This is a genomic window from Cytophagia bacterium CHB2 (genome assembly GCA_030263535.1).
GTDB lineage: Bacteria > Zhuqueibacterota > Zhuqueibacteria > Zhuqueibacterales > Zhuqueibacteraceae > Coneutiohabitans.
The window spans coordinates 1-41,223 of sequence record SZPB01000010.1 but is presented as its reverse complement, the minus strand read 5'-3'; the positions used below and the strand labels follow the sequence as shown (position 1 = coordinate 41,223).

At 52.5% G+C, this 41,223-nt stretch carries 24 protein-coding genes and 3 pseudogenes; 5 read left to right on the top strand and 22 right to left on the bottom strand.

Features of this window, described 5'->3' with window-relative positions; all coding sequences use genetic code 11:
• Window positions 1–831: 831 nt before the first annotated feature.
• The 4 genes from FBQ85_02365 to FBQ85_02350 all read right to left on the bottom strand — a co-directional run bounded on the left by FBQ85_02365 (window position 832) and on the right by FBQ85_02350 (window position 4,204).
• Complete coding sequence (locus FBQ85_02365) at window positions 832–1,758, bottom strand: DUF1848 domain-containing protein (protein MDL1874006.1); 927 nt, start codon at window positions 1,756–1,758, stop codon at window positions 832–834.
• Window positions 1,759–1,909: 151 nt separating this feature from the next.
• Window positions 1,910–2,530, bottom strand: a complete 621-nt coding sequence (locus FBQ85_02360; GenBank protein MDL1874005.1) for a LemA family protein — start codon at window positions 2,528–2,530, stop codon at window positions 1,910–1,912.
• A gap of 34 nt (window positions 2,531–2,564) precedes the next feature.
• On the bottom strand, window positions 2,565–3,290 hold the full coding sequence (locus FBQ85_02355) for a nucleotidyltransferase domain-containing protein (GenBank protein ID MDL1874004.1): 726 nt from the start codon (window positions 3,288–3,290) through the stop codon (window positions 2,565–2,567).
• A 155-nt stretch (window positions 3,291–3,445) separates the two neighbouring features.
• On the bottom strand, window positions 3,446–4,204 hold the full coding sequence (locus FBQ85_02350; GenBank protein MDL1874003.1) for a TPM domain-containing protein: 759 nt from the start codon (window positions 4,202–4,204) through the stop codon (window positions 3,446–3,448).
• Window positions 4,205–4,421: 217 nt separating this feature from the next.
• Between FBQ85_02350 and FBQ85_02345 the strand changes: the two genes are divergently transcribed.
• Window positions 4,422–5,432 (top strand): class I SAM-dependent methyltransferase, encoded by a 1,011-nt coding sequence (locus FBQ85_02345; protein MDL1874002.1) that lies wholly within the window; start codon window positions 4,422–4,424, stop codon window positions 5,430–5,432.
• A gap of 34 nt (window positions 5,433–5,466) precedes the next feature.
• On the top strand, window positions 5,467–7,155 hold the full coding sequence (locus FBQ85_02340) for a hypothetical protein (GenBank protein ID MDL1874001.1): 1,689 nt from the start codon (window positions 5,467–5,469) through the stop codon (window positions 7,153–7,155).
• 194 nt (window positions 7,156–7,349) lie between these two features.
• Here FBQ85_02340 and FBQ85_02335 read toward each other — a convergent pair whose 3' ends face one another.
• From FBQ85_02335 to FBQ85_02305, 7 genes and pseudogenes are all read right to left on the bottom strand, one after another.
• Window positions 7,350–8,909, bottom strand: a complete 1,560-nt coding sequence (locus FBQ85_02335) for a glycerol-3-phosphate dehydrogenase/oxidase (GenBank protein MDL1874000.1) — start codon at window positions 8,907–8,909, stop codon at window positions 7,350–7,352.
• 10 nt (window positions 8,910–8,919) lie between these two features.
• A complete protein-coding gene (locus FBQ85_02330; protein MDL1873999.1) occupies window positions 8,920–10,116 on the bottom strand; it encodes a hypothetical protein in 1,197 nt (398 codons plus the stop codon).
• 89 nt (window positions 10,117–10,205) lie between these two features.
• Entirely contained in the window at window positions 10,206–10,535 is a 330-nt protein-coding gene (locus FBQ85_02325) for a 4-carboxymuconolactone decarboxylase (protein ID MDL1873998.1), read from the bottom strand.
• A 66-nt stretch (window positions 10,536–10,601) separates the two neighbouring features.
• Window positions 10,602–11,402 carry a metallophosphoesterase family protein gene (locus FBQ85_02320; protein ID MDL1873997.1) on the bottom strand — a complete coding sequence of 267 codons (801 nt, stop codon included), beginning with the start codon at window positions 11,400–11,402 and terminating at the stop codon, window positions 10,602–10,604.
• Between the two features lie 24 nt (window positions 11,403–11,426).
• The gene (locus FBQ85_02315) at window positions 11,427–12,344 is read right to left on the bottom strand and encodes a radical SAM protein (GenBank protein MDL1873996.1); all 918 of its coding nucleotides are present in this window, start codon (window positions 12,342–12,344) and stop codon (window positions 11,427–11,429) included.
• A gap of 197 nt (window positions 12,345–12,541) precedes the next feature.
• A pseudogene (locus FBQ85_02310) lies at window positions 12,542–13,933 on the bottom strand (M24 family metallopeptidase).
• 45 nt (window positions 13,934–13,978) lie between these two features.
• Window positions 13,979–16,558 (bottom strand): annotated as a pseudogene (locus tag FBQ85_02305) (T9SS type A sorting domain-containing protein).
• A gap of 247 nt (window positions 16,559–16,805) precedes the next feature.
• Between FBQ85_02305 and FBQ85_02300 the strand changes: the two are divergent.
• Together FBQ85_02300 and FBQ85_02295 are read left to right on the top strand one after the other, a co-directional pair.
• On the top strand, window positions 16,806–17,129 hold the full coding sequence (locus FBQ85_02300; protein ID MDL1873995.1) for a hypothetical protein: 324 nt from the start codon (window positions 16,806–16,808) through the stop codon (window positions 17,127–17,129).
• Window positions 17,130–17,237: 108 nt separating this feature from the next.
• Window positions 17,238–17,870, top strand: a pseudogene (locus FBQ85_02295) (sulfite oxidase-like oxidoreductase).
• 51 nt (window positions 17,871–17,921) lie between these two features.
• On the opposite strand, the gene lnt reads toward FBQ85_02295, so the two are convergent.
• The 5 genes from lnt to FBQ85_02270 all read right to left on the bottom strand — a co-directional run bounded on the left by lnt (window position 17,922) and on the right by FBQ85_02270 (window position 24,354).
• Entirely contained in the window at window positions 17,922–19,568 is a 1,647-nt protein-coding gene (gene lnt / locus FBQ85_02290) for an apolipoprotein N-acyltransferase (protein MDL1873994.1), read from the bottom strand.
• Window positions 19,565–19,981: an RNA-binding S4 domain-containing protein gene (locus tag FBQ85_02285; GenBank protein ID MDL1873993.1), complete on the bottom strand. Its 417-nt coding sequence runs from the start codon at window positions 19,979–19,981 to the stop codon at window positions 19,565–19,567. Before FBQ85_02285 ends, lnt begins: the two co-directional genes overlap by 4 nt.
• Before the next feature lie 10 nt (window positions 19,982–19,991).
• Complete coding sequence (locus tag FBQ85_02280) at window positions 19,992–20,387, bottom strand: hypothetical protein (GenBank protein MDL1873992.1); 396 nt, start codon at window positions 20,385–20,387, stop codon at window positions 19,992–19,994.
• A 60-nt stretch (window positions 20,388–20,447) separates the two neighbouring features.
• On the bottom strand, window positions 20,448–20,936 hold the full coding sequence (locus FBQ85_02275) for a hypothetical protein (protein MDL1873991.1): 489 nt from the start codon (window positions 20,934–20,936) through the stop codon (window positions 20,448–20,450).
• A 67-nt stretch (window positions 20,937–21,003) separates the two neighbouring features.
• Window positions 21,004–24,354, bottom strand: a complete 3,351-nt coding sequence (locus tag FBQ85_02270; GenBank protein ID MDL1873990.1) for a hypothetical protein — start codon at window positions 24,352–24,354, stop codon at window positions 21,004–21,006.
• A 258-nt stretch (window positions 24,355–24,612) separates the two neighbouring features.
• On the opposite strand from FBQ85_02270, the gene FBQ85_02265 reads away from it, so the two are divergent.
• Window positions 24,613–26,889, top strand: coding sequence for a tetratricopeptide repeat protein (locus FBQ85_02265; protein ID MDL1873989.1), 2,277 nt, complete (start codon window positions 24,613–24,615; stop codon window positions 26,887–26,889).
• Window positions 26,890–26,961: 72 nt separating this feature from the next.
• Here FBQ85_02265 and FBQ85_02260 read toward each other — a convergent pair whose 3' ends face one another.
• The 6 genes from FBQ85_02260 to FBQ85_02235 all read right to left on the bottom strand — a co-directional run bounded on the left by FBQ85_02260 (window position 26,962) and on the right by FBQ85_02235 (window position 40,119).
• Complete coding sequence (locus FBQ85_02260; GenBank protein MDL1873988.1) at window positions 26,962–27,828, bottom strand: hypothetical protein; 867 nt, start codon at window positions 27,826–27,828, stop codon at window positions 26,962–26,964.
• Window positions 27,829–27,917: 89 nt separating this feature from the next.
• Window positions 27,918–29,285, bottom strand: coding sequence for a GWxTD domain-containing protein (locus tag FBQ85_02255; GenBank protein MDL1873987.1), 1,368 nt, complete (start codon window positions 29,283–29,285; stop codon window positions 27,918–27,920).
• A 169-nt stretch (window positions 29,286–29,454) separates the two neighbouring features.
• Window positions 29,455–31,812 carry a PIG-L family deacetylase gene (locus FBQ85_02250; GenBank protein ID MDL1873986.1) on the bottom strand — a complete coding sequence of 786 codons (2,358 nt, stop codon included), beginning with the start codon at window positions 31,810–31,812 and terminating at the stop codon, window positions 29,455–29,457.
• Between the two features lie 575 nt (window positions 31,813–32,387).
• Window positions 32,388–33,449: a PorV/PorQ family protein gene (locus FBQ85_02245; GenBank protein MDL1873985.1), complete on the bottom strand. Its 1,062-nt coding sequence runs from the start codon at window positions 33,447–33,449 to the stop codon at window positions 32,388–32,390.
• A gap of 49 nt (window positions 33,450–33,498) precedes the next feature.
• Window positions 33,499–36,960 carry a T9SS type A sorting domain-containing protein gene (locus FBQ85_02240; protein ID MDL1873984.1) on the bottom strand — a complete coding sequence of 1,154 codons (3,462 nt, stop codon included), beginning with the start codon at window positions 36,958–36,960 and terminating at the stop codon, window positions 33,499–33,501.
• Window positions 36,961–37,032: 72 nt separating this feature from the next.
• Window positions 37,033–40,119, bottom strand: a complete 3,087-nt coding sequence (locus FBQ85_02235) for a hypothetical protein (GenBank protein MDL1873983.1) — start codon at window positions 40,117–40,119, stop codon at window positions 37,033–37,035.
• Between the last annotated feature and the right edge of the window lie 1,104 nt (window positions 40,120–41,223).

Sequence of the window (41,223 nt, the reverse complement as noted above, 5' to 3'; positions counted from 1 at the left end):
CGCGCCGGCGCCGAAGGCAGAGCAGGATTTCTGTGTAATTGTTCATGGCACATTTGATGAACAGCGTCTCAAAGATTATCTCAAACAAAAGAGCCTTGAAGAAAAACAGGAACTGCCCTGGCAGGAGGAAACGGTTGGCACGCATACAATTTATACTTCTGCCAAAGGCAGAGATAACCGGGCATGGTGTTTCGCCGACGCGAACACGTTATATGCCGGCGATCGTGATTGGATCGTGGCTCTGCTGCAAGGTGAGAAACCCGAGACGCGCGGTGTGCCGGCAAACATGCTTGCGGAATTGGAAAAGAAAGTGAGCTATGGCGATCAATTCTGGTTTGCAGTCGAGATTACGGAGGACATGAAAAAGGCGGGACACGTTCCCGAGGAATTGCGACAGCAATTCCCCAAGTTTGAGGATGTGAATGCCGTGGCGTTCTCAGCGCGAGTTGAAAAAGGCGTGACGTTCGCGGGTGAAATCGACTGCGGCAAGGCGGAGACCAGCAAGCTTTTGGTCGATTTAATGCGCGGCGGGTTGGCAGCGGCAAAACTTTCGGTCGCAGAGGATCGTCCGGCGGTTGATGCGTTGAACAGCATCAACATTGATCAAAAAGATCACAAAACTGTGGTGCGTGGCGAGTTGAGCGAGGATTTTTTCAAGAAGTTGCGTGAGCAAAAATTATTCATCTGGGATGAAAAATTCGCGCATCGCCGGCCGCGCGGCGAGATCTAACACTTTCGAATAACCATTGCTGAGGAACTCAACAAGGTTCTTCCTAGAAATTCTGATTGACAATGAGAAGGCCCGCGACGAAAACCTCGTCACGGGCCATTTTAATTTGTGCGGCCATCGTAGGGCAGAACTCTATTCTTGAGATATTGCGCGTGAAATTCCCTGGCCCTGGCGCGGTCAAGATTGGCGTAGCAATAAACACAACCGTGCGGACAGCTATCATAATAGCCTAAATCGCGGCTTTCGTAACAACCGCAATCGTCGCGCGTAGGTGTGGCCTTCAGCATGCGATAACGCTCAGGCGCAATTTGCCGGACGGTCTCGACATCAACACAATGCGCTTTCTCAACCTGTGGAATCTCACAAAGCTCATCCTGGCAACACGAATAAAGCTGCATGCCGTTCGCCGCGGCAAGTGCAACAAGCTGGCGCACAAGGTCAAGCCGTTCCTGCAACGCCGCATCACGAAAGGATATGCCATGCTGCCGGCTCGCCCGGGCTAAATTACGCTGCACCTTTTGGTACCAATTGACAAATGAAAAATAGCAACGTGCCGTGGCGCCGAGCAAGCGTTCCGCCAACTCGCCGAATTTCTGCACGTGATACTCTACTGGCGTCTGATCCGACAACACAATTGGATCATAACGCCAGAAAATTTGACCGGGATAACGCGCAGCGAGACGCTGAAACGTTGCGACAGCAAAATCAAGCGGTGGGTTATTGGTCTCCACTGTTTTGGGCAGGCCATTAATAGTAAAATGAAAATAGTACGCCCGGCCATAAAGCTGATCGAGCCGATCGAGATACTTTTCAAGCGGGTAAGGATTGCGCGTCCAAAAGACCAGGAACAACACATGCTCGGGCCGCAAAGAAAGGCGTACAGGCTTGAAGCTCATCGGATTGGGGTAGATGACTTCACCCCGCTCGACTTGCTGCATAAACCAATTGGCATAATAAGCCGGAATATCCGTGCGTCGCGAGACGGAGATGATGCGCGGCGTTGTGACCGTTCTCTTCGCCATGTTCATTTCGCCAACGGAACCTTCAATTCAAACCGCCAATCCGATTACAAAAGCCCGGACAGTGATTCACGACTGCCGCTCCGGCTCACTTGTCGAGCCTTCGACCGATAAAGGAATTTTGCTGCCTCGGCTGTTTGCGATTTAGTTAATAATCGCCTCAATTCTGCTCTCTGGAAAAATCCACCTTCGGCGCTTGCTGCGCTTCTGCCGAGGCTTCAAAATAAGGCTTTTGGTTGAACCCGAATATGCCGGCAATAATGTTGGTCGGAAACGTGCGCGCCGTGCTGTTGAAGCCCTGCACCGTTTCATTAAAACGCCGGCGCGCGGTGGTGATGCGATTCTCCGTGCCCTCGAGCTGTGTTTGCAAATCGAGGTAATTCTGGTTGGCTTTCAACTCGGGATACCGTTCCACAACCACGAGCAGCCGGCTCAATGCCGAAGTCAGGTTATCCTGCGCCTGCTGGAAGCGCTGAAAGGCCTGCGGATCATTCAATAACTTGTCGGCATCAACATTGATTTCCGGCCGGGTAGCGTTGGCGCGCGCTTCGATGACGCTCTCCAGCGTTTCCCGTTCGAAATCTGCCGCGCCTTTCACCGTTGCCACAAGATTCGGAATCAAATCCGCGCGGCGCTGATAGTTGTTTTGCACCTCCGCCCAGGACTGCTTCACGCCTTCATCGAGGCCTACCAACTTGTTATAGTTGCCGGAAAAAAAACTGTACAATAGAAAACCCAAAACCACAACAACGCCCAGGCCGATAAGAAACTTTTTACCCATTTTCCAATCCTCCTTCAAACAGTTGAGATGAAATTTACATCCGATCAATATAGTCAGAAAATTTTTCGATTTGAACGAGGTAATCCTCCGTCAATCGCCACAACTCTTCACGATACGGGCGGCTCTCGTGTTCATGCAAACGCAGCAGCGGCGCGATAAAACTCTCGTCCAAATTCGCCACACGCGCGACTTGCTGGAAAAGCTCCTTGCGTTTCACGGGAATCTCTTCATTCTTTAAGAACAAAAAGGCTTCGAAGAGCGCATACAAATCGCTAATTGAGCGGACCAGCAAATCGTGCAAAGCATTGCGCTCAGCGCCAACGCTCAAAAAACCTTTCCACAAATGAACCAACTTGCCCTTGATTTCACGCTCGAGTTGCAGCCGCACATGCTGAGGTGACGGAGCCAAATCCTGCAGCACGTCTTCGCCAAACAGAGCACGATGATGGCGTTGCAAACTCAGAATCTCGATGGGAAAGCTATCGAGTGAAGCGCGTAAGAAATCGCGCGTCAACACCAGCGGCGCGACCACGCCGTGCTGGCGCCATTTTTCGGTAAACGGAATAGCCGTGCGCAGCTTTTTCATGGCCTCCGGTTTGAGTATGACCAAAAAATTAATGTCCGAGCTTTGGCCGGAATATTCACCGCGCACGACGCTGCCATAAAGAATGATGGCCTCCAGCCCGCTGCCAAAAGCCGTTTGCCAATCGTTGATGTACTCCGCAAAAATCGTTTCCGGAGTAGCCGGCATTTTTTTCATGATTGTTCTTCTCTACTTTTGTCACGCCTCTTCGACCTATGTGGAGATTTGCGCGTACAACATCCTAAACTTGTAAAGCGTTCGACTTAAATAATCACGCTTCGATAAGCTAAGCCTGCGTTGCAACCAATCGTTTTCTTGGGCATTGCTTCGTTTTAAAAACTTCCTCCCGCCCCTCCCCCGCCGCTGCGGCCACCGCCGAAGCCGCCAAAACCGCCGCCTCCAAATCCACCACCGCCAAAGCCGCCCCCCCAACCTCCACCGCGATAACGCCCGCCGCCAAGCCCGCCGGAATACAACATCGGCCCGAGCAAACCGGAACGCGCAAGAATAATGAGAATCACGATGATGATGATCAGCGTTGTAACCGGGAACTCGCCCTCCTCTGGTCGCCGGCTTAAACGGGGTCGAATGGCGCCGGTGATTTCTACACCTGCATCCTCGGCAATTACGCCCACGATCACACGCACGCCTGCAAGCAAACCCGCGCCGAAATCATTGCGCTGCAGATCAGGCACCATATACTGCCGAAAAATTCGCCCCGCAGTAATATCCGGCAGAATACCCTCAAGGCCATAGCCGACTTCAATACGCGCTTTACGTTCCTGCACAGTCAAAAAAATCAAAACGCCGTTGTCTTTCCCCTTCTTGCCGATGCCCCATTTTTCGAACAGGCGGATGGCGTAATCGGTATAGTCGTAATCGCCGATGGAATCGATGGTAACAACCGTGACTTCCGCGCCGGTTTTCTGCTCGAGTTCTGTCGTTAATGTTGTGATTTGTGCTTCAATATCGTCCGGAATCACATGTGCAAAGTCATTCACAAAACCAACCGGCGCAGGGAAATTTTGCGCGCGCGCCGGCGCGCCTATCCACAACAGCCCCGCAATAACTAGGAAAATTTTGATTCGCATGTTCTCCCGCTTCACATCTCTCAGATGAATGTTATGAGCAATTCTAACCGTTCAGTCTTTTTCGGGCGTGGTTTATCGCTGTTATCTTGCGAAATTTTTGTCACGCGCTCAACGCCGTGTTGGATGCTTGGCATATAACGCCGCGCCACAAATTAAAAGCAAGCTTGGGTAATCGCTCGAGCGCATCGGAACATGTTATAGGATATTTTTGCGCTTCGTGAAATCTGGTCAAACTGAGCATGCTTTTGAAGAATCTCCTCGGGAAGTGGAAAACCGCGAGTCCGGACGGTTGTCAAGCAATTCGACGGATTGTAAGATGGGTATGGTGGATGACTTGTTCACATTGGCTGCGTGCAGATTACCATATCACCGCCAAAAAATCAAGCGGAAAAATATATGCCGGTTGCGATTGCGTTTCATTTTGCTTGCATCTTTGCCTTGCTGGAATTATCTATGGCCTCAACCAAATCAACTTCAGGGCAAAACTCGCATGCCACAAAAAAATTCTGATTCCGGCCGCGCCTGGGGCGAACAAAGCTCGCAAACATTCATCGATTATGGCAACTACTTTGTGCCGGAGCGTGAAGTTCAAATGCAAACTCTCGTTGCGTTGATTCCGCCGCGCATGCATACATTTCATGTTCTGGAGCTTTGCTGCGGCGAAGGTTTGCTAGCTGAAGCCGTACTGCAACGCTTCACGACAAGTATCGTACACGGCTTCGATGGTTCACGTGAAATGCTGAACAAGGCGCTGAGCCGCCTCGCCCGTTTTGGTGAACGGTTTGATACGGCTCACTTCGATCTGGCTGCTTCCGATTGGCGCAAATTGCCGTATCCAGTTCACGCCGTGCTCTCCTCGCTGGCCATTCATCATTTGGACGGCAATCAAAAACTTCAGCTCTGTTGCGATATATTTGAACTGTTGGAATCAGAGGGTGTATTTCTTATTGCAGATGTGGTTCAGCCCGCGCATGCTCAGGGTGTAGCCGTTGCTGCGGAAGCCTGGGATGAGGCAACGCGCCAACGCGCGCTATATCTCGATGGCGATCTGCGCGCATTCGAGTATTTTCAGCAGAGCGAGTGGAACATGTACCGCCATCCGGATGGCATCGACAAACCTTCGGGTCTCTTCGAGCAATTGCAATGGCTGGCGCAAGCGGGGTTTGTAGATATCGATGTCTACTGGATGAAAGCCGGGCATGCCATTTTCGGCGGGCGAAAAGCATGACCATTTTGCAAGCATTTCGAAAAGGAGGCAGCCTGTGAGAATCAAATCCTGGCAATCTTACCTCGTTTTTTACACGCTTCTGTTAGGCGCGGCGTTCTTGGCGGTAAATTTCAGTCAACCCAAAACAAAAGATGAAAAACGTATCGCGCCGTTGTTCAAAGATCTCGGCAATCATCATCATGCCATCACCACCAAGTCGCCATTGGCGCAAAAATATTTTGATCAGGGCCTGATTTTAACGTATGCCTTCAATCATCCTGAAGCTATTCGTTCTTTTAAGGAAGCGGTGAGACTCGATTCGACCTGTGCCATGGCCTATTGGGGAATCGCGTTGGCGCTTGGCCCGAATATCAACTCCTCAATGGATCCCGGCGTCATACCGGAGGCTTACGCGATGGCACAAAAAGCCAACTTACTTGCAGCGCAAGTCAGCGAGAACGAGCGCGGCTACATTCAAGCGCTGGCGCAACGCTATTCACTCGATTCCACCATTGCGCGCGAAACTCTCGATCTCGCCTACGCCAACGCCATGCGCGAGTTTTCACAAAAATTTCCGGATGATCTCGATGCGGCAACGCTGTTTGCTGAAGCCTTGATGGATTTGAATCCCTGGAATCATTGGGATAAAGAGGGCCGGCCCGATGTTGATACACCGGAAATCGTTACAACGCTTGAAGCGGTGCTCCGCCGCAATCCCAATCATCCGGGCGCAAATCATTACTACATTCACGCTGTTGAGGCTTCGCCGCATCCTGAAAAGGCGCTGGCATGCGCTGATCGCCTGGGTAGCATTTCACCGGGTGCGGGACATCTTGTGCATATGCCGGCGCACATTTACATGCGCACCGGACGCTATTACGAGGCTTCGTTAGCGAACGAGGCCGCTGCTAAAGCCGATGAATCCTATATCACGCAATGCAACCGGCAGGGTTTCTACCCAGCCATGTACTATCCGCATAACATTCATTTCTTATGGGCCTCGGCTAGCATGGAAGGCCGCAGCACGGTTGCCATCGACGCCGCACGCAAACTCGTTGCCAGCATTCCCCTGCAACGCTTTCGAGAGTTTTCTTTTTTAGAAGCATTCCTACCGACGCCGTTATTCGCGCTCGCGCGTTTCAGCAAGTGGCATGAGATTCTGGCAGAGCCTAAACCCGCACCCGAGTTTAAATACACAACAGCCATCTGGCATTATGTGCGCGGGCTTGTTTTTGCGAGTCAAGGCAAAGCAGATGAAGCAGCAGCGGAACAGGCGCAATTGCTCGCGCTTGCACAAAATGATACGATCAAAAATCTCATTCTCTTTGGCGGCTCAAATGCCGCCGCGCTGCTCGATATTGCCAATCATACACTTGCAGGAGAAGTTGCAGGCGCACGCGGGCAGATCGATGAGATGATTCGTGAACTGTGGCAAGCAGCAAAGCTGCAAGATGCGCTGCCCTACATCGAGCCTCCGCCGTGGTATTTGCACATCCGGCAAGTGATCGGCCAGGCTCTGCTCAAAGCAAAGCGTCCCGCCGAAGCTGAAACAACTTTTCGTGAGGATTTAGAACAAAATCCTTTTAATGGCTGGTCGCTGCAGGGACTTGAGCAAAGCTTGCGCCTGCAGGGAAAAAGAGAAGAGGCTGATGGCGTGCAAGAACAATTCAAACAAGCCTGGAGCCGGGCCGACGTCACCGCCGCCTATCTCAGCTCATGCTGCTCGTCAGACAAGCCCAAATAATGAATCACGCTTCTTGTTTTTAACAATGCGCATCGAGACGCCGGAAATTTGATTGCCAAGGGAAAATATTGCGGGGAGTCATCAAACAATTGGTGAGAGTACAGATCAACACCATCACAACACGAAGACTGGGGCATTGTTATTGTACCAACCAACAACAATGTGTTTTATCTTGGGATTGAGGAAGTTATTGTTTATGAAATGAGGTAGGTTTTTGCCAAAGCGCCAAAATGCGCCAGTTGCTGATTTTCCCAAGCTTCATCATAGCCCAGCTCACTTGCCATCAACTTGGCAACTTGCGGTGCAATGGCGAGGCTGGCTTTGGCATCCAGAAGCAATGCACGCGTACGCCGTGACAACACGTCTTCAAGCGTGCAAGCCATCTCATGACGCACGGCCCAGATGATTTCGCCGGCAGAATACGGCAAGTTCGGATGAAGACGCGCACGGAAAGTCGATCGTTCCTGCAGCAATCGTTCTAAAGCCGCCGCGTCAGCGCCATAAACATGCCACGGCGCGACGCTTTCTTCAGCCGGTTGCCAACCGTGCAAACGCAGATGTTCCGTCATCGAGGGTTTTTCCGGCAAATCCGCCAAAACCGCTGCTTGATTCACCGTGTCTTCCGCCATTCTGCGATACGTTGTCCATTTCCCGCCGGTGATGGTGAGCAAACCGGAAGATGAAATCATCAGCGTATGATCGCGCGACAGCGCCGAGGTTGATTCGCTGTGATTTGCTTTGACCAGCGGCCGCAATCCGGCAAAAACGCTCAAAACGTCTTGCGATGTTGGATCCTTGGTGAGATAGCGCGCCGCATGCTTGAGTAGAAATTCAATCTCCTCGGCGAGAGGTTTTGGCTCTTCCTGAATCTCATCAACCGGCGTATCCGTGGTGCCGACGAGTGTACGATCGTGCCAGGGAATGGCAAAGAGCACGCGGCCATCGTCCGTGTGCGGCACCATGATCGCATGCTCTCCCGCCAAAAAAGATTTATCCAATACGAGATGAATACCCTGACTTGGCGCTATGATCGCGGCTGCGTCGTCATCATCCATGCGCCGGATCACGTCGCAGAATACGCCCGTGGCATTGATTACGACACGGCTCTGCAACTCGAATATATCTCCTGTCAGAATATTCTCGGCGCGCACGCCTGTCACCAAATCACCTTCTTTGAGCAACGAAAGAACTTTCATGTAATTCATCGCCGTCGCGCCAAGATCGACTGCGGTCTGCGCCAGGCAAATGGCCAACCGGGCGTCATCGAACTGGCCGTCATAATAAATGACGCCGCCTTTGAGACCCTCCGGTTCGAGCGTCGGCAGGCGTTGCAGCGTTTCTTCGCGTGAAAGAATTTGCGAGGGCCCTAATCCCAATTTGCCGGCGAGTATGTCGTAAAGCTTCAAACCGATGCCGTAAAACGGGCCTTCCCACCAATCATACAACGGCACCACAAAGGCGAGATGATGCACAAGATGCGGGGCATTCTGGATCAACAGCCCGCGCTCGCGCAGCGCTTCGAGCACGAGTGTGATGTTACCCTGCTTAAGATAACGCACGCCGCCGTGAATCAGTTTTGTGCTGCGACTCGAGGTGCCTTGCGCGAAATCGCCTTGTTCGAGCAAAAGCGTTTTATAGCCGCGCGCTGCTGCTTCCACTGCGGCGCCCAAGCCCGTTGCCCCGCCGCCAATGATGATCATATCCCACCGGGTCGAAGAGGATTGCACCCTCTTGAGCATTTCTTGACGCTTCATCACATTCTCTTCAAATAGTCGAAAAAACCGCTTCCAACTGGTCCAATCCCGATTGCAGCAAAAAACCAGGATTGCGGCCATAACTTTTGACACCGACGATGAACAAATTCGGTTCGCCGCTTTGCAAATCTTTAGGATGGATTTCGATCTTCGCCAAACAATCCGTGATATTCGAGAGCGCTTTATACAAACCACGCGAACCTTCGGTAATGTTTGAGACTTCCACTGCTGTTTCGCGCAGCATCTCAAGGTTCGGTCGATATCCCGTCAGCGAAATAACTTCATCCACCTCGATGATTTCAACGCTTTTCCAAACTTTAAGCGCGACCTTAAGCGAAGCGGATTCGGCATTGCCGGCGCGTTGAAATTCTTCCACGGTTGCCCGGCGCAAAATTTTTAAATTTGCCGGCGGGCGAGCAGCCAGCGCATTGGCGGCATCAACAATGGCCGCACGTTCAGCAAGCGGATCATCTGGAACCTCGGGCACAGGTTTCGTGCGATCCGAGCGCACAGCCCAAACGACTTGCGTGGCAGCCTCGCGCTGCAACAATTCGTGGAATGCCACAATGGTGTTAGCCGCAGAATGGCCGTTACCCAGCACTAATATGCGTTTGCCCGTGAAGCGTTCCGCTTGCTGCATCAGATTCGGCGGATGGCGAATGATACGATCGTTGATACTCCGCTCGCCGAGAGCGGGCATGCCGGCGGCGCCGCTCCAGTTCCCCAGGCCAAAAACACCGCTGGCGTCGAACACATAATCGGCTTGATAAACCTGCTCACGGCCTTCACGGTCTTCTGCGAGAATTCTAAAGCCGCGCTCTGCGCGCAAGGGATGATTCGGCAATCCCATTTTTCCCAAACCGATGCGCGCCATTGCTGTGACGCGTTGACCAGTGATGATTTTGTTTTTCAGAATTTCCGCTTGCGCCAGCGGCTCTAACACGGTTTTGACGAATTCATTTCCGGTCTGAATCGTCTCCCCTTTTGGCAATTTGTCGCCCAAAATTTCTTTCGCGCGACTGGAAAGATTCATTGCGAGCGGCGAAAACATGCGGATGTGTCCCCATTGCCGGATATGCTCGCCGACGCGGCCCGCTTCGAGTACGATCGTTTCGAAACCGCGATCAATCAAGAGCAACGCGGTTTCCAAGCCCATGGGGCCGGCGCCGATTACCACAGCGCGCCGCGGTTTGGTCGAAGCCATCATAAATTCACTCTACTTTTCGGTGGAAGCCTTGCCAATGGTGGGTTGATGTCTCTAAGAATCAGACAGTCATTTGACCATCCAGCCGGCAGTTACTCGTCTCGGGCCTGCACATTCAACGATTGAATATGATGCACCAACGAAGTACCCGCACGCAGCGAAGCGCCGACATGAACTGCTTCCGCCATTTGCTCAGGTGTTGCGCCTTCTTTTTGCGAGCCTGTGGTCCAGGCATCAATGCAATAGGGACATTGCAAGACGTGTGCAACCGACAAGGCGATCAAGGCCTTGGTCTTCTTATCCAGCGCGCCGTCTTGATGGCACTCGTTATACCAGTCCAACCACATTTTAAACAATTTGGGCTGCGGGCCGCCAACTTCACCGAAACGCGCCAAATCTTCGCTCAAATAATAACTGGGCATGAAAGACTCCAAATGAATTTGATAACATCGTTAGAATTACACGATTCATTGCACTATCAAGACGAACTAATATTTTCCTCGTTTACGTTCTTTGCCCGGAAGAATTTCGAGGCACGTCGTCCACCAGCCACTCAAGACGGTTTCGATGAATTCTTGCGGAAGCTTTTCTTCCCTCATCTCAGCGGCCAGGCGTTGATGATCATACGCGAGCGGGCGATATTCAACTTTCAATTCCGGCGTAAATTCAACCACAGTGTACCAAACGTTGGTGTGGCCATCATTCTCGGGTCGGCCAATAACGCCAACATTCGCGAAGAGTTTTCCCTCGGGCGTGCAACGCTGCCATTTGATGCCGGTATGCGTGGCAAGAATTACGTCGGCATCGTAATCCACAAAAAGCTTTTGCAAAAAATGCGTGGGCGTGGCAGACTCCCACAAAAATTCGTTGGTTTTGCGCGGCGAACCGTGGCAGAGCAAAACGCGGTTGCCAAAAGATTCAAATCGAATAACCGGCGGCAACGCGCGTTGAAACGATTTGAACTCCTGCGAGGTGTTGGCCAGGGTATAATCATAACTGATTTGAGCAAAGTAATTGTCGCGCGGATCGGTATACCCGCATTGGCAATCATTCAAATCATTGCCGATACTGTTGTCATAATTGCCCTGCACCACTTGTACGCGGCCTTCGACCAAGAGCGGATACACGCGATTCGGATGCGGTCCAAACGCGCCGAGATCCCCCAAACAAAAAATGGCGTCATGTTTGATGCCATTTGTTTCACGTAACAAAGCTGCAAGCGCCAGATAATTATTGTAAACGCCCCCAAAAACAATAATACGGCTATAGTTGGTTACGCCGAGATTCATGTTGGTTATTCATCAAATTATGCGTCACGTATCCCGCCCCACGGAAAAATTGCTGCAAATGGCGCCGCTGAGATAACACGTATAACAAGCCTGGTGGCGCAACGGATACGGATGAAAAGCCTCTGCGAGCGACTCTCCTAGGTTGGCATCGGGCTTCTCGATCAGGATCGGGCAAACATAAACGCCGCGATCTGTCGCCACGCGGCTGTTGCTGCAAAGCAATAGCCGTTTATCATAACCTTCCATCATTTCCGGCGTCACCCATTCCGCCGGCGTATAGCGGCGTTCCCGTTCGGCTTCGCGGCCAATGCGCAATTGCGGCATGATCTTGAGACGCGGACGCGTATATCCGATTTTTTTTAGGGCTTCTTGAAAGCCGCTAAGCACACGTTCATGTTCGTGCTCAGGCCAGCTTTGCATGCAGGTGATGATGGGAAGAAATCCGGCTTGCACGAGGTGTTTTATACCATTCATGGCGCGCAGGAATGTGCCTTTGCCTCGAATCGGATCGTTTGTTGCGGCATCAAAGCCATCCAGGCTGATGCGAAGTTCAAGAGTGTAGGAACTTTGATGAGATAAGCCCCACAGCGTTTGGGCAAGTTGGGGAGAGATCAACAGGCCATTGGAAAGCACGCTCGCCGGGCCCAGGGCAAGAGTATCTTGCAGAATCGCGATCATGTCACGATTCATGAACGGTTCGCCGCCGGTAAAATAATACTCTTTCACGCCGTATCGTATGGATTCTTCGAGATACCGGCGAACCAGAGCGTGCGACATAAATCCAAATGCATGGTTTTTCGGGCTGCAACTGATGAAGCAATGTGTACACCATAAATTGCATATCGTGCCACTGACCTGGAACCACAATGCGTCCAATTCATACAGCGGCACTTTCGGCACAAATGCCTGCGGTTGAACAAATTCGGACGGAACAATCGCCATCGTCTTCCCTTCAACGTGTTTCACATTTTCCACATATGCACGGCTGTGCATATATGAAACCGCAATCTATCGTAAGATATTCCCGTTTGCAAGGGAAAATTACCGTCCGCGATCTGGTTAGACGCCAATCAAAACGAGAGGCCGATCTCGGCCTGGAATAAAGAGTTTCGAACCGTATCTATTCCAAGCGTGCAGCGCTATTTAACCAAATGATACTCCTCCTGCCGGCGCAACACCCATGTGATTTTGCCCTCGCCATCAATCACCGCATCTTCTTCCTGGCCCACCCACAGCTTTTGCCCGCCCCATTCCGGCACTTCCGTCGTTGCCGATAATTCGATCGAATGCCACGTGTTCGGCAATAGCAAAACATCGCCGCGGCCGGGCACGCCTTCCTGCCTGTCCCACAATCCGACCAACGGTCCGGCGCCATGACCATGATCTCCAATGGGATGCGTGTAGACCGTGCCGGCAATGCCCGCGTTTTTCACTGCCGCCAATGTATTTGCCAAAATCTCATTGCCGCTTTGCCCCGGACGCATGCGCTCCATCAACAGGTCTTGCATGCGATTGGCATTGCGCAAGGCTTGCTGAATGCCCGCAGGCGGTTGCTTCTCACCGGAGCGTAAAACATAACCCATGTGTTGCGTATCCGTGTTTAATCCCATTGCCGTAATGCCAAAATCAACGTGCAACACATCGCCACGTTGAATGACAACGCCCTCTTTCTCTGCCAACAGACTTTCACGCGGCTTACCTTGGCGTTGCACCGTGACCGAGGGATGAAACCACACACCGAGGCCCATGCCATTCACCTCATGCCGCAGCCACCACACCACGTCTTCACTCGTGGTTTTGCCGGGCGTGATCACTTCGTTCGAAAAAGCGCGCGTGATGAGAGCATGCACGATCGTCATCATGTCGCGATAAATCGGCAGCATTTCCGGAAGGCGAATGGCGATATAATCGAGCGGCAGCAAGTCGGTGCGCACCAGCCGGCTCGTCCATTTTTCGCCGAGCGCCTTTTCAAGCGCTTCTTTTTCACTCGCGGATAAGCCGTCGGAAAACGCATGCGTAGCGGAAACGTTGATCCCGATCGTCGCCGGTTGGCGATCATCGATCAACTTGCGCAGCAACGCCCATTGGCCGCCTCCCCACAGCTCGCGGTTTTCAATATCAGGATCGCGATAAACCGTGTAAATGCCGCCTTGCGAGCCGCCGCCGAGCGCGAGTCTTTCAACGCCTAATTGTTCGCCGCGATCATGAAAGACGTAAATCGTACGCCGCCGCGCGGCAAACGTGGTGGGCGCAACCAGCGAAAAGAAAACCGGTTCTTCATTGTATTCCCGGCAGATCACCAGCCACATCTCGATGCCATGACGCCGCATCAACTGCGGCAGCACGCGCTCCAACCTGAGCTTGAGCCATTCTTGCTGAATACTCGCCTGCTGCCGCAATGCGCCAAGAAAGGGCAAACCATTTTGGGCGTTCGCTTCACGAATTAACGCCAGGGCAAGCAATAGCTGCAAACATACCATGAAAGGCTTCACTTTCAGCATGGCGGACTCCTTTGATTATTCGGTGATCAACATCTTGCGTGTTTGCAAAAGACCTTGGCTTTGACCTGTAGAAGCGCTCCTCGTGCGCATTGTGTAAAAATAAACACCCGGTGCAAAGTTCGCAACAGACAAACGACGTTGATGGGAGCCGCGTGCTTGCGCAAGCTCGGTCAACCTTGCCACCTCCTGCCCCAGGAGATTGTGCACGGCAATGTTAACCGAGGAGGCTTCACTCAATTCATATCCAATCACGGTTTCATGATTTCCGGAAACGGCGCTCAAGGAAATCGGGTTCGGATAATTCTGATAGAGTCGAAACGAAAAAACGGGAGCATGCGGTTGCACGACATCAGAAATCTGATCGCCGATCAACGGCCGTTCCCACACGCCGTTGCCGTGCGTCGCAACACGAATGGCGCGATTACTCGGCGAGATCGATAAATCCATCACCAGCGCTGTGGGCATGCCCTCCTGCCAGGCCTGCCAATTGTCGCCGCCATCCAACGAAACATAAACGCCGAGATCATTGCCGAAATAAATATGATGAGGAAACCGTGGATCGACGGTAACCGCCGAAGACGGAACATCGGGCAAACCGGCGCCGATATCAACCCAACTCAGTCCAGCATCATTTGATTTAAACAAATGCGAGGAGCCGAAGCCGGAGAACACGACATGCACATTGCGCGAGTCATTGGGATCGACGGCAATATCCATCGGATAACGATCCGGCAAGTTGGAGGTAAGGTCCTCCCAACTCGCGCCGCCGTTGATCGTGCGAAAAACATGCGCACGGCTGTTGATCGGCGAGGTGGCAGCATAAACCGTGTCGGCATTTGTCGCGGACATTGCCAGTGACAACACTGGATTATTATCAAGCGTGAAATTATTGTTCGTCGCCGTCCAAAAGCCTGCTGCGTTGGTGGTTTTATACACACGCGATGTTCCGGCATACAAAATGTTGCTGTTGGAAGGCGAAACGACATATGGCGCGACAAATCCGGCGCCGCTGCGATTGATACCGCTGGTCACGCTGTACCACGAGCTTTCATGGCCGCGATTAGTGGATTTGAAGATATTGAGATTTTGTGCTTCGCCGTACATCACATTATGATCGAAAGGATCGATCGCAGTCCAACAACCATCGCCGCCGATTACGCGCCGCCAGGCGTCCGTGCCTTCATAAATCACAGTTGAGTTGTCTTGCAAGCCGCCGATGGCCAGCGTAGAGTCTGAAGTCGCACTCGAAAAGCCGTTATAGAATTGCGTCGTGGCATAGCCGCCGTTCAACCCCTCAAATGTTTCACCGCCGTCTGTGGTGCGAAACACGCCGCCATCATTCGTGAAGTAGATGATGTCAGGACTAAACGGATCGCCAGCCACGGCATGATGATCCGCGTGCGAATAATGTGGCGGACCTTCAGGGCCGCCCACCGGCACCACGCCGAACTGCCACGCGGCCCAATCCGATTTTTTTGTGAACGTCACACCGCCGTTGGTGGATTTCCACAAATCAATGCCGCCGGCAATGATGAAATCAGGATCGGTGGGATGCACCCAGATGAAATGCGAATACCAGCCTTGATATTGCGCAATATCCAACGTTGTAACCCGCCTCCAACTATCGCCGCCATCGTCGCTGCGATAAATGCCGACTGTTCGAAAATCATTCGCCACGTCGGCATATATGATTCGGGGATTCGCTTGATGAATGTCAATAATGGTTTTGCCGGTATAATTTATCGGCAAGCCATTGGTGAGTTGCTGCCAATTCAGGCCGGCATCAGTTGAGCGATAGACTGCCGCACCCGGGCTGCCCAATCCGCCGCACGATGCAAAGACAATATCCGGGTTTTGCGGATTAATATCGATATCCATCACCATCAAAACGCCATGAACCTGCGTCCACGAAGCGCCGGCATTGATTGACTTGTATGTGCCTTCCGTTGTGCCGGCATAAATAATGTTTGAATTCTGCGGGCTGATTGCCAGCGCTTGCACGCCGCGCTTTTGATCATAACTCCAATCAAGACTCTTCGACCACGTCGCGCCACCGTCATTGGTTTTGAGAATACCAATGCCATAACTGCCGCGCGTCGTGCGAATCGTCACGCCGCCGGTGGCATCTTGATAGCCGTAGACTTCGCCCGTGCCGATATAAATTTTGTTGGTGTCGCCAGGATCGATGGCAATCGCGCCGACGCCCAACACCGGAAAGCCGGTATCGACATACTCCCATGCTTCCACGCCTACGCCGGCTGTGAAGCTGCGCCAGAGTCCGCCGCTGGCCGCGCCCACATAAATCGTGTTCGGATTCTGCGGATTAATGGCGATCGCATTGGTACGGCCGCCGACATTCTTGGGTCCGAGCAGTTTCCATTTCGTGGCGTTGCTTTTTTGCAGGCTTTGCTTTTGCAAAGTTGTTTGAGAAAATTCATGGGCGCGATAAAAGCCGCCGCCGGAAATGATTTTGTCCGGATACGCCCGCGCAGCAGCAAAGAAATTCAACGCATGCATCGCACCGGGAGGAAGCTTTTTGCGCGGAGGTGGCGGCGCTTTGGCTTCTTGACTGAGATGCGCGGCAATCTGAAATCCAACAATCAAAACGGCGAAGCGAAAGGCAGCGCTAAAAAAGGAAACCTGGCGAGTTTTCATACTCCCTCGGAATTGTAATTCAACCCAGCGTTCTTGAGTATTTGCGAAGAGTGTGATTTTTTTCACGAGGACGCAATAGAAATGTGTCGAGTGGCTGAGTTTCGAGCATGCCGCACGGAGCCAGTGATCATTCACGCATCCACAACACCAAAAATCTTGTTGCTTTTCCTGCGGTTTATTTCTAAAGTGCCGCGTGATCTTTAAGCACACCCGGTTAGTTTCATTGTGATCATTTGAGCCTGCTGCAATGACGACAATTCAACTCAACGTCCCAAAACCGATTGCACAATTACACCCAAAAATCCGGGAAAAAGTGATGCTGCAATCCCTGCGCGACTCGCTGAACCGCTTGATCTCCGAGGAGCGTGAAGAGCTAAAAGACGTCAAGCTTAGAATGCGCCGTTTCGAACGAAAGTACAAAACGAGCTTTAATGCCTTTGAAAAAAAAATACCGGCTGCCGGGAATTACAAAATTCATGAGGATTACGGCGAATGGTCTTACTTGCATCAACGGTCGCAGGCAATCATGCAGAATATCAAAGATTATGAACACGCCTATGGGGCGCTTTAAATGAAGCACGGCACGCTGCGGCGGCTCCAAAAAACTGAGCGGAATAAAATCAGTTTCGTTTCGGTTTGTTAGTGAAATTCTGCGACTTTTTCTTACAAACACTCTCCCATGTCAATACTCGATCCCTTCAAACGCGTGCAGCGCCTGCGGCAAGCTGATCCCAAACGCCGTCCGGATACTGATTTGCGCGAGCGCATTCCGCCGGGCCAATATCGCACTGAAAAATTTCCGGTTTTAACTTATGGCGAAACGCCAGTTGTCGATCTCAAGACTTGGCGATTAAAAGTGTGGGGATTGGTGGAAAATCCGTTCACGCTCTCCTGAGAAGAGTTGCAAGGCTTGCCGCGCAAAAAGATTCACGTTGATATTCACTGCGTCACGCGCTGGAGCTTGCTGGATTCAGAATGGGAAGGTGTGCCATTCACGGCAATTGCCGAGCGCGCCAAGCCTTTGCCGTCGGCGCTCGCCGTGATGCAGCATTCCTACGGCGGCTATACCACAAATATGCTGATCGAAGAGATGTATGAGGACGAGGTGATTCTTGCGGATATGTTCGGCGGCAAGCCGTTGGAGCGCGATCACGGCGGCCCGCTGCGGCTGGTGGTTCCAAAACTTTATTTTTGGAAAAGCGCGAAATGGCTCAACGGCCTGGAGTTCATCGATCGCAATGCGCCGGGGTTTTGGGAACGTTACGGTTATCACATGCACGGCGATCCCTGGGCGGAAGAACGGTTTGGATGATTGAATTGATCCGTTGCGATCGCAAAGGTATTCGAAATATCGAATACCCTTTTATTTTCGTTGTATGATCAGTCGCGCCGCAATCACGCCCAACAAGACCATCCCCATCAAACCTGCCCACCAATCGCCAAACCGCGCGTAAACCGTCGGCGGCATTTCCATCAGTGGAACTTTGGCAGCAAAGAATGCCGCTTCATCAAAAGCTGTTCGGTTGGTGATTTCCCCAGTCGGCAAAATCAGAGCTGAGATGCCGGTATTCGTGCTGCGCACCTGCGCCATGCGCGCCTCGACGCAGCGCAATTGCGAAAGCGCCAAATGCTGCTCCGGCTCTTGATATTGGCTGTACCAACTGTCGTTTGTGACATTTAAAATGATATTGGCGTTTTGTTGATCGTAAACCCGCATGTAATGCGGCGAAAGCGCTTCATAGCAAATCAGCGGCGCGGCTTTGAAATCGCCATAGGCCATGATTTCCGGTCCCGGACCGGCGCCAAAACTCGAAATCGCCGGAATTAGATTTTTTAGTGAGGGGAAAATATCCGAAAACGGCATGTATTCACCGAATGCAAGCAGAATGTGTTTTTTATAAATCGCCACGGGATCGATTTTTCCCGGCGCCGTCATGCTCATCGAGTTGTAGATTTTGTAAACCGGCTTACGCTCACGCACATACCCACCGGTAACAATGGGCGCGCCGGCTTTCTCGGCAAGATTCGCAAGCTCTTGATGCGCGGCATGAAACTCCGGAAACGGATAAGGATATCCTCCTTCGGGCCATAACACCAGATCAAGCTTCTCTTGCTGACCATTGAGAAGTTGAAGCGTCAAATCGCGATGCACTTCAAAAAACTTATCGACCGTGGCGGCGTCGCCATATTGCGCTTGCAAACGTTCGTAATTGCCAAGATTTCCCTGCACGACGCCAACATTCTTGCTCACCGCCTCCCGCATGTGTTGTTCGACCTGCTGTAAACGCAGGCTGCCATAAACAAAGCTAAACAGCAAAACGGCAACACCTAATCCGATCGTGATGATTTTTTCAGAATCATTGAACACCGTTTGAGGATTTTGGTCCAATCGTGCTTGTAGCCAGGGTTCGATAAGCGCATAGATCGCATAGTTCACCCACAGAATCTGAGTCGTCAGCAATATCGGGCCGCCCAAATCTGCGATTTGGATTAAGGGGATAACTTGATAGATGGCGTTGCCGGCATACCAATAGAACAATTTTGGAAAAAAACTTTCGACGATCACGAAAACGGCGGTGACCCAAAGCGCCTGCCATTTCAGCGAGAGGAACTTGCGGCCGAAGGCAACAATGCCGCCGGCAACAGCAAGATTGATACTGCCCACCGAGGCATACAGCAAAACAATGGGCACGGCCAACCACCACGGCAATCCGCCAAAAACCATAGCGGTGTGCGCAATCCAAAAAAAGCCGCCGAGCGTCATCACGAACGAAAAGAGCCAGGTGTACTTCAACGTCTCTTTGACGCCCGAGCAATGATTGAGCAGCCAGAAGTAGGGAATATAGGCAAAGGCAACGAGAATTGTCCAATTGATGGCAGGATAAGAAAGAAAACCCAGGCACCCGCCGATTACTGCCGCAAAAATTTTGAGATGTTTCATTGCAGGAGAATGTGGCGTCGCAAGATGAAGTTGAGTCGCCGTTGCCGGGGAACGTGGCCGCATTGTCATCGTCCCCGCCAGCGTTCGATTTCACGGCGCGATTTTTTGGTGGGACGGCCTTTTTCGGGTTTAGGCAGACGCCGCGCGGATTCTGACATTAGTTTCATCAACTCTCTGGTTTCAGGCGATAATTCGGGTGTGGTTTCGTGATACACAAGTTTCGCGTCTTTCGCGGATAATCCGCGCGTCGGAATTTCCTTGATTTCGAGGGTGCGGTAGTGGTTCAAAACTTTGACAATCAAAACATCACCGGGCTTTACGGATTTTGAAGCTTTCGCGACAAGATCGTTCACCTTGATGCGCCCCAGTTCACACTCCCGCGCCGCTTCGTCGCGGCTGCGAAAGATGCGCGCCGCCTTCAGCCATTTGTCGAGGCGCATTTCGTGCGTGGCATGCGCAGTTTGTGCCGTGGTGTTCTTCATTGCAGGCAAATCAGGCCTTGCTTTCGAACCAAGTTTGTTGGATCTGCTTAACCCTCCGCATGCGCATTTGATGGCGAGCCTCCTCCCATTCCACCTGGCCCTGCCAATATATTTCCAAAAAGTTGCGCTTTAATTCTCTGTCTTCCTCACTGAGAAACTCCGGATTGAAGAATTGTTCCTCCAATGGAACCATTTCGCGCCGTTTCGTGAATTCCGTCAGAGCCTGGGAAATGTCCAAATCGGCGGGAATACACGGCGAACTTAACATCGCTTCGAGCTGTTCCAGACGAGCGCTGATATTCTTGATATCCGGCAAAAACTTTTCTTCAAGCTGTGCGAGAAGCGTAACAACTTCAGCACGAGAGATATTTGCGCGCGGCTTTGGGTTCTGTTTATCCACTGACATGACAGCTCCTCCTTCGAGATCTAAAGTTTAATTCTGAATATACAAAACTTGCCGCCTGCATCAGCCCGGTTTCGCTTCCAGCGTCTCGACGCGTTGTTCCAATCGATCATGATCCTGGCGCAACTGAGCCAAGTCACCGTTCACGAGATCGACCGATGATTCCAAACGGACAATTTCATCGCCCTGCCGCGAGACTTTACTGTTTGTTTCTGCCTGGGCTTCATCTAAAGCGATTTGTGCACGCTTTCTTGCATTATTGATCATTTTGGATATTTCGCCGGTAATTTCGTTGATCGTTCTTCCAAAAGTAAGAATGTTGGACCTGGTGTATTCGTCAAGGCTTGTGAGTTTTGCCTCGACGTTGTCAATTCTCGCATTGACTTCTTTGAAACCGGTTTGCATTTCACTGCGAAGCTGATCGTTTCCAGATCGCATTTCAGTGCGAAGCTGATCGTTTCCGGACTGCATTTCAGCACGAAGTTGCTCGTTGGTTTGCTTGAATCCGGCTTCCATGTCACTGCGAAGCTGATCAATTTTTTGAATGATCAAATTCGTCGCTGATTGGCGAGCCGCCGTTTTCTTTTTGGGTTTGCCGGGCATATCGTCCTCCCACGGTTTAAAATAGTTTGAGTTGTTGGTCCGCTACTTTATCAACATTCTTTTTGGGCTTTGCCTGCCAATGCTCATAAGCTTTGAGCTGTTCTTCGATATCGGCCAAAAATGGGGAGGCGGGATGTTGCCGGGTTTTGCCGAACAGCATGCGCCGCGCCGCGCGAACGAGATAAAGCCGCTCTTTCGCGCGCGTCATACCAACATAAAACAATCGGCGTTCTTCCGCAAGATCGCCCTGCAAATTTTCCAATCGCATCGGCGTCAAACCTTCTTCGCAACCGGCGATAAAAACCACAGGGAATTCCAATCCTTTGGCCGCATGCAGCGTCATCACTGAAATTTTTTCGGCGCGCGCATCGATTTGATCCGCTTCGTTCTGCAATGCCAACACATCAAGTAAGGTACGCGGGGTGGAATGCCAGCGCGAGAGATTCACAATTCTGCCCCAATTCTCCCAGCATTTCTGTTTCGATGCAACGGTTGCTCGAACGTGGTCACTTGCCAAGAAATTCTCTAATGCACGCACCAGCCCGTGTTCATTCAAATCCCTTTTGAAAATTTCAATTGCAGCCAAGGTTCGTTGCAGCGCTTCTCCCTGCTTCACCTGTAGATTTTGCCGATCAATAAACTGTGCAATCGACTCGACTCGAAGCTGCGGCAATGTTGCAAAAAAGCTTGCGGCGGTTTTAGCCGTGCTTTCGCCAAAGCCGGGTGTTGCGAGCATCAAATAATCCGCTAAATGCCGTGGCTCGAGATAGAAACCCGCGGCCAGACGAATAAGCCCCAGCAACTCCGGAACGCCATCACGCTGCGCCAAAGGCGTTTCACTCGAAATTTGATACGGCATGCCGGAACGTTGCAGCGCCTCCTCCAGCGGCCCCCGCATCGCATTCAATCGATACAGAATGGCAAAGTCGCCAAAGCTGAACTTTCCTTCGCGCTCGTGTTCCACCCGTCCCGAATCTTGCGAGAACATGCTCGTGCCACCCACCAGTTTTTCAATTTGATGAACGAGGTATTCCGCCTCGGCATGCTCGGTGGGCGCCGCATAGATCGTGACATTACCGGCGAGCAGCGAAGCAGGCAAAAGCGGCAGCGCCGCACTTTGCTCACCTGCGGCAATGACCTGGCCGGAAGCCGAAAGAATATTCGCGCCGGAGCGATAGTTCTCTTCCAAACGCAGCATCACAGCGCCGGGAAAATCTTGCGTGAAGCGGTTAAAATATCCCGTTTCCGAACCGCGAAAGCCGTAGATCGCTTGATTGGGATCGCCGATTGCGGTCAAACGGGCATCGGCATGTACCAACAGTTTCAGCAGGCGATGCTGTGCTGGATTGAGATCTTGATATTCATCAACAAAAATCCAGGCTAACCGCTGATGTAATTCATGTTGAATCGCAGCATTGTTTTCCAGCAATTGGATTGCTTGCAACAATAGATCATCGAAATCCCAAAATCTTTGCCGGCGTAATGCTTCATCGTAACGTTGACGCTTTGCTGCATGTTTTTCCGAGGTGAGTGGAGATAGAATTGCCTTTTGATAGGATATTTCTTCCACCCAAGCGGATCGTTCTGCTGTGGTCACTTCCGGCCACAGCTCTTTCACCATTTCTTTTTTTTGTGCGTCATTTATGATTTCGAAATCTGCTTGATCGCCGCCGTACCGGCGCAACAAAGCAAGGCAAAACGCATGAAACGTTCCAACTTCGATGAGCACGGCCATTTCTTGCAACCGATCATGCAAGCGTTGGCGCATTTCTTCAGCAGCCTTATTCGTAAATGTGATGGCAAGCATACTCTCCGGCCGCTCGCCGGACTGCACCAAATGAATGGCGCGATGCACGAGCGTATGCGTTTTGCCAGTTCCCGGGCCAGCGACGATGATCAAATGGCCATGTTCGTGCACGACAGCTTTGCGCTGCGAAGGATTCAGGCTATCAAAAGTCGGGGCAGTAGATTCAACGACGCTCTGCTCAGGCTCGCGCGAGCCGGCTTGACTTTGCTTGGCGCCTCGCGTGATGCCGCCATTTTTTGATTCCGTTTCATCCAAAGTCGCTTCTAACTCCGTTTCCACGAGGCTGGTTTGCCGCAGAAAATCTTTGCGTTCTTCCGGCGTGAAGAGATGAATCGTGCCATATTCGCCGTCATAGCCGGCAGCGATTTTGACTTCGCCGCTGCGCATGCGGCGAATCCCTTCAGCAACGACCGGGCCTGCGTTCTTCGTGATATCCTCAATCGAGGCATCCTGCAAGATATAAAGCTCGTTGCCGAGTTGTTTGAGCATGCGCATAAAAACTTGATCGACGTTTTTGGTTCCGGCTTTCTTGCCATGCGCCTCAGCAATGACTTCCGGCAGCGGGATGAGATTGGTGTAAGGCCGCCAGCGCGGGGATTTCTCGCCCTCGGGCCGGTCTGCCAATGCTTCCACACGCGCCATGACGCCAACCGTCACGGGTTTGCCGCACACCGGACAATTGCCTTCATGCTCTGCGGTTTCGCGCGGATGCAAACGCATACGGCAGGCGCGATGGCCGTCGTAATGATACTTGCCTTCCTCCGGAAAGAATTCAATGGTGCCAAGAAAACCCTTGTCATCATAATCTTCCCAGGCGCGATACATCGCGGGATAAGAAAGCTCGGTATCAAACAAATTTGCTTCGCGCGCGAGTTTCGGCGGTGAATGCGCATCCGAATTTGAAATCAAAACAAAACGGTCAAGTTGTTTGAGACGCCAATTCATCGTGGGGTCGGAAGAAAGCCCGGTCTCGACCGCGAAAATATGCGGCGTGAGATCAGCAAAGCAATCATCAATGGAATCAAAACCGCCTTTGGAACCGAGCACGGCAAACCAGGGCGTCCAGATATGCGCGGGAATCAAAAACGCCAAGGGATCAGAGTGCAAAACGATTTCAAGAAGATCGCGCGAATCCAAACCGAGAATCGGGCGGCCGTCGGAACGAATGTTGCCAATGGTTTCAAGCTTGGCCTGGATCTTCAGAGCCGCTTCGAAACTCGGCGCAAAAACGACGTTGTGAATTTTGCGGACTTTATCGAGACGTTTGTAGATGTTGGAAATCTCTGCGGTGAGCATAAAACGCACTTCGGCAACACAGGCGTGGGGAACTGCCGCCTGCGTTTTGATGCGATATTCATTTTTAAGTCGAAAGAGGCCGGGTTCGGCAGGCTCGAGTTTTTCACGCAATTCATTCAGCCAGCCGGGATGCACAAAATCTCCGGTGCCGACCACGGTGATGCCTTTGAATTGCGCCCATTGACTGAGATATTCGAGATTAAGCTGTTTGCTCGTTGCGCGAGAATAGTGAGAATGCAAATGCAGGTCGGCGTAAAATTTCATGAATTGTTTCTCAAGGCTCTAATCGGGCTCAGAGGGTTTTCCACTTTGGCCAAGCCAAAGTGAGGCAGTCTCAGAGGAAAACGCCACGGCTTGGCCGCGGCGGATCATTCATTGCTGGCTCGGCATGCTACAAAAAGGCGGGCAAAGTCGCAAGGAAAAAAGACGGCAAAAATATGCTTGAAAACTTCTAAACTGAAAGCTATGTTCAGTTTGATTCAAATCTGGCAGCGGTTCAATCTCAAAGGCTGATTGACGGGCATGAGCAAAAAGAAAAAAATCAAGCACGCTGGGCGCGCTTCTTTGCCGCCGGCGCAGGTGAAGCGCGTTCAGCCCCATGGGCGGCACAAAAACATTCTCATGCTCATTGCGGGTGTGCTTTTGCTCATCATTGCTATTTTTTACGTCCTCCCATCACTTTCAAAAAAATCGGCGGTTTCAAATAACACCGAATTTCCTGCGGCAGCGGACTTCAAAGCAAGCGCTGAGGTTTCCTTCACAGATTTTGTTGGCGCGCAAACTTGCGCCGAGTGCCATACGGAAGAATACGAAGCCTGGCGATCTTCGACACATGCGCGCGCAGGCGGCCCGGCGCAGCCGCAGACAATGATCGGCCCATTCAACAGGGAGCCCATGCAATTTAAAGACGCCACTGTTACACCCGCGTATGATGCCACACGCGGTTTCACATTTACCGTTAAGCAAGAGGGCGCACCGCCGCGTGTTTTCCCGGTCGAGGCCGTAATCGGCGGAGGCCACATGAGGGGCGGCGGCACGCAAAGTTACTTCGCAAAATTTCCAGACGGCACATTACGGTTTCTGCCGTTTGACTACAGCAAACACGAACAGCGTTGGTTTGTGCAGAGAAGAAGCAATCAACAGTGGACGCCGGTGAGTCGTGATTTGGCTCTCACAGATTTGAACGAGTGGCCGCCCCATAGAATTCTGGGCACGGAAACAAGCATTTCAAATTGCCAAAACTGTCACGGCAGCCAAATCGAAGTGGCCTATGATGCGAAGCACATGCGGTTTGCAACGCGCTATCAAAGCCTCGCAATCAATTGCGAATCCTGTCACGGGCCGGGCAAGCAACATGCGGAACTGGCGCATTCCGGAAAAATTTCCGAGACCGCAGATATTGGCATGAAATCATTATCGACCTTGAGCAAAGAGGAGTCGCTGCAAATTTGCTTGCAATGTCATGCCGTGAAAGATCCGCTTCGCGCCGGTTATTTGCCGGGAAGAAAGCTGGAAGACTATTACTCGTTGAAATTGCCGCTGTTGGCTGAAGGGCCGTATCTGGCCGATGGCCGTGTACGCCATTTTGCGTATCAAGACAATCATCGTTACAGCGATTGCTATCTCAACGGATCGATGACATGCGTTGATTGCCATGATCCGCATGCGCAGCATTACCGCGATGTCACTGGCCGGCGTTTATCAGGCCGGTTTGATAGCGAGCAATGTCTCGGTTGCCATGCCAGCAAGCGCGATCGACTGGAACAACACACCAAACATAGACAGAATTCTGCTGGAAGCTTGTGCACCTCCTGCCACATGCCTTATTTGCAGCATCGCGGCATCGGTGATCAAATCCGTTTCGCGCGTTCGGATCACTCCATTCCCATCCCGCGTCCGGCCTTCGATGCACAACTCGGCATTGAGAATGCCTGCCGGCAATGCCATCCGGACAAAAGCATTGCAGCGTTGGAAGCTCAGGTCAATACATGGTATGGGGAACTCAAGCCGCACAAACGTATCGTGCAGGGATTGCTGGAGATCGATCCTAACACAAATTTTGAAACGGCGGCGCAAATGCTCTTGCAGCCGGAGGCAAATCATGCCATGGCGCAGACCGCGGCCGTGAGTTATTTCACCAAAACTTTTCTGCGTCCGAATATGACAACGAAAGACACTATGGTCGTCCGGCGCCTCAAAGCCTTTGTGCAATCGCTTGATCTCGATTTAAAGGCGCTGGGCTTGATGAGTTTGCACTATAGCTTTGGCAAAGACGCCGAGGTGCGGTCATTCTTGATTCGAACGTTGCGGGACTTGGGTGAGAACGAGCATGCGGTGCGCAGCCGATGGGCCTTGGCGCTGGATTATCTCGGCACTCAATTCAGCAGCCGGGGTGATTTTGCAAATGCGCTCGAGGTGTTTCAAATGGCGCTTGCGATCAAACCGGATGATCCGTTCATTTATGTGAATCAGGGCAATGCCTACGGCAATCGCGGCGATCTCAACAACGCCATTCGTTCCTTCCAAAATGCCCTCACATTGGATTCCACCAATGTGATGGCGCTGACCAATCTTGGCACCGCCTACGCGCAGCAACGCAACACGGAAGCTGCAATTGCAGCTTACAACAAGGCAATTCATTTTCGCCGGTATGAAAGCTCAGGCTACTTGTTGCTGGCAAGATTTTATCTGGAACTCGGACGGATCAAAGAGGCGCGAGCAACACTAAATGCGGGTATTACCACAGCACTGGAGGCGAGCGAGTTGCGTTGGCTGTTGCGGGAGATTGAACGCATGTAATGTTTCGGCGCACCAGCCGACTAGCAAACGATGGCTGCTCCTACACGAGAATGATTCCACTAAAATCGCATATCAAAAAATCTGAAGAATCGCTTCATTGGCACGCAGCGGAATCTTAAGATAGGCGGGAACCGGTTCGAGATTTTGCGGATCCTGGCCCAGGCTTTTCAACAATGCCTCGGGCAATTCGTTTTGCTTGATGAAAAAATAGGGAATGACGCGGTAATTGCCCGGAGTCAAAAACAATTCGCGAAAATTCGCGCCGTTCAATTGAAAAATCTGGCGGCGGCTGGTGGGTTCGGCGCCAACGCGAATCGTTTCGCGTGTGTGCGCGCCGATGTCAGGAATATCGATATGAATCTCGCCGGTTTCGGCATTCTCAAAAAACAGACCGCCGAGCAAACCGCCAACCGACTTTGGAATGATGACCGTAACGGTATCCAGCGTTGCTTGAAACGTCACTTGCGCATCAATGCCGCCGAGATAATTTTGGGGAACACTGGGGGGGTCAACGAGAAGCTTAACGTTCAGAATCTTGAACAGGCGAATCGGCTTCTTTAGTTCGCCGTTGGTATACACATCGGCTTGGCCATACAAGAAACGCCCGTTTTGCACGACGGCTTCAACGGAGTGCACGCCGTAGTTTGCAACATAAAAATATAGCCGGTAAACTCCGGAGACTCTTTCCGCTTCCAGCGTTCTGGGTAATTCTAACTCAAAGCGTCCAGCCACATCCGTCCATGTCGAAAGATTCAGCCCTTCCAACCAGACATAAACGCCGGCTCGCTTGTCCTGGAGATCATTCAACTGCACTTCACCCGCAAGTGTGCGCGCTTCGGTTTCAATTTCATTGTCAAACGGCGAATTCGTGCAATACGTCAAACAACTGGCGGCAAGTAAAATGGCGGCGGCCCGTGCCCAGCGAAAAGAAGCCTTCATCGCAAACACCTCGGCGCAGGATTTCTGCGCCAATAATCATCCAGAGTGATGCTGAACAAACAGAATATATTCCGCAGGTGGATTACGCATTATTGCAACAGCCGTTCCCAGAGATCGTCGTGCAGTTCATCGCGCTTGGTTGAGTGCACGAGCAGGTATTCACCGTAACCGTTGCGATCGATAAACACGAATTCAACGCCTTTTTCAATCGAGAAGTAACGCCAAACTTCGTGCGCTTTGGAATCAACTTCCGCAGGATAGCGCTCGATCTCATCCGGTTTGGAGTAGAGAATAAACACGCGCCCGCGATCGGTGCGCCAGCCTTCTTTGCCCAGCGCGGAATACTCCTGATTCGCCATTTTCACGCGGCGCAGATATTCCGCTCGCCGGATGGAGGGTTTGTCCGCGCGGCCCTGCTCGGCATCCGCCCAGAATTTAGCCAGAAACTCGCGTTTGGCGTCAGCCGAGGTCAACTGGCCGAAGATTTTCTTCTCCTCCGCCAGCGCCAGATATTGCGCGGTGCGAAACTCGGCCGACAATTCTTCCTCGGACAATGCGGAAAAATCTTTGCGCATTTGATCGATACCGGAAAGTGCGGCCACTTGCACGTGAGGATTCAATAAAAAGAACGTCTTCTCGCTTTTGGTCAACTCCGCACCGGCTTGATCTGCAACGATACAACGCAAACTATATTTTCCGGAGGGCAGCGCCGTCACCATCTTGTTGTCGACAATCATGCCGCTGCTGCCGCTATATTTTTGCTCGCGCGGTTTTTCATAAACAATTTTACCGTCACTGTCAACAATTTGCGTGTTAATGGTATAGAAGGTATTGGGGGTGAGGCGGTATAATTCCGCATAATAAAACAACACCGGCGAGGTTGAAACGCCGAACAGCGGCTCGGGCTGCGGCACGACTTCCAGCGCATTTTTGTAAAACAGATCGGCTTTGTTTTGTGAGGGGGCGATCTTTTTGCAAAGCTCCAAATCGCTCAGCATGACAGCCGGCCCATAGGCCGGGATATTCACCTGCGCTTTTGCGGTCACTTTGCGATTCGGCGCGAGCGAGTCCACTGCCGTGACTTCCAACGTATAGTCGCCTTGCGGCAGTACGAAGCCGGTTTGCGTAACGAACGGAAAGCGATACCACGTCGCAGCGGTATCCGCTTCGGCAAGATGCAACGCCATATTTTTGTCCGCCACGGCTTGCTCAGCGCCGGCTCGCAAAAGGCGTGTTGACAGGGCGATGCCGGCATGAAATTTTCCCTGCTGTTGCATGAACGTCAGCAGGCGCGGATGAAAGCTGTAATAAACTTCGAGGTAGCCGGATTTATCGTCCTGGCGGAAGCGCGCGTAATCAACATGAAATTGCAAAGCGCCCGCCGGCGCCAGGGTTTGCGCCGGCAAAGGCTGACCGAGCATCAGCGCCACCAGTGCAAGCCAGATAATTTTTCTCATATGATTTTCCTTCCATGAAAACTCACTGTAAACGGATTTTTTGAATAAGCAGATAACGCATAAGTCGGCATCCGCTTTATTCGTTCGATCCGCATACAGAAAAATTTCGCTTCAAAAGCAAAGATCTCATGTTATTGGACGAAATTGAACGAGACGAAGGCACAACAAATTAATACGAAATCAAATTTGCCAGCAAGCGGTAAGCGCCAGGCTGCACATTCAGCCACTGCGGGGTCAGGGCCAAATCAACATACGTCATTTTGCCCTGGCCGAGCTTGCGCGTCAGCAACAGCGGCGTTCCCTGTCCCGCCGCTGTCACAGGCATTTCAACGCCGTCTTTTTGGCCAAGCGAGACGAAATTGTAACCGCGCCGGTAAAGCCAGCCCTCCCAATCTTGCGCTGTCAGGCGATTGGGCGAATTGAGCACCGGATGTTGCTCGTCATTTTGCAGCGGGAAACTCTCATCGAACTGTTGCGTGGCCGCTAATTGCAAACCGTCCCACAGCGGCGCGCGGTTCCACGACTCAGGGTCTTGCGCAAGGATGATCACATGTCCCCCCTTCTCGGCAAACGCCTGAAGTGAGGCTTTCTTGTCTCGGAAGCGCGTTTCCAATGTCAAGGCGCGACGGTCTACTATAATGACGTCCAGCGAATCCATTTGTTGTATGCGTTCCGGGTTGACCACAAGATTGGCGCTTCTTACCGTCAGGCGGCGCAAGGCGTCTTTCAACAAGGTGTTATTGGCCGGAGTGAAAATGCCGATACGGCGATTGCGGTCAATCTCCGCGCGAAACTGCCGGGCGGCAAACTGGGCAACTTCATCGCCGTCGATCGTAACCGGAAAAATATGCGTGCCCTCCTCCACTTCCTGCGGCCAATCCAGATAAAGCGTCAGGTATTGCTCGGCCTCCTTGAAACTCAAACGGAAAAGGCCGGGGCTCGAGGTTACCGCCTCATGCGACACGCCAATGGTGTCGGCGACGCCGTCGCGCGAGTAATTCTTCATGCGCAATTCGATTTTCTCGCCCGGAATCGCGCGCACAATCGGCGTCAACACCTCGACAAGAAAACGCGGGGCGTAATACATGCGTTGATTGATGGTCTTGATGAAACTCTGCTCGCGGTTGGAGCTGCGATGCACCACGTGAAAAGTGATTTTATGCGACGCTTGCGGCGCCTGCAAGCCAAAAAGATTTTGTGGAGTGTTGAACGGCAGGCTTTGCGGCGAGAGCAGGGTGAAAATCTCGCCGGGCTTGTAAGCAAAGCGCCGTTCCAGAGATTCATTCACGGCCCAATTTTCAGGCAGTGCGCTGAAGTTTATGGAGGTGTCGCCAATTTCCGAAAGGCCGGTAACGTTTTTGATCGTAAGACTGGTAACTTGCACCACGGTCAACGCGGTGTCGGCGATGGTATAATCCACGTTGACGTTGAGCAGGTTATTCCGCAGCCGGTCGAGGTTCATTTTCCAGGCGTAGAGCATGCGCTCTTCCTGGCTGCTCAACCTGTTTCGAAATGTGATATGAATGCTCACCGAATCGATCGCAGTCAACAGCGCCGGTCCAAGCTCTTTTCTCGATTTTTCCCGCGCCGCTGATGCCAGTTGCGTCATTCGTCCGGCCATGCTGCGCAAATAGCGGAAGCTGGTAAAATCAGGATAGTTTTCCGTCAGTGTTTGCAGGGTGGCGCCGGTTTGCGGATGGAGCAGCGTGTAAGAAGGCTGCTGCGTTCCCTGCCAGGCTTTACGCTGATAGCGCAACGAGGCATATTTCGCGCCGGCTTCGTCAGCAATCGCTTTAAAGCTCTTCTTCCATTCCGGATGCTTGTCATCCACCGGCACGCGCACGCCGGACTTGGCGGGATCATCCACCCAAATGCGACCAACCTGCCAGAGAGAATCAGAATTTATGGCGACCGCGCTGCCGTTAGTTGGCTTGGGCTGAATTTTTTGCACGGCGTTCAGCAAATCCGAAAGCAAAACTTTCGTTTGCCAGCTTTGCTCAGGCGCAGCCCAATCGCGCGCCACCAGAATGATGTCCGGTTTATATTTGAGCAGAAGGCCGGCCAGGCGGGCGCTCAACGAGTCGCTGCGCCAGGATCTCCGCACCGCCAGAGAATCGCGCGCGGCCACGACCTCCGGCTGGCTAAGAAAGTGCGCCTCGCCGTTGAGATAAGCCAGCGCGGCATCGGCTTCCAAGCGCAGCGCGCCGGCAAGCTGATCCGGATAGGGTGTCCCGAGATCACTTTCGCCGGCCTCGCCATTGCTGACATAAGCGCTAGCGATCGTCGCGCCCTCGGCGAGACGAAGATAGGCTAGGGCCGCCAAATCTTCATAACCCGGGCGCAGAGCGAGAGACAACACGCGCACACCGTTTTGCAAATCCAGCGAAATTTGATGCAGCGCTTGCGGCCCGTTTTCAGGGAAATAATTCTGCGTCGCCGGACGCTTCTGGCAGGATGCAAAAATGATGGTTAGGAGAACAGCGCTGATCCCCAAAAGCGAACGTAACGATCGAAAAGGTGTTTTCATTGCGGATTGATGATTGCGGATTGTGGAAATAACGTTAGCCTGAATTATTCACAGATTTTCACCTGCTCAAAGTCGCATAAATGCGACTCCCACCCATCGGGTGACAGTCGGCTTCAGACGACTTGCGCTTCTTAACCTGCGATTTCAATCGCAGGCGGGGGTGGACGCAAACAACGCGCAAAATTCAGGTAGTCCAGATTCGAATAATCATAACTTGCCCATCCCAAAACGCGCATTTTCTGATAATGTTCCTGCGAGGCTTGGCTGTTGCATAAAAAACAAGGCAACCTCCCGTCCCCCTTCTCTTCCCAAAAGAGAGCGCGGGTAAATGCGTGCAGCAAACACCCGCCACCAAAACCCATCTACAAACGAAAGGCTGCCCGCGAGCGAGCAGCCTTTCTGAAAACAGGATAACCAATGTCAGTCGAATGCCGGCATAGAAACAATACAAATACCGTTCACTTAGTAGTCCTGCCCCTTGTGGGGCACTGTTGGAAGATTGAAATTTTTTGCTTTGGCATCGGCCCACAAGGGGCCGGGACTACGAACAAAATGCTAAGTGAACGGTATTAAGCTTAGAAGCCGAGCTTCAACGAGAACACGTTGTTGCTGTTGAAGAGATCGACCGAGCGATAAGCATAATCGACAGTGATGTCCAAGCCTTCGGTGATGTAGGTCAAACCAAAACCCAACGTCGGTCCAAAGATTTGTTCATCCGTCGGGCCCTTGTCGGAAAGCTCGTAGCCGGCGCGGCCCGCCAACTTCAGGTTTTCCATCGAATAGCCCAACTCGCCGCCAAAACGATAGCCGTCAAGCGCCAAGTTGTTGTTAGCATACGTGGTGTTCAGGGAGTAGGAGACATTTTCCGCGAACTTGTTTTCATAGGCAAAGCCGATTTCGACGGAGGTGGGCAATTCCCAACTCGCCGCTTCCGAGCTGTAATACTGGGTGGGGCGCAGGCCGTCAGCGACATCCGCGAGGCGGAGCAAGCCCGGGCCGTCAAAACTGACTTGCGGACCGACGTTCTTCAACGCGACGCCGAGGTTCACGCCGTTGAAGCCGGCCACGCCGCGGTATTGCACGCCAAAATCCATGGCAATGCCTTTACCCGAGACGCGATGCAAGTTTTCGGAGATCAACTTTACCGTACCACCAGCAGTGATGGCATCGGTGAACGCGCGTGCATAGCTGAATCCCAACGTGACAAAAGAGGGATTGAAAGTTCTGCCCGCAACGCCTTCCGGGTCGTCGGTGGTGGTCATCGGAATCTCGCCGAAATCCAGCGCTTTGATGCTGAGACCGACGGTGCCAAAACCGCCGAAATTGATACCGACAGCGCCGTAATTGACATTGATATCAGCGATATACGACATGTGGCTGACCGTGCCTTCAGCAGCGCCGGTGAGGCGGCCAAGGCCGGCCGGATTGTAATGCAATGCATCGATGCCGGAGGTGGTTCCGATGCTGGAACCGCCCATAGCCAAGTCACGCGCGCCGACCGGAATCAATAACTCGGGGGCCGCCGCGGTGCCAATGCGCTTGTTCTGGACATCCGGCGTTTGGGCGAGCAAGCTGCCGGCGAGGGCAGCCAGCGCCAAACAAACCGTTAAAAATGAAAGCAGACGTTTATTCGTCATGACTTTTTCTCCTTGTTCAGGGTTACCGTGGTCAAATGATCAAGTTAGCTTAGAAGTTTTCCAAGACTTCGGCTTCTTGGATAACCGCCAATTTGAGCACTTGCGCGTGGCCGAGTTCCGGTATTTCGATATGCGCGATGTACATACCGCTGGCAACCGGGAGATTGCTAAAGTTCAACAGATTCCAGCGGGCAAACTGGCTGGCGTCGTTTTTCTCGATGCGGTTCACCAACTGGCCGGCCAGGTTGAAAATCCGGATCGTTACCGGCGAATTCGGCGGCAAGTTGTTGAACGTGACGAAACGCGACAACCGGCTGGTTTCCTGCGGGTTGAAGGCATAATACGGATTCGGGAAAACGCCGATGGTCTTCGCACTCGCTAACGCAAGATCTTGAGAAGCATCCGGCGCCGGCAAAGTGAACGTGAACACGTCAGCCGGAGTGTTGGGCTTGTTGGAGATGTGCGTGAACACATTGGTGTCCGTCCAGTTCGCCGTGCTGCGGCGTACCCAGGTAGCATAGTACATCACCGGCTGGGGTCCGCCAATAATCTCAGCTTGATACGCCGGATTCGGTGTTTCGCTATAATCTGCATCCATGATCCACAGCCATTCACGCGGGCCGTCTGCAGCGGTATTGCTGACCGTATTGATCAACGGCGGCCAGTATTTGCCGTCGACAGAGCCGTTAGCGGCGTTGTTTTCCAGGAAAGCAACCGCCAAACGTCGCGGCGCAGCCGGGTTTTCAATATCATAAACCGCCAGCGGCACGCTCTTGGTAAAATCTTGATACGAATAGCTGCCGCCAGTATTGATGATGAATGGCGCGAACTCCGGTCTCGCTGGTGCGGAGCCAAAGCCGCGGCCATGGCGATACGCATACGAAACATTGGGATGATTGGGATCAAAGCTGGCGTCTGCCGCATTCACGTTGGCAAAGCGGATTTCGATGTTTTTGGTTTGATCGGCAGAGACAAACAGGGTACCGTCGCCAAAAACCGAACGCGGCGAAGCATAGCCGATCGTGCCGTTGAAGCCTTCAAACCCAAACTCACCACCGACCCAGGTCAAGAAGCGAGACGCGGCCGGCGTCCAACTCCACTCTTTCAAGCCCGGAGGCGGACCAGAAACCACCAAGAAGAGACCGTTGACGATATTGTAGTTCGTGTCTCCGCTTTGGTTGCTCTGATTGCCCATGACCACGGCGCCACCCTTTTCTTGCAGACTCCACACCGTCGCGCCTTGCGCATCCGTTGCGAATCTGACTTCATAGGTTTTGCCGTTGCTGACGCGAGGATCAATCACAATTGGGTAGACGCGACCATCACTGATCGAGCTGCCGGTGCTGGTGTGGGCAACTTGCAACGTGTCGCCAAACGAGGTTTTATACTTCGTTCCAAAAGGTACTTTCGGCCGGGCAATACGAACCTGGACATCCGATTCCAATGCCGCCGGCAGATAGCCCGGAATCGTGGAAACGCTGTAGGAGGTAACCGCAAAATAATACTCTTCACCGTTATTCAGCTTGTCAACATCCTTGACATAATCGCGGGAGAGGCGGAAATAACGGCGGATGCCGCTGTTCGAACCGAATTGCAGCGCTTGCTCGAGAATCTGCCCGGAGCGCGCATCGAAATCTTCACCCAAGACAACGGCGGGATCCGAGGGCAAATCGAAGGTGGCAATACGAACACCTTCAGACAAACGAGAAGTCGGGCTGGGCAACTGATAAATGTTGTAGCCTTCAAATTTGAAGTTACCCGGCTCGTTGACGGTGTTTTCGGTGCTGTTCACCCGGTTGAGGTTGCTGCCCCATTCCAGGATGATTTCGCCGTTGAGTTCCGTGACCTGCACATCCGGCGGCGCCGGTGACCTCGGCACTTGGAACAAGGCATCATAGGTATTTTGCGCGAAGCGGTCATTAAACTTCATAACCGAAACGCTGGAGAGACGGTCAGAACCCAAACCGGCAACATGCGCCACCACAACTTCCTGCGTGTCGCCCGGGGCCATGCTGAACGGACCGGTGATGACCAGCAAGCGGCGGTCGCCGGAAACAAAGGAGTAGTTGAAGCCTTGACCATCAACATGGCCGTTACCCGTTACCGGGTTGCCCGCCAGCGGGAATGGTCCGGCCTCGACGCCCGGAGGATGGGCATAACGTACATCCGGGCCATCCAGCGGAGCATAGCCGCGCAACATCTTGTACCAGCGAATGGTGTTTGTGCCGTAACCTCCACCTGGATCGGTATAGGGGCTGCCAGCAGAGAAATACGAAAAACCCGACATACCCAGATTTCTGTAGCCGTCTTTGTACTTCAAATCAAAAACCGCGCGGTCGCCGGGGGATTCGACGATCGGGCCCTGCAAGAAGTCATAACCGGCTGCAGGCGGGGCCAGGTTGAAGCGACGATACTCAGAGTCAAGCGCATTGGCGTTGTAGACAAAGCCCATGCTGAGCGTGGTATCGCAGCCGAGCAAATCGTCGCCGGCGTTGCCCAAGTCCGGATCGGACCATTGGCAAACGTACATACTGTCGAGATAAAAAGCGCCTTTGCTGCCGGCGGCATCAATCTCAACACCGCCTTTGTTGATGAAACGCCATTTACGGAAGAAGATATTGCCGAGCGCGTCTGAACGTTTGTAGCCCCACATCGTCATTTGGATTTCCAAACCGGTAGGCTCAGAACCGAAACGGCCAACGGAGGTGGATTTGTTCAGATCATTGAACACGCACCACAACACTTGGTCTGCCGGCGAATTGGGGTCAGAGCCGGCAACGCCAGGCTCGTCATAATTGCCGGAGATCAATTCTGCCGAGGTGAAAGTTGCGCTGAACGGCGGCGGAGCTTGATAGCCGGGCTGGCCGTTTCTTTCGACGTAGGGCGCGCCCAAATCCACCGGCCATTCGTTCCAATCCTTCAAATAGCGATCGACGATGGCTTGCACCTGAGCATTGGTCACAGAGGAGACGCCGATTTCATTGGATTCTGCCGCGTCGCGCCTGGCTTCATCGGAGAAACTGCCGTTGGCATTGTAGAACGCTGTGGTCCAGTCGCGGCGAATACGATAGATGCGCGCGCGCGGGTCAGCCGGGTCAACCGGAACTGCGGTTGCGCCCTGGCCAATCACCCAGCCTTCACGCTGCCCGGTGGCGTAAGTTGTGCCGCCGACGCGAATGTTCTGGGAGAACGGTGCGGAAACAGTTTTGGCTGCATCGACATATGCGCGCGAGCCGAACACCATACCGTCTTGGTAAATCGACCAAGCCGTGCCGCGCGGAAAGAAGGTACCATTATCACCGAGGGGGGAGTGGTTGGCTTGGCCGTCACGGCGGTGCCATGACCACAAGTTATTGATATTCAAGATTTGATAGCGATCCGGCTCATAGGCAGTTTTTGCCAACGAGCGCTCGCCCTTGCCTTTCTCATGCGCCGGGCGCTCGGCCAGGGCCAGTGTCCCAACCAGCACCAGGGCGAGAAACGTCCACAAGGTAAGGGAAAATTTCTTCATCGTATATAGCTCCGAGATTTGGTTCAAATTCTTTACCGGCCGGCCGCATGCGCGACCGGCCGTTCGGAAATTTTAGAAGAACTCCAACATCAAGCCCAGGCGAAACTCGCGCGGCGAGCCGAAAATATCGTCGCCGGTAGCCAGGAAGTAACCCCAACGGTTGTCGAGGTTGATGGCTTTGTAGAAATCGCTGTAATAGGGCGTCGCCACATACTGGCCGGCCAACGCGCTCTTCAACCAACCGTCATCGTTGGAGGTGCCGGTGGTTTCATACACGTTGATGATGCTCTTGGTGTTGAACAGGTTGAGGATGTTGGCGTAGAAACGCGCATTGACTTTGCCGAGACCAACGACTTTGTCAAGCGTCAAGTCAACATTGGCGTTCCACGGCGTGCTGGAGCTGTTGACCGGTTCAACCGGATTACGCGTGCGGGGATCGATCGTGGCGCGCACACCAACGTTCCAGGGATTGGCCTGGCCCAGAACCTGGGGTTCGAGGATCTTGGTGTAGTTATGGCCGCTGTTATAGTTGACCAATGCGCTGATGCCAACGCCCTGGAGAATCGGGCCGCCATCATTTTGCGCAAAACGATAGTCGATCGACATCGTGCCGCGATGGGTTTGATTGTAGTTCAAGCGGTAGATCAACGTGGGATACGTCGCCAGGGTGGCGTCGCTCACCGAAACGCGGGTCGAACGCGAATCCGAGCCGGTGCCGCGCGTGTCGGAAATGGTATGGCTGACCTTCGCCGCCAAACGCTTGGTGCGGCGCAATTCCAACGTCAACTCCAGACCTTTGGAGGTGGCGAAGTCGTTGTTGATCCAGCCAGCGATAATCGGGGTGCCGGCCGCTTGTGCGCCGGTGCCGTCAGCCACCACGCGGTCCAAGCGGAGCAGGTCTTGCATGTCTTTGTAGAAAGTCGTGATCGTCAACGCAAAGTTGTCGGTCAACGATTGGCGAATGCCCAACTCATACTGCTCGGTGCGCTCGGGCTGGGCGGTGAAACCGACATATTGGCCGAAGAAGCCGTACAAAGAGCGCGTTTCCGGGATGACGTCGCGGCTCAAGGTTCTGATGCCGCCACGATACAGATCGTTCAAGTTCGGCATTTGCACATACTTGCCGTATTGCGCGTAGAACACGGTGCGATCAGTTACCGGGAAAGCAAAGTTGATGCGCGGCAACAGATAGTCGTTAGCCTCGGTTTCAATCACCGAATTTTCGTCAATCCAGAGATTCGTTTTGTCGTAGGTCGGATTGGAGACATTATCCGGCTGCAAAACCTTGGCATCCAGGCGCTCGTAACGCACGCCCAAGTTGATGATAAGATCGCGATATTCGAGTTTCGATTGGACATAAGCCGAGGCGAAAAGCGGATTGCGCGGGCCATTGATACCGCTGTCCGATTTATTCACGCCATCGATATCAAAACCATAGGTTTGGATATTGCCGGCCTTGGAAAGCTCGACGCGCCGGACGTAGTCATCCGTAAACGAACGATTGGTGGTGCCATCGATGCCGTACAAAAAGTCCATGTAACCGCGAATATCATTAACCGAATAGGCGCGCATGGTCCAACGATCAGCGCGTCCACCAAACTTCAATTCAAAATTCTTGGTGACCTGGCTGGTAAAATCCAAAGCAGCGCCCAGGCTCTGTTGTTCATCTTTGGCATAGGTGTTAACCGTGCCATTAGCCGCTCTCACTTCGAAATTCAAGATTGTGCTGTGCAGATAGGGACCTTGAAACACATTGAGTTGCCGGGTCGTGTTGTTGCGACCCCAGTTCGAGGTGTCCAGGCCGGCGGCAGCCCATTCTCTCACGTCACCATATTTCGTCCACTCATCGCCGAAATCCGGATCAAAGTCGCGACTGTTGCGGGCGGAATAGCTGACGTTGACTTCATAGAAGGTTTTGGGGTTCAGCACATGCGTGCCCTTCAACGCCACCATGCCGGTCTTGATTTCACGGCGCTGTTCACGCTGCCAGAAAATATTGTTCAGCGCATTGTTGAAGGTATTGTAACCCAGCGGCCGGCGATTATAGCCGTAAGTTCCAGTTAAACGGAACTTTAATGCGCTGGACATATCGTAAACCAACGTGCCGTTGAGCGAGTTGTCACGCAACTGATTGTTCGGCAGGAAGTTCTTCTTGAAGGCAATCGGGGCAGGCAGCGGGGAGCCGGCTACTCGACCTTCAAGACCATCATCCGTCAAACCACCCAACTCTGCCAGCGTTTGGCCGGTTGCAGGATCAACAAAGTTATTTGTGTTGAAGGGTTCGATGAAGATGGGAGTACGATTGCGGAAGTAGTTATGCTGGCCGGCCAGGAAGAAGCGGGTTTTGGAGCCGAGCAGCGGGCCGCTCAAGGTCACCGCGGCATTGCGGAAACCGCGGGAGGTGGTGCCCAAAAACTCTTCGCCGGCTTTGGCGAAATCATCGGTGAGGTAGTTGACCGTGGCTTTGAAGCTCGAGCCGCCGGTTTTCACCGTGGTGCGCACGACCGCGGAATTGGCGCCGCCCAACTCAGCCGTGAAGCCGCCGGACTGCAATTGCAGCTCTTCAATGGCCTCGTCGATAACGGTGATGTTTTCTTCGTTGGAATAGGGGTTGGTGGCGGTGGCGCCGTCAACGTAGTAGGCCACTTCGTTGGCGCGGCTGCCGCGCACGTGCAACTCGCCATCTTGGAGCACGGTACCGGCATTCAATGCCAAAATGTTCTGCACACCGCGAACCGGCAGATTTTCAATATCTTCCGCGGTGGTCAGGCGCACCGTGTTGGTGGTGTTGCGCTGAATCAACGGCCGTTCCGCGATGATCTCCATTGCTTCCACGGCGATGGCCGAGCTGGGCAATTGGAAATCTTGCGTGGTAGTCAGATTGGCGCTGACACGCACATTGGCGATACCGACCGTCTGGTAACCAATATAGGTTGCCCGCACGGTGTACACGCCTGGCGGCACGCTCAGGATGACGAAGTCACCGTTGATGTCCGCCGCGGCGCCCAGCGTCGTTCCGTCGAGCACGACGTTTGCGCCGATCAAGGCCTCTCCTGATTCCTTCGCCGTTACCCGGCCACGCACTTTACCGTCTTGCGCGAACAGGAAGCACGGCAGCAGGAGCAGCGAGGCGAGAACAAACATTAACCTACGATGCATACTCTACCTCCTCCAAAATGATGGTTAGTAGATGGGATATGATTGCTTGTTTTCTGGTTTCTGGTTTCTGGTTGCTCGTTTCAGTCTTGCGCCCAATCCGTTCACTTAGTTAGTAGTCCTGCCCGCTTGTGGGGCACTGTAGAAAGATTGAAATTATTTGCATTAGCATCGGCCCGCAAGGGGCCGGAACTACGAAAGAAATGCCAAGTGAACGGTATTGGTTCTAAGCCACAAGCGATGAGCGACCAGAAAAAAAATAGCCCTCGAACTAATAGCGTAAGCCATTAGCCGAGGGCTACGGGATGCCGAATGCAAAAATTGAAATTGGCGGAACGATAGTATACGTTTCTCATTTCGCAGAACTGGGCGCATCAACAGCCGACGCTTGATTTTTGGCGATCCGTCGGGAGTTATGGTCCTAACCGCTGACTACCTGACTTTGAAAATGAAGTTGAGGTACTTAACGATCAAGTAACTGTCACATCCTGCGAGCTCAGGGCTGAGCAATTTCCTTCGCGATTGCCAGCCTGAGAAGGCGGCAAATTTATTCTCCTGGTAAGTGCTTTTGACTTAACATAAATTATGCCACTGTAAATTTTCGCTAAAATAACGGCTGACTTATCGTGCATTAGTTCATTAAATTAAAGACTTAAATAAACATTTTCATCTCTGCCATCCACACGTTTTTTTCGGCAAAGCGTGCGCTTTTTTGCATAATTCCTGGAAGGCGTTTGCACGAACAATAAAATATTCAGCTTTATGAATAATTCATATCTCAGTTTATCCGTGCCGATCCGTGGCCACTAAAATACTTGTGATTAAACTCTCCCGCCCCATTTCCTGCACCGCTAATTCACGCGAATGCGCGCCAATATCTTTCAAATTCGCGTTTATTCGTGGTTTGAAACATGGGAAAATTATTCAGCTCTGATGGGTACAATTGCCAAAAGTTCGTGCGGTAAATATTTCACTCTTCAGGGTTTTACCCTGTTCTTTTTGGCTATCTTTCTATAACCATTTCATCCCTTCGGGATTTTCCGAACCGAGAATCTCGAAGGGATGGCATGATTATGGTCATTTGGCGTTTTTTCTTTATGAAACCAC

Bases quoted from the DNA above. Each gene is read 5' to 3' on its own strand.
- FBQ85_02320 (MDL1873997.1), bottom strand. From the start codon at position 11,402: ATGAATCTCGGCGTAACCAACTATAGCCGTATTATTGTTTTTGGGGGC.
- lnt (MDL1873994.1), bottom strand. From the start codon at position 19,568: ATGACAATGCGGCCACGTTCCCCGGCAACGGCGACTCAACTTCATCTT.
- FBQ85_02260 (MDL1873988.1), bottom strand. From the start codon at position 27,828: ATGAAGGCTTCTTTTCGCTGGGCACGGGCCGCCGCCATTTTACTTGCC.
- FBQ85_02255 (MDL1873987.1), bottom strand. From the start codon at position 29,285: ATGAGAAAAATTATCTGGCTTGCACTGGTGGCGCTGATGCTCGGTCAG.
- FBQ85_02360 (MDL1874005.1), bottom strand. From the start codon at position 2,530: ATGGGTAAAAAGTTTCTTATCGGCCTGGGCGTTGTTGTGGTTTTGGGT.
- FBQ85_02335 (MDL1874000.1), bottom strand. From the start codon at position 8,909: ATGAAGCGTCAAGAAATGCTCAAGAGGGTGCAATCCTCTTCGACCCGG.
- FBQ85_02330 (MDL1873999.1), bottom strand. From the start codon at position 10,116: ATGATGGCTTCGACCAAACCGCGGCGCGCTGTGGTAATCGGCGCCGGC.
- FBQ85_02250 (MDL1873986.1), bottom strand. From the start codon at position 31,812: ATGAAAACACCTTTTCGATCGTTACGTTCGCTTTTGGGGATCAGCGCT.
- FBQ85_02300 (MDL1873995.1), top strand. From the start codon at position 16,806: ATGACGACAATTCAACTCAACGTCCCAAAACCGATTGCACAATTACAC.
- FBQ85_02315 (MDL1873996.1), bottom strand. From the start codon at position 12,344: ATGGCGATTGTTCCGTCCGAATTTGTTCAACCGCAGGCATTTGTGCCG.
- FBQ85_02285 (MDL1873993.1), bottom strand. From the start codon at position 19,981: ATGAAGAACACCACGGCACAAACTGCGCATGCCACGCACGAAATGCGC.
- FBQ85_02245 (MDL1873985.1), bottom strand. From the start codon at position 33,449: ATGACGAATAAACGTCTGCTTTCATTTTTAACGGTTTGTTTGGCGCTG.
- FBQ85_02365 (MDL1874006.1), bottom strand. From the start codon at position 1,758: ATGAACATGGCGAAGAGAACGGTCACAACGCCGCGCATCATCTCCGTC.
- FBQ85_02280 (MDL1873992.1), bottom strand. From the start codon at position 20,387: ATGTCAGTGGATAAACAGAACCCAAAGCCGCGCGCAAATATCTCTCGT.
- FBQ85_02235 (MDL1873983.1), bottom strand. From the start codon at position 40,119: ATGCATCGTAGGTTAATGTTTGTTCTCGCCTCGCTGCTCCTGCTGCCG.
- FBQ85_02350 (MDL1874003.1), bottom strand. From the start codon at position 4,204: ATGCGAATCAAAATTTTCCTAGTTATTGCGGGGCTGTTGTGGATAGGC.
- FBQ85_02270 (MDL1873990.1), bottom strand. From the start codon at position 24,354: ATGAAATTTTACGCCGACCTGCATTTGCATTCTCACTATTCTCGCGCA.
- FBQ85_02265 (MDL1873989.1), top strand. From the start codon at position 24,613: ATGAGCAAAAAGAAAAAAATCAAGCACGCTGGGCGCGCTTCTTTGCCG.
- FBQ85_02355 (MDL1874004.1), bottom strand. From the start codon at position 3,290: ATGAAAAAAATGCCGGCTACTCCGGAAACGATTTTTGCGGAGTACATC.
- FBQ85_02325 (MDL1873998.1), bottom strand. From the start codon at position 10,535: ATGCCCAGTTATTATTTGAGCGAAGATTTGGCGCGTTTCGGTGAAGTT.
- FBQ85_02240 (MDL1873984.1), bottom strand. From the start codon at position 36,960: ATGAAGAAATTTTCCCTTACCTTGTGGACGTTTCTCGCCCTGGTGCTG.